Source organism: Roseinatronobacter domitianus, assembly GCF_023336755.1.
Lineage (GTDB): Bacteria > Pseudomonadota > Alphaproteobacteria > Rhodobacterales > Rhodobacteraceae > Roseinatronobacter > Roseinatronobacter domitianus.
In genome coordinates this window covers 130158-184830 of sequence record NZ_JALZWP010000001.1, presented here as the reverse complement: position 1 = coordinate 184830, position 54673 = coordinate 130158, and the positions used below count along the sequence as shown (strand labels likewise).

At 61.7% G+C, this 54673-nt stretch carries 59 protein-coding genes, 1 tRNA gene and 1 other RNA gene (2 of these 61 only partly in view); 32 read left to right on the top strand and 29 right to left on the bottom strand.

Features of this window, described 5'->3' with window-relative positions:
* The 4 genes in view from M3N55_RS00940 to M3N55_RS00925 are tightly spaced (at most 57 nt apart) and all read right to left on the bottom strand, a layout consistent with a single transcriptional unit that may run on beyond the window.
* Window positions 1-400, bottom strand: partial view of an SAM-dependent methyltransferase gene (locus tag M3N55_RS00940; protein ID WP_249055508.1) — the 5' end (the start) only. It extends 842 nt beyond the left edge of the window; the window shows 400 of its 1242 coding nt (coding positions 1-400); its start codon is at window positions 398-400; its stop codon lies off the left edge, out of view.
* Entirely contained in the window at window positions 393-1838 is a 1446-nt protein-coding gene (locus M3N55_RS00935; protein WP_249055506.1) for a cryptochrome/photolyase family protein, read from the bottom strand. Before M3N55_RS00935 ends, M3N55_RS00940 begins: the two co-directional genes overlap by 8 nt.
* Before the next feature lie 19 nt (window positions 1839-1857).
* Window positions 1858-3087, bottom strand: a complete 1230-nt coding sequence (locus M3N55_RS00930; protein ID WP_249055505.1) for an aminotransferase class V-fold PLP-dependent enzyme — start codon at window positions 3085-3087, stop codon at window positions 1858-1860.
* 57 nt (window positions 3088-3144) lie between these two features.
* Window positions 3145-3750, bottom strand: a complete 606-nt coding sequence (locus M3N55_RS00925) for a lytic transglycosylase domain-containing protein (protein WP_249055503.1) — start codon at window positions 3748-3750, stop codon at window positions 3145-3147.
* Window positions 3751-3887: 137 nt separating this feature from the next.
* Here M3N55_RS00925 and ssb point away from each other — a divergent pair, with 137 nt between their 5' ends.
* Together ssb and M3N55_RS00915 are read left to right on the top strand one after the other, a co-directional pair.
* On the top strand, window positions 3888-4403 hold the full coding sequence (gene ssb / locus M3N55_RS00920; RefSeq protein ID WP_249055501.1) for a single-stranded DNA-binding protein: 516 nt from the start codon (window positions 3888-3890) through the stop codon (window positions 4401-4403).
* A gap of 176 nt (window positions 4404-4579) precedes the next feature.
* Window positions 4580-5509: a class I fructose-bisphosphate aldolase gene (locus tag M3N55_RS00915; protein ID WP_249055500.1), complete on the top strand. Its 930-nt coding sequence runs from the start codon at window positions 4580-4582 to the stop codon at window positions 5507-5509.
* A 24-nt stretch (window positions 5510-5533) separates the two neighbouring features.
* Here M3N55_RS00915 and M3N55_RS00910 read toward each other — a convergent pair whose 3' ends face one another.
* The 3 genes from M3N55_RS00910 to M3N55_RS00900 all read right to left on the bottom strand — a co-directional run bounded on the left by M3N55_RS00910 (window position 5534) and on the right by M3N55_RS00900 (window position 7641).
* Window positions 5534-6436, bottom strand: coding sequence for a DMT family transporter (locus tag M3N55_RS00910; RefSeq protein ID WP_249055498.1), 903 nt, complete (start codon window positions 6434-6436; stop codon window positions 5534-5536).
* A complete protein-coding gene (locus tag M3N55_RS00905) occupies window positions 6423-7202 on the bottom strand; it encodes an SDR family oxidoreductase (protein ID WP_249055497.1) in 780 nt (259 codons plus the stop codon). The genes M3N55_RS00910 and M3N55_RS00905 overlap by 14 nt, the downstream gene beginning before the upstream one ends.
* A gap of 103 nt (window positions 7203-7305) precedes the next feature.
* Window positions 7306-7641 carry a hypothetical protein gene (locus tag M3N55_RS00900; RefSeq protein ID WP_249055495.1) on the bottom strand — a complete coding sequence of 112 codons (336 nt, stop codon included), beginning with the start codon at window positions 7639-7641 and terminating at the stop codon, window positions 7306-7308.
* A gap of 93 nt (window positions 7642-7734) precedes the next feature.
* Here M3N55_RS00900 and M3N55_RS00895 point away from each other — a divergent pair, with 93 nt between their 5' ends.
* From M3N55_RS00895 to M3N55_RS00865, 7 genes are all read left to right on the top strand, one after another.
* Window positions 7735-8148, top strand: coding sequence for a universal stress protein (locus M3N55_RS00895; protein WP_249055493.1), 414 nt, complete (start codon window positions 7735-7737; stop codon window positions 8146-8148).
* 59 nt (window positions 8149-8207) lie between these two features.
* A complete protein-coding gene (locus M3N55_RS00890) occupies window positions 8208-9866 on the top strand; it encodes a BCCT family transporter (RefSeq protein WP_249055490.1) in 1659 nt (552 codons plus the stop codon).
* A gap of 339 nt (window positions 9867-10205) precedes the next feature.
* Window positions 10206-11144: a Hint domain-containing protein gene (locus M3N55_RS00885; protein ID WP_249055488.1), complete on the top strand. Its 939-nt coding sequence runs from the start codon at window positions 10206-10208 to the stop codon at window positions 11142-11144.
* Window positions 11141-11995: a universal stress protein gene (locus tag M3N55_RS00880; protein WP_249055486.1), complete on the top strand. Its 855-nt coding sequence runs from the start codon at window positions 11141-11143 to the stop codon at window positions 11993-11995. The genes M3N55_RS00885 and M3N55_RS00880 overlap by 4 nt, the downstream gene beginning before the upstream one ends.
* Window positions 11996-12248: 253 nt before the next feature.
* Window positions 12249-13259 carry a pyruvate dehydrogenase (acetyl-transferring) E1 component subunit alpha gene (gene pdhA / locus M3N55_RS00875; protein ID WP_249055484.1) on the top strand — a complete coding sequence of 337 codons (1011 nt, stop codon included), beginning with the start codon at window positions 12249-12251 and terminating at the stop codon, window positions 13257-13259.
* 19 nt (window positions 13260-13278) lie between these two features.
* The gene (locus M3N55_RS00870; protein WP_249055482.1) at window positions 13279-14652 is read left to right on the top strand and encodes a pyruvate dehydrogenase complex E1 component subunit beta; all 1374 of its coding nucleotides are present in this window, start codon (window positions 13279-13281) and stop codon (window positions 14650-14652) included.
* Window positions 14653-14664: 12 nt separating this feature from the next.
* Window positions 14665-15984 (top strand): pyruvate dehydrogenase complex dihydrolipoamide acetyltransferase, encoded by a 1320-nt coding sequence (locus M3N55_RS00865; RefSeq protein ID WP_249055480.1) that lies wholly within the window; start codon window positions 14665-14667, stop codon window positions 15982-15984.
* A gap of 74 nt (window positions 15985-16058) precedes the next feature.
* On the opposite strand, the gene cysE is transcribed toward M3N55_RS00865, so the two are convergent.
* The 3 genes from cysE to M3N55_RS00850 form a co-directional block, all read right to left on the bottom strand.
* Complete coding sequence (cysE, locus tag M3N55_RS00860; RefSeq protein ID WP_249055477.1) at window positions 16059-16871, bottom strand: serine O-acetyltransferase; 813 nt, start codon at window positions 16869-16871, stop codon at window positions 16059-16061.
* 88 nt (window positions 16872-16959) lie between these two features.
* Window positions 16960-17712, bottom strand: a complete 753-nt coding sequence (locus tag M3N55_RS00855) for a GNAT family N-acetyltransferase (protein ID WP_249055476.1) — start codon at window positions 17710-17712, stop codon at window positions 16960-16962.
* Between the two features lie 116 nt (window positions 17713-17828).
* The gene (locus M3N55_RS00850) at window positions 17829-18275 is read right to left on the bottom strand and encodes an outer membrane protein assembly factor BamE (RefSeq protein WP_249055474.1); all 447 of its coding nucleotides are present in this window, start codon (window positions 18273-18275) and stop codon (window positions 17829-17831) included.
* A gap of 164 nt (window positions 18276-18439) precedes the next feature.
* Between M3N55_RS00850 and M3N55_RS00845 the strand changes: the two genes are divergently transcribed.
* From M3N55_RS00845 to M3N55_RS00815, 7 genes are all read left to right on the top strand, one after another.
* On the top strand, window positions 18440-19006 hold the full coding sequence (locus M3N55_RS00845) for a YceD family protein (RefSeq protein ID WP_249055473.1): 567 nt from the start codon (window positions 18440-18442) through the stop codon (window positions 19004-19006).
* Window positions 19007-19192: 186 nt separating this feature from the next.
* Window positions 19193-19399: a 50S ribosomal protein L32 gene (gene rpmF, locus M3N55_RS00840; protein WP_249055472.1), complete on the top strand. Its 207-nt coding sequence runs from the start codon at window positions 19193-19195 to the stop codon at window positions 19397-19399.
* A 31-nt stretch (window positions 19400-19430) separates the two neighbouring features.
* Window positions 19431-20543 carry a phosphate acyltransferase PlsX gene (plsX, locus tag M3N55_RS00835; protein ID WP_249055470.1) on the top strand — a complete coding sequence of 371 codons (1113 nt, stop codon included), beginning with the start codon at window positions 19431-19433 and terminating at the stop codon, window positions 20541-20543.
* Entirely contained in the window at window positions 20540-21517 is a 978-nt protein-coding gene (locus tag M3N55_RS00830; protein ID WP_249055469.1) for a beta-ketoacyl-ACP synthase III, read from the top strand. Before plsX ends, M3N55_RS00830 begins: the two co-directional genes overlap by 4 nt.
* Window positions 21518-21600: 83 nt before the next feature.
* Window positions 21601-21906, top strand: a complete 306-nt coding sequence (ihfA, locus tag M3N55_RS00825; protein ID WP_249055894.1) for an integration host factor subunit alpha — start codon at window positions 21601-21603, stop codon at window positions 21904-21906.
* A 16-nt stretch (window positions 21907-21922) separates the two neighbouring features.
* Window positions 21923-22708, top strand: coding sequence for a MerR family transcriptional regulator (locus M3N55_RS00820; protein ID WP_249055467.1), 786 nt, complete (start codon window positions 21923-21925; stop codon window positions 22706-22708).
* A 66-nt stretch (window positions 22709-22774) separates the two neighbouring features.
* Window positions 22775-22851, top strand: a tRNA-Pro gene (locus M3N55_RS00815).
* An 11-nt stretch (window positions 22852-22862) separates the two neighbouring features.
* Here M3N55_RS00815 and M3N55_RS00810 read toward each other — a convergent pair.
* Window positions 22863-23144, bottom strand: a complete 282-nt coding sequence (locus M3N55_RS00810) for a sll1863 family stress response protein (protein WP_249055466.1) — start codon at window positions 23142-23144, stop codon at window positions 22863-22865.
* Window positions 23145-23289: 145 nt separating this feature from the next.
* Here M3N55_RS00810 and M3N55_RS00805 point away from each other — a divergent pair, with 145 nt between their 5' ends.
* Both M3N55_RS00805 and M3N55_RS00800 read left to right on the top strand, forming a co-directional pair.
* Window positions 23290-24366 (top strand): 2'-deoxycytidine 5'-triphosphate deaminase, encoded by a 1077-nt coding sequence (locus M3N55_RS00805; RefSeq protein WP_249055464.1) that lies wholly within the window; start codon window positions 23290-23292, stop codon window positions 24364-24366.
* A 13-nt stretch (window positions 24367-24379) separates the two neighbouring features.
* Window positions 24380-25027, top strand: coding sequence for a MarC family protein (locus M3N55_RS00800; protein WP_249055462.1), 648 nt, complete (start codon window positions 24380-24382; stop codon window positions 25025-25027).
* 1 nt (window position 25028) lies between these two features.
* On the opposite strand, the gene M3N55_RS00795 is transcribed toward M3N55_RS00800, so the two are convergent.
* From M3N55_RS00795 to prfA, 3 genes are all read right to left on the bottom strand, one after another.
* On the bottom strand, window positions 25029-25781 hold the full coding sequence (locus M3N55_RS00795; protein WP_249055461.1) for a DUF4167 domain-containing protein: 753 nt from the start codon (window positions 25779-25781) through the stop codon (window positions 25029-25031).
* A gap of 207 nt (window positions 25782-25988) precedes the next feature.
* Window positions 25989-26834 carry a peptide chain release factor N(5)-glutamine methyltransferase gene (gene prmC / locus M3N55_RS00790; protein WP_249055459.1) on the bottom strand — a complete coding sequence of 282 codons (846 nt, stop codon included), beginning with the start codon at window positions 26832-26834 and terminating at the stop codon, window positions 25989-25991.
* Window positions 26831-27886, bottom strand: a complete 1056-nt coding sequence (gene prfA / locus M3N55_RS00785) for a peptide chain release factor 1 (RefSeq protein ID WP_249055458.1) — start codon at window positions 27884-27886, stop codon at window positions 26831-26833. Before prfA ends, prmC begins: the two co-directional genes overlap by 4 nt.
* A gap of 112 nt (window positions 27887-27998) precedes the next feature.
* Between prfA and M3N55_RS00780 the strand changes: the two genes are divergently transcribed.
* Both M3N55_RS00780 and M3N55_RS00775 read left to right on the top strand, forming a co-directional pair.
* Entirely contained in the window at window positions 27999-29324 is a 1326-nt protein-coding gene (locus tag M3N55_RS00780) for an HlyC/CorC family transporter (RefSeq protein ID WP_249055892.1), read from the top strand.
* Between the two features lie 2 nt (window positions 29325-29326).
* Window positions 29327-30163 carry a glycosyltransferase family protein gene (locus M3N55_RS00775; RefSeq protein WP_249055456.1) on the top strand — a complete coding sequence of 279 codons (837 nt, stop codon included), beginning with the start codon at window positions 29327-29329 and terminating at the stop codon, window positions 30161-30163.
* Here M3N55_RS00775 and M3N55_RS00770 read toward each other — a convergent pair.
* The gene (locus tag M3N55_RS00770) at window positions 30124-31053 is read right to left on the bottom strand and encodes an ABC transporter ATP-binding protein (RefSeq protein WP_249055454.1); all 930 of its coding nucleotides are present in this window, start codon (window positions 31051-31053) and stop codon (window positions 30124-30126) included. The two genes, M3N55_RS00775 and M3N55_RS00770, sit on opposite strands and share 40 nt — an antisense overlap.
* Before the next feature lie 121 nt (window positions 31054-31174).
* On the opposite strand from M3N55_RS00770, the gene M3N55_RS00765 reads away from it, so the two are divergent.
* Together M3N55_RS00765 and M3N55_RS00760 are read left to right on the top strand one after the other, a co-directional pair.
* A complete protein-coding gene (locus tag M3N55_RS00765; RefSeq protein ID WP_249055891.1) occupies window positions 31175-31357 on the top strand; it encodes a zinc-finger domain-containing protein in 183 nt (60 codons plus the stop codon).
* An 80-nt stretch (window positions 31358-31437) separates the two neighbouring features.
* The gene (locus M3N55_RS00760) at window positions 31438-31860 is read left to right on the top strand and encodes a hypothetical protein (protein ID WP_249055452.1); all 423 of its coding nucleotides are present in this window, start codon (window positions 31438-31440) and stop codon (window positions 31858-31860) included.
* Here M3N55_RS00760 and M3N55_RS00755 read toward each other — a convergent pair.
* Window positions 31844-32308: a hypothetical protein gene (locus M3N55_RS00755; protein WP_249055451.1), complete on the bottom strand. Its 465-nt coding sequence runs from the start codon at window positions 32306-32308 to the stop codon at window positions 31844-31846. The genes M3N55_RS00760 and M3N55_RS00755 overlap by 17 nt on opposite strands.
* Before the next feature lie 63 nt (window positions 32309-32371).
* Between M3N55_RS00755 and polA the strand changes: the two genes are divergently transcribed.
* Complete coding sequence (gene polA, locus M3N55_RS00750) at window positions 32372-35404, top strand: DNA polymerase I (RefSeq protein WP_249055449.1); 3033 nt, start codon at window positions 32372-32374, stop codon at window positions 35402-35404.
* Window positions 35405-35407: 3 nt separating this feature from the next.
* Entirely contained in the window at window positions 35408-36232 is an 825-nt protein-coding gene (locus tag M3N55_RS00745; RefSeq protein WP_249055447.1) for a DUF2971 domain-containing protein, read from the top strand.
* A 131-nt stretch (window positions 36233-36363) separates the two neighbouring features.
* Here the strand turns inward: M3N55_RS00745 and tsf are convergent, their stop codons facing one another.
* Window positions 36364-37236 (bottom strand): translation elongation factor Ts, encoded by an 873-nt coding sequence (gene tsf, locus M3N55_RS00740; RefSeq protein WP_249055446.1) that lies wholly within the window; start codon window positions 37234-37236, stop codon window positions 36364-36366.
* A gap of 86 nt (window positions 37237-37322) precedes the next feature.
* Complete coding sequence (gene rpsB / locus M3N55_RS00735) at window positions 37323-38120, bottom strand: 30S ribosomal protein S2 (protein WP_249055444.1); 798 nt, start codon at window positions 38118-38120, stop codon at window positions 37323-37325.
* Between the two features lie 208 nt (window positions 38121-38328).
* Here rpsB and M3N55_RS00730 point away from each other — a divergent pair, with 208 nt between their 5' ends.
* Entirely contained in the window at window positions 38329-39111 is a 783-nt protein-coding gene (locus M3N55_RS00730; RefSeq protein ID WP_249055442.1) for an FkbM family methyltransferase, read from the top strand.
* Window positions 39112-39142: 31 nt separating this feature from the next.
* On the opposite strand, the gene eda is transcribed toward M3N55_RS00730, so the two are convergent.
* Window positions 39143-39784 carry a bifunctional 4-hydroxy-2-oxoglutarate aldolase/2-dehydro-3-deoxy-phosphogluconate aldolase gene (eda, locus tag M3N55_RS00725; protein ID WP_249055440.1) on the bottom strand — a complete coding sequence of 214 codons (642 nt, stop codon included), beginning with the start codon at window positions 39782-39784 and terminating at the stop codon, window positions 39143-39145.
* Window positions 39785-39910: 126 nt separating this feature from the next.
* Between eda and M3N55_RS00720 the strand changes: the two genes are divergently transcribed.
* From M3N55_RS00720 to hisA, 3 genes are all read left to right on the top strand, one after another.
* A complete protein-coding gene (locus tag M3N55_RS00720; protein WP_249055439.1) occupies window positions 39911-41362 on the top strand; it encodes a leucyl aminopeptidase in 1452 nt (483 codons plus the stop codon).
* A 3-nt stretch (window positions 41363-41365) separates the two neighbouring features.
* Complete coding sequence (locus tag M3N55_RS00715) at window positions 41366-41833, top strand: DNA polymerase III subunit chi (protein ID WP_249055437.1); 468 nt, start codon at window positions 41366-41368, stop codon at window positions 41831-41833.
* Window positions 41834-41950: 117 nt separating this feature from the next.
* Entirely contained in the window at window positions 41951-42673 is a 723-nt protein-coding gene (gene hisA, locus M3N55_RS00710; RefSeq protein WP_249055435.1) for a 1-(5-phosphoribosyl)-5-[(5-phosphoribosylamino)methylideneamino]imidazole-4-carboxamide isomerase, read from the top strand.
* A gap of 60 nt (window positions 42674-42733) precedes the next feature.
* On the opposite strand, the gene M3N55_RS00705 is transcribed toward hisA, so the two are convergent.
* The 4 genes from M3N55_RS00705 to M3N55_RS00690 all read right to left on the bottom strand — a co-directional run bounded on the left by M3N55_RS00705 (window position 42734) and on the right by M3N55_RS00690 (window position 47745).
* Window positions 42734-43990, bottom strand: a complete 1257-nt coding sequence (locus M3N55_RS00705; RefSeq protein ID WP_249055433.1) for a glutamate-5-semialdehyde dehydrogenase — start codon at window positions 43988-43990, stop codon at window positions 42734-42736.
* Window positions 43987-45102: a glutamate 5-kinase gene (gene proB, locus M3N55_RS00700; protein ID WP_249055431.1), complete on the bottom strand. Its 1116-nt coding sequence runs from the start codon at window positions 45100-45102 to the stop codon at window positions 43987-43989. The genes M3N55_RS00705 and proB overlap by 4 nt, the downstream gene beginning before the upstream one ends.
* Window positions 45090-46115: a GTPase ObgE gene (gene obgE, locus M3N55_RS00695; protein ID WP_249055430.1), complete on the bottom strand. Its 1026-nt coding sequence runs from the start codon at window positions 46113-46115 to the stop codon at window positions 45090-45092. The genes proB and obgE overlap by 13 nt, the downstream gene beginning before the upstream one ends.
* 109 nt (window positions 46116-46224) lie before the next feature.
* Window positions 46225-47745 (bottom strand): helicase HerA-like domain-containing protein, encoded by a 1521-nt coding sequence (locus M3N55_RS00690; protein WP_249055428.1) that lies wholly within the window; start codon window positions 47743-47745, stop codon window positions 46225-46227.
* 526 nt (window positions 47746-48271) lie between these two features.
* Here M3N55_RS00690 and M3N55_RS00685 point away from each other — a divergent pair.
* Window positions 48272-48871, top strand: a complete 600-nt coding sequence (locus M3N55_RS00685) for an invasion associated locus B family protein (protein WP_249055426.1) — start codon at window positions 48272-48274, stop codon at window positions 48869-48871.
* 19 nt (window positions 48872-48890) lie between these two features.
* Here the strand turns inward: M3N55_RS00685 and M3N55_RS00680 are convergent, their stop codons facing one another.
* On the bottom strand, window positions 48891-49331 hold the full coding sequence (locus M3N55_RS00680) for an MmcB family DNA repair protein (protein WP_249055889.1): 441 nt from the start codon (window positions 49329-49331) through the stop codon (window positions 48891-48893).
* An 88-nt stretch (window positions 49332-49419) separates the two neighbouring features.
* Here M3N55_RS00680 and ssrS point away from each other — a divergent pair.
* Window positions 49420-49574, top strand: a non-coding RNA gene (gene ssrS / locus M3N55_RS16830) — 6S RNA.
* A 4-nt stretch (window positions 49575-49578) separates the two neighbouring features.
* Here the strand turns inward: ssrS and M3N55_RS00675 are convergent.
* Window positions 49579-49893: a hypothetical protein gene (locus M3N55_RS00675; protein ID WP_249055425.1), complete on the bottom strand. Its 315-nt coding sequence runs from the start codon at window positions 49891-49893 to the stop codon at window positions 49579-49581.
* A 161-nt stretch (window positions 49894-50054) separates the two neighbouring features.
* Between M3N55_RS00675 and M3N55_RS00670 the strand changes: the two genes are divergently transcribed.
* Window positions 50055-51296 (top strand): glycerophosphodiester phosphodiesterase family protein, encoded by a 1242-nt coding sequence (locus tag M3N55_RS00670; RefSeq protein ID WP_249055423.1) that lies wholly within the window; start codon window positions 50055-50057, stop codon window positions 51294-51296.
* A 23-nt stretch (window positions 51297-51319) separates the two neighbouring features.
* On the opposite strand, the gene M3N55_RS00665 is transcribed toward M3N55_RS00670, so the two are convergent.
* The 4 genes from M3N55_RS00665 to trhA all read right to left on the bottom strand — a co-directional run bounded on the left by M3N55_RS00665 (window position 51320) and on the right by trhA (window position 54323).
* Complete coding sequence (locus tag M3N55_RS00665) at window positions 51320-52324, bottom strand: molybdopterin-binding protein (protein WP_249055420.1); 1005 nt, start codon at window positions 52322-52324, stop codon at window positions 51320-51322.
* Window positions 52321-53310: an XdhC family protein gene (locus M3N55_RS00660; protein ID WP_249055419.1), complete on the bottom strand. Its 990-nt coding sequence runs from the start codon at window positions 53308-53310 to the stop codon at window positions 52321-52323. The genes M3N55_RS00665 and M3N55_RS00660 overlap by 4 nt, the downstream gene beginning before the upstream one ends.
* A 62-nt stretch (window positions 53311-53372) precedes the next feature.
* Window positions 53373-53573, bottom strand: a complete 201-nt coding sequence (locus M3N55_RS00655) for a hypothetical protein (protein WP_249055416.1) — start codon at window positions 53571-53573, stop codon at window positions 53373-53375.
* 69 nt (window positions 53574-53642) lie between these two features.
* The gene (gene trhA, locus M3N55_RS00650; RefSeq protein ID WP_249055414.1) at window positions 53643-54323 is read right to left on the bottom strand and encodes a PAQR family membrane homeostasis protein TrhA; all 681 of its coding nucleotides are present in this window, start codon (window positions 54321-54323) and stop codon (window positions 53643-53645) included.
* A gap of 137 nt (window positions 54324-54460) precedes the next feature.
* Here trhA and M3N55_RS00645 point away from each other — a divergent pair, with 137 nt between their 5' ends.
* Window positions 54461-54673 carry the beginning of a ribonuclease D gene (locus M3N55_RS00645; protein ID WP_249055411.1) on the top strand. It continues 399 nt past the right edge of the window, so the window shows 213 of its 612 coding nt (coding positions 1-213); the start codon lies at window positions 54461-54463; its stop codon lies beyond the right edge, outside the window.

The following is a 54673-nucleotide window of genomic DNA, read 5'->3' as shown; positions in this document are numbered from 1 at the left end:
GCAGCCAATGGCGGAAGCGTTCGACAAGGCGGATTGCCTTCATCGGCAACACTTCGTCATAGAGCGCCGGGTTGTCATCGGCAAACAGGTCCATCAAGGCTTGCAGATCGGGCGTGCTCCAGCCCCCTTCAAGATAAGCATCGGAAAACCCCAGATCGCCCTCGCGGATCATGCGGCCGAACAGATCCGGGTCATGGACATGGATTTCGGCCACATAGCCCGGATGCGCCCCTTGCAGCCGGAACACCCGCCCGTCGGGCAGGTGCACATCCAGCCGCCCCTTGTTCAGTTTCTGCCCGATCGCATAAGCGGCCGCAAAATAGCGGGGCAGGTCTTGTTGCCCGTCCAGCGATGTCAGTATCTCACCCATCGGGCGTGATGGAAATGCGATGTCAGCCATGCGCCATGTCTTCCTGTTTTTGATTTTCTCGGTGGTCTTTATAGGCGGCAAGCGCACGCTCGCGCCCATCTTTAAGGTCGATGATCGGGCTTGGGCGTGTGTCCTTTGGCGAAAGGTTCCAACTGCGCGGGCAGGCATCATAAAACGCCAGCGCCGTTTCGGGCGGCGTGCGGCTGGCTTCGGCCAGCCACATCTTGCGATAGGCCGCCTTCGGGTCGAACTTCTGTGCCTGCGTATCGGGGTTGAAAATGCGGAAATAGGGGGCTGCATCGGGGCCGGACCCGGCCACCCATTGCCAACCCATCGCATTAGATGCCGGGTCCCAGTCAACCAGACATTCGGCAAACCAGTCGCGCCCCAGCCGCCAGTCCACCAGCAGGTGCTTGGTCAGAAAGCTGGCAACCAACATGCGCGCACGGTTGTGCATGCGGCCCGTGACATACAATTCGCGCATGGCGGCATCGACCACTTCAATACCGGTGCGGCCCTGACGCCACGCCTGAACCGCGTCGCCCTCGCCCTGCCACGGGAAACCGTCCCATTCGGGGCGCCAGTTTTGCGACTCCAGCCGCGGCGTGTGATAGATCAGGTGATACGCGAATTCGCGCCAGACGAGTTCTTTCAGGAAATCCTCTGCCTGCGCATGGCCTTCGTGCAATGCCCGCCAACCTGAGTGCCAGATCGTGCGCGGGCTGATTTCACCATAGGCCAGGTTTTCCGACAGGCCCGAACATGCGTCTATATCCAGCCGGTCGCGCTCTGATTTATACCGCGCCACGCGATGTGCCAGAAAAGCGCCCAAGCGCCCGCGCGCCGCGTCTTCGCCGACATGAATGTGCCCGGACACGACCGCCGCACCCCGGTTCATGGCGCGGCCCATCTGCCAGTCATCCAGATCATCGCTATCTGGCCATACCTTGGGCGCAGGGATACGCGTGGGCGCAGGCAAGGGGGAAGCAACGTCACGATCCCGCACCGAACGCCACATCGGCGTATAGACCTTGTAGAACCCGCCATCCTTGGTGGCGACGTCCCAAGGCTCGAACAACAGAAGGCCGGGGTGGCTTTGCACTTCCAGCCCATCGGCCTTTAACGCCGATTTCACATCAGTGTCGCGGGAAATCTGGCCCGGCGCGTATCCGCGCGTCCAGACCACACGGCGCGCGCCGGTTTCCGCCACCAAGGCGCGCAGCACATCAAGCGCGGAGCCGCGCCGCAGAACCAGCTTCGACCCTGTCTCGCCCAGCGCCTTGGCCATATGCGCCAGCCCCAGCCGCAGCCGCCATTTCGGCGCAGCCCCAAGGGTTGCGACCTCATCATCATGGATGAACACGGGGATCACGGGCTGGCCGGACGCGCAGGCGTCATGCAAGGCCGGATGATCGCTTAACCGCAGATCACGGCGCAGCCATAATATGGTAGGGGTCGTTTCGGTCACATATCCGCCCGTCGCAAAGTCACAAGACGTCATCTAGGGCCGCAAGCAGGCGGTCAAGATCAGATGACGCAGTGTAATGTACGAAAGACAGCCGCAACACCCCGTGGGCGGGATCAACCCCCTGCCCTTGCAACGCCCGGTTGGCATAGAAACTGCCGCCCCCCGCCATAATACCATGCGCCGCCAGATCGCGGGCCAAGTCGGCACCGGGGCGCGCGTGCGCCACGGCAACGGTTGGCGCACGATCGGCGGCAGTGCTCGGCCCCAAAAGCCGCACATCATTGCGGGCGCGCAGATACTCCAGCAGCGGTTGCAAAAGCGCGGTTTCCTGCGCGCGCATCAGGTCATGCAACGCCGACATACGCGCCGCAGGGGGCGTTTCCGAGGAACCGAAATGATGCGCATAAAGCGCATCCAGATAATCCGCCATCCCCGCGCAGGCGGCAATCTGGGCATGGTCCGGGCCAGCGGGCGTAAACCGCTTATACGGCACGTCCCCGTTGAAATAATGCGCCTGATTGGGCAGCCATGCTGATAATTCAGGCGACAGCACCATCAAGCCTTGATGCGGGCCATAGGTTTTATAGGCCGAAAACAGGTAGATATCGGCCCCCAAAGCGCCCAGATCGGGCAAACCGTGAGGCGCGTAAGATACGCCATCAACGCAAGACCAGATGCCCGCCGCGCGCAATTCGGCGCAAATCTCGGCCACGGGATTCACCTCTCCCACAACATTCGAGCAATGGGGAAAACAAACAAGTTTCAACCGGTCATCGACCAACGCCCAAAGTGCCGAAGGGTCCAGATGCCCGGTATCCGGGTCGATTTGCCATTCACGCAGCTCGACCCCGCGCGCCTCCAGACGCCGCCACGGGCCGGTATTCGCCTCGTGGTCCTGGTTGGTGACGATGATCGCGTCGCCCGGCTTCAACTTCTCGCCAAAGGCCTGCGCCAGAACATAGGTATTCGCGCTGGTGGACGGGCCAAAGCTAAGCTGGTCCGGCTCTACGCCCATTAATGCTGCAAGTCGGCTGCGCGCCTCGTCCATCTCTGCCCCGGCCAGTTCAGAGGCACGATACGCCCCATAGGGCTGCACTTTGCGGCTGTGGTAATAGCGCGTCAGCCGGTCAATGACGGGCTGGCATGTATACGATCCGCCCGCATTTTCAAAGAACACTTGCCCTTGCAGCTCTGGTTCCGCAAAGGCCGGAAACTGCGCGCGCACGAAATCGGTATCGAGTTGTGTCATGTCCCCTCCGGTTTTCGGGGAGATTGCAACGGGTCAGCCGGAAAAGGCAAGCATCGGCTATCCGGCCCCAAGGATGATCGCGACGTAATTGCGCGTTTCCTCGAAGGGCGGAATACCGCCATGGCTCTCGACCGCGCCGGGACCGGCATTATAGGCCGCAAGGGCCAAACGCCACGACCCGAAACGCTCATACATCATCCGCAGATAGCGTGCGCCACCTTGCAGATTTTGGGCCGGGTCATTCGGGTCTACGCGCAGCAAGCGCGCGGTGTCGGGCATAAGCTGCGCCAGACCGATCGCGCCTTTATGCGACAGCGCGCCTGCATTCCAGCGACTTTCCTGATGCACAAGCCGCAGGAACAGGTCTTCAGGCACGTCATTGCTGCGAGCCGCCTCGCGGGCAAGCTGGACATAGGCGCCCGATTGCGGGCCAGTGTAGCGTGGGATAAGCAGCGTCGTCTCGGCCTCTGGCGCATTTGGCAAAAGCCGCACTGACGCGGAATACTGCTCGGACAAGCGCCCATCGATCACGCGGTTGGCCCGTTTGATCCGATCCAAGGGCGAGGACGCGACGCTGCCGCTGGATGACAGGCTGAGACCCTGCGCGACCGCACCCGACCCCATAGCCCAAAACGCAAAAAGACAGATTGTCAGAACCCGCATCATCCACCCCACGTGTTGACGATAGATATAGCAACAAAGCGCGGCCAAGAAAACCGCTTGCGCCTGTTCACCCTATCTTTACCATGCGCGGCAAATATAGCGCATGGCGCAATGCAGACAGATAGGGACGAAATCACATGGCAGGCTCGGTCAACAAGGTCATTCTGGTGGGCAACCTGGGGCGCGACCCGGAAGTGCGCAGCTTCCAGAACGGCGGCAAGGTGTGCAACCTGCGCATTGCCACATCAGAGCAATGGCGCGACAAGGCCACCGGCGAAAAACGCGAGCGGACCGAATGGCATACTGTGGCCATTTTCAACGAAGGTCTGGTGCGGATTGCAGAGCAATACCTGCGCAAAGGCTCTACCGTGTATATCGAAGGGCAGCTGGAAACCCGCAAATGGCAGGACCAGTCCGGCGCGGATCGCTACTCGACCGAAGTGGTGCTGCGCCCCTATCGCGGGGAAATGACGCTGCTGGGCGGGCGTGGCGATGGTGGCGGCGGGTCCGGTGGTTCCGGCGGCGGCGCTGGCGGTGGTGGCGGGTATAACCGCGATCCCGGCTATGGCGACACGCGCGGGGGCGGTTCGGGCGGTGGCTATGGCGGCGGCCCCTCTGGCCCGTCCGACATGGATGACGAAATTCCATTCTAAGCTCTAAGCCCGCCCCGCGCGGGCTTTTTGCTGTCTGAAGGCAGAAAAACCGTTCCCAAGCGGCGAGATGGCGCATGATTGCGCTAACTTTCCATGGTTGCGCGCAAACTTCATTGTTTTGCCACAAACGGCGGATTAACCCCGTTCAAGAAACAAACCGGACAGGAGCAGCCGAAATGCGCGCAACCCGCATCGTTCAGAAGATACTTGCCAATTACGAAGGCGAAACACCCGGCGTGAAGGCCAATCTGTGCCGGATGCTGATGAACGGCAAGCTGGGCGGCACTGGCAAGATGATTATTCTGCCGGTGGACCAAGGGTTCGAGCATGGCCCGGCACGCAGCTTCGCCCCGAACGCGGCGGGCTATGATCCGCATTACCATTACCAACTGGCGATTGACGCAGGTCTAAGCGCCTATGCCGCCCCGCTTGGCCCGCTCGAAGCCGGCGCGGACACGTTCGCAGGCCAGATCCCGACAATCCTGAAGGTCAATAGCGCCAATTCGCTGATGTCGGGCACGGCAGGCAAGAATCAGGCCATCACCGCATCGGTGGATGATGCGCTGCGTCTGGGCTGTTCGGCCATTGGGTTCACCATCTATCCGGGCAGCGATTGCGCGATCGACATGTTCGAGGAAATCGTGGAAATGCGCCGCGAAGCTGCCGCAAAGGGCGTGGCCTCTGTCATTTGGTCCTACCCGCGCGGTGAAGCCGTGACCAAGGACGGCGAAACCGCCATCGACGTGGCCGCCTATGCCGCGCATATCGCGGCGCTTCTGGGCGCGCATATCATCAAGATCAAGCTGGGCACCGACCATCTGATGCTGCCAGAGGCCAAGAAGGTCTATGAAGAGCAGCAGATCGACATTGCCACCCAAGCCGCCCGCGTGAAGCATTGCGTGCAGTCGTCCTTCAACGGTCGCCGCCTGATCGTGTTTTCAGGCGGGGCCGCCAAAGGCGCTGATGCGGTATTCGACGATGCCCGCGCCATCCGCGACGGTGGCGGCAACGGGTCCATCATCGGGCGCAACAGCTTCCAGCGCTCGCGCGAGGATGCGCTGGAAATGCTGGGCAAGCTGGTCGAGATCTACAAAGGCAAAGCCTGAGGGGCAGGGGGGGCAAAAGCCCCCCTACTCTGCCGCCACGCTGCGGCGCGCCAAGCGCGGCATAGGCCCGCGCGCGGCAAGGATAACCAACGCAAGGCCCACAAAGGCCAAAAGCGGCAAGCGTTCATACAGAAACACCATGCCCAGCAGCACCGAGAAGCCCGGCATCAGAAACATCACCAGAGATGCGCGATTGGCCCCCACCTGCCGCACCAGAACGTAATTCAGGATCGCAGGTGCCACGGTCGCCAGCACGATCAACGCCACCAGAATTCCGATGACAGCGCCGGACGGTTCGACACTGACACGCCCGTCCACCAGCAACGCGAGCGGCCATGTTGCCACCGCGCCCACCGCGAACATCGCGGCATTCAGCAATAAAGGCGATACTGGCTGTCGGCGGCGAAACCAGACATTGCCCGCCGCATAACTTAGCGGCGCAAGCAAGGTGAACAACGTGCCAACACCCGCCTGCCCAAGCGAGCTGCCAAGAAAAGACGGCCCCGCGATCAGCGCAACGCCCCCAAGGCCCAGCACGATGCGCAGGGTTTGCTCCAGCGTCACTGGCTCATCACGCAGGAAGATGGCCGCCAAGGCCAGCGTGAAGATGGGCATGGTCGCATAAAGCAGCCCCCCCATGCCGGACGGGATGTATTGCAGCCCCACCGCCAGCGTGACGAAGGGCACCGCGATCACCAGCACCCCGCCGACAAGCGCGGTCACGACCGCCTCGCCGCCATTCCAGCCGGGTTTCCCGATCAGGCCCGCCACGATCAACAGCAGGGGCAGGCCAAAGGCCGCGCGCAAGGCGCCCAGCGTCAAGGGCGGAAAATATTGCACCGCCAGCGCAATCAGGAACGGCGCCGCCCCGAAGGACGCCGCCGTCAGCACCAGAAGCGCAGTGCCCTGAAGCTCAGAGCGTTGCATTCACCGCTCCGCCATCGAGCAGCAGGTTCTGGCCGACGATGAATCCGGAATACTGCGAGCACAGAAACGCGCAAGCCGCGCCGAATTCCGCTGCCGTGCCATACCGCCCGGCGGGGATGGTGCCTTCGCGCTTGGTGCGCGCTTGCTGGGGCGTGATCCCTTCGGCCTTGGCCACACCACCATCCAGCGCGGTTGCGCGGTCCGTGTCGTGAATGCCCGGCAACAGGTTGTTGATGACAACCCCCTTGCCCGCCACCTGCCGCGATGTGCCTGCAACATAGCCGGTCAGCCCCGCGCGCGCCGCATTCGACAGGCCCAGAACCGGGATCGGTGATTTCACCGATTGCGACGTGATATTGACCACCCGCCCCCAGCCACGATCGATCATGCTTGGCACCAGCGCCTTAATCAGCGCAATCGGGGTCAGCATGTTGGCATCAAGCGCGTTAATGAAATCTTCACGCTCCCAGTCGGTCCACATGCCCGGCGGCGGGCCGCCCGCGTTATTCACAAGAATGTCCACCTCGCCTGCGGCCGCCAAAACCTCTGTGCGCCCGGCTTGCGTGGTGATGTCGGCGGCAACGGTCACGACCTCTACCCCGTAGGCTGCGCGGATCGCGGCGGCTGTTTCTTCCAGCGCCTCTGCCCCGCGCGCGTTCATGACCAGATGCACGCCCTCAGCAGCCAAGGCTTCGGCGCATCCACGCCCCAACCCCTTGGAGCTGGCACAGACCAGCGCGCGTTTTCCTGCGATTCCCAGATCCATCTCGATCCTCCCATTGCTTCACCTGTGCAGCGATAGCATCTGCGCCCCGGCTGGGAAAGGCAGGACGGTGCTCTACAGGCCCAAGGCGATCGGAAATGGCGCGTCAGATATCCAGAGGGAAGCTTTTTATCAACTTTTGGAGAGGCTTATCAATCCGGCGCGTCAGCCGGTCATCAAACACACGCGCTTTATCCGTGCCGGGACTATGCCGCCGATACTTATGAATTTGCGCAGGTGGCTGCCAACTGACAGGACGTGTTGCGAAATGCATATTTGAGGTTAAGCGCTTGGGTAGCGCGCGCTGGATCACGCCGGATAAGGTCTGGTCCGCAGGCTCAAACGCTAAGCCAAAACCGGAAAAAACGCCATAAGGGCGCCATCGCGGCATGGATTTCGCGGTGGCGCGCACCCGTATTCGGGTGCCGCGCATGTCGGTCACAGACAAATTCATGTCGCTGGGGTTGCATGTCCCCCCATGACCCGTGTTAGCGTGACCACTCAAGCTTAACATAAAAACAAGCATGGAGGGACCATGTATCGGAAAGTCATCTTTCCGGTCGATCTGTCACATATCGACCATTTGACCAAGGCGCTGGCGACTGCCGCGGATTTGGCAAAGCACTATGACGCTGAAATTTGCTATGTTGGGGTCACGGGGACCGCGCCGGCGCCGGGGGCGCATAGCCCGGCTGAATATGCCGATAAACTGGCCGCTTTCGCAGCCGAACAGGGATCAAAGCATGGCGTGAACGCCACCTCGAAGGCGTGCACCAGCCCTGATCCGAGCATTGATACCGACAAGACACTGATGACCGCCATTACCGAACTGGGAGGCGATCTGGTCGTGATGCAGACACATGCGCCAAGCGCGCTGGATTACATCTGGGCCGGGCATGGCGACACAATCGCCGCGCATGCCGATGTGTCGGTCTTTCTGGTGCGCTAAGGCAACCGCCGCATCCGGTTAAATGCCGTCTGACGGACGGCCAAGAATGGAGAACATGAATGTCACAAGAAGACGACATTGAAGCGATCCCGGAACCCGAAGGGGCGTCCGAGGTGATCGACACCGATTACGAGATCGGTCAAGACAACATTACCCCCAAGATCGGTCCGTTCGGGCTGGATATTCACAACCCCGTCTTTGCCATTTCGGGCATTGTCGTCGTGGCGTTCGTCATCCTGACGCTGATGTTTCAGAATTCCGTAGGGCCTGCATTCGGAGCGATGCGGGGCTTTCTGACCTCGACTTTCGACTGGTTCTTTCTGAGCGCGGCAAATGTGTTTGTTATTGTCTGCCTTGGCATTCTCGTCTCGCCCTTGGGCAAGGTGCGGATTGGCGGGGTCGATGCAACACCCGATTACAGCTATCTGGGCTGGTTCGCGATGTTGTTCGCCGCTGGCATGGGCATTGGCCTGATGTTCTTCGGCGTGCTGGAACCGGTCTATTATTTCGGCACCCCGTGGGGCGACAACCCGCTGGGCGGCGATCTTGGCATTGTCGAAGGCGTATTGGCTGACCCGGAAACGGTTGAAACCGCGCGCCGTCTGGCCATGGCATCGACCATTTACCATTGGGGGCTTCATCCTTGGGCGATCTATGCCATTGTGGCGCTGTCGCTGGCGTTGTTCGCCTATAACAAGGGTCTGCCGCTGACCGTGCGCTCTATCTTCTACCCAATTTTCGGAGAGCGTATCTGGGGCTGGCCGGGTCACATCATCGACATTCTGGCCGTCTTCGCGACGATCTTCGGTCTGTCGACCTCGCTGGGGCTTGGCGCGCAACAGGCATCCGCCGGTCTTGGATTTGTGCTGGACATGCCGGAACTGGGCACAAGCATCACCACCTCGCTGGTGCTGATTGCGATCATCACCGGCATGGCGCTTATCTCGGTGCTGCGGGGTCTGGACGGTGGCGTCAAGATCCTGTCAGAGATCAACATGGGCCTTGCGCTGCTGTTGATGGTCTTTGTGCTGCTTGTTGGCCCGACACTGATTCTGCTGGGCAATGTCTTGGGCAATATCGGCGCCTATTTCAGCGAAGTGGTTGCCTTGTCGAACCCGGTGGGCCGCGAAGATGATGGCTTCCGCCAAGGTTGGACAGCTTTCTACTGGGCATGGTGGATCAGCTGGTCGCCGTTCGTGGGGATGTTTATCGCCCGCGTCAGCCGGGGCCGCACGGTCCGCGAATTCATCACCTGCGTGCTCATCATCCCGACACTGGCTTCTGCCATCTGGATGACCACTTTCGGCGGCACCGCGATCCAGCAGTTGATCGAAAACGCATCCGAAGCGGCTGTGTTCGGCTACGTGATCGACGCTTATGTGCCAGAACTGTCCCTGTTCGGCATGTTGTCGGAATTGCCGCTGGCGGGCATCACCTCTGTGTTGGCGATTATCCTTGTGATCGTGTTCTTCGTCACCTCGTCCGATTCCGGCTCGCTGGTGATCGACACGATCACGGCTGGCGGCAAGATCAACGCCCCGGTCAGCCAGCGCGTGTTCTGGGTGATCTTCGAAGGACTGGTCGCGGCATCGTTGCTGCTGGGCGGTGGCTTGGCGGCGCTGCAAGCGGCGTCGGTTTCGACCGGGTTGCCCTTTGCGATCGTGCTGCTGCTGGCCTGCTACGCACTGATACGCGGGCTCATGTCGGAACCGCGCTAACGCGCTTTCGTCCGGAAACAGAAACGGGGCCAGTTGCTGGCCCCGTTTTGCGTTCTGGCTCTGACGTTATCCGAACGCCCTGCCCCACGCTGACAGACCGCAGCCAAGGGAGGTGGAAAACGCGGTCCGATAACAACGGCAATTGCGACCATGTCCCGATACTGATCGATTTCCGATATGCGTATCTGGTTGCCTGTTCGGCACCTGTCGCGAATTCGGCTGGACCTGTGCGCTATAAGGTGTCGCGCAGCCATCTATCCCGTTTGACCGCGCGGGATGTTGCAGTAAACTACCCTTTAAGGTTGGTGTTGACCAAGCCAAGGGTGCAGGTAGCAAGGAATGACGCAATATGATTGCGAGATATTCGACGCCGCAGCGTTGCAGGCCCTGTGGGGCATCAATGAAGGTGAGCCGCTCGGGCCGCCCGATAATCTGGCTTTGGGCGACATGTATCAGCTTGTCCCCAACGCGCAGGCCCGGACGATTGCTTTTGACATAACCGATGATGACATCCGCACATCTGCCGGGCCGGTCACGGTGCTGGCGGAATTGCGATTGATGGCGCAGGACAATGACCTTGTTGACGCCCTGTTGCTGGATGTGGCCGGAAATTTGAGCGTGCTGCCGCTGTCGCCGCTGCGCCGCGATGCTCAATATACGCTCATCGGCATCGACCCCGGCCAGACCCGATTGCGGCTGTCACAGCTTGTCTATGGCTGTTTTTGTCCGGGCACCCGCATTATGTCCGGCGATGGCCAATTGACCCCAATAGAGGCATTGAGCGCAGGCGATTTCGTGCTGACCCGCGACAATGGTGCACAACCGTTGCTTTGGGTTGGCAAATCGACCATGCGCGCGGTGGGCGTATTTGCGCCGGTCTGCCTGCCCGCCGGTTTCATGGGCAATCTTGGGCCGCTTGTGGTCGGTCCGCTGCAACGGGTTTTCCTCTATCAACGCGGCGGTCTGACCGCGCATGGCCGTTCCGAGGCGTTGCTTCAGGCCCGTCACCTTGTTGACGGAATGAAGGTTCATCAGCGCGAGGGCGGCTTCGTGACATATCATGCGCTCGTGTTCGAGGATCACCAGATCATCTATGCCGAAGGTGTCCCGGTCGAAAGCCTGCTGGTGTCGCGCGCCACCGTGGCACGCTTGCCGGAACCCTTTGCGCGCGAACTGTCCGCCCGGTTTCCGTACCTGAACCAGCGCGCTCATTTTGCACAGGATCTCGACGAGACCGCTTTGACCAAGCGGGTTGCCACCCAACGGGCAAGCCAATGAGCGCGCCGCGCATGATCCTTGCGGCAACAGACGGCACGGATCGGTCACGCGCGGTGCTGGGGCGTGCGGCACTCATCGCCCGTCACTGGGGCGCTCGACTGGCGCTTGTGCATATCCGCAAACCGGGCAGGCGGTTTCGCCTGGGCCTTGCCCGCACAGCCACCCGCGACCTGATGGCCGACCTGACAGAGCATGGCGGGCATCCCGAAGATTTATACGTGCTCGACGGCGCTCCGGCAGAGGGTATCGCCGCGCTGTCCGCGCAGCTTCAGGTCGATTTGATGGTGCTCGGTCTGCACCGCGAACGCCGCGTTCTGGATACGCTGCGCATGACCACGATGGAGCGGATCACGCTTGCCGTGGACTGCCCTGTTCTGGTGGCACAAGCCGTTCCAGCGCAGCCTTATGCGCGGGTGCTTGCCGCACTCAGTTTTGACCCGGTCTGCACAGGCGGCTTGGCGCTTGCAACCCGGATCGCACCGCAAGCGCAGTTTCATGCCATCCATGCCCTGCCCGTGCCCTCGCCCGACACCCAGGCACAGCGCGACAGCACGCGCCACAGCGCCGAGGCTTTGCGTGACCGTTTCATGTCCGGCCCCGACTTGCCCCCAAATATGCCGCAGCCCGAAATCGTGCGCGGTGGCGTGCACGAAGTATTAAGCTACCGCATGGCAGAATGGCGGCCCGACCTGCTGGTGATTGCACGCCATTCCGGGCGGGACCGGTCCCGGCTTGGCAATTACGCCCGCGACCTGATGCGCGCGCCGCCCACGGATATCCTGGTCACGACGCCCAATCCTGATGGGCAAGACCATCCCAGCCAAGCATCGACTCTGGCTGGCCGTTCCTGACACGGCAGAACTCTGGCACGGCCGGCAAACGTGCATGTTCCGCCCGAAGCACCGACGAGCAGCCTTCAGGTCAACAGCAAGCGGTGCAATGCGGCGTCAGCGCCGCCAGCAACTTACCCGCGCGCCCCCGTCTACCGCTTGCCTTGCACACAGCGCATGGCGGCATTGCCATAAAACTCTCGCAACGCGAAAAATTATGCGCTAAAGGTTGTTTAACGTTGAACTATTGTCATTACGGGAGGAGTGTCCGGGCATGGCGACACGCAAAACGACACCTAAATCCAATGTCTCGGCAGAAGAATTGCTGAACTATTACCGCGACATGCTGCTGATCCGCCGGTTTGAAGAAAAGGCAGGCCAGCTTTACGGCATGGGGCTGATTGGCGGCTTTTGTCACCTGTATATCGGTCAGGAAGCGGTCGTCGTCGGACTGGAGGCCACCGCGAAAGAGGGCGACAAGCGCGTCACATCGTACCGCGACCATGGCCATATGCTGGCCTGCGGCATGGACCCCAAGGGCGTGATGGCCGAACTCACCGGGCGTGAGGGTGGCTATTCCAAGGGCAAGGGCGGCTCCATGCATATGTTCAGCCGTGAAAAGCATTTCTACGGCGGTCATGGCATTGTCGGCGCACAGGTGCCCTTGGGCGCGGGTCTGGCCTTTTCGGACATGTATCGCGGCAATGACAACGTAACCTTCGCTTATTTCGGCGATGGTGCGGCCAATCAGGGCCAGGTTGCCGAAACCTATAACATGGCCGAACTTTGGGATTTGCCAGTGGTCTTCGTGATCGAGAATAACCAATACGCCATGGGCACCTCGACCAAGCGCGCATCGAAAAGCCCGAACCTGTGGCAGCGTGGTGCTGCCTATGGCATCGCGGGCGAGGAAGTTGACGGCATGGATGTGCTGGCTGTGAAAGCCGCCGGCGAAAAGGCCGTCGCCCACTGCCGCGCGGGCAAAGGTCCGTATATCCTTGAAGTGATGACATACCGCTATCGCGGCCATTCCATGTCGGACCCCGCGAAATACCGCACCCGCGACGAGGTGCAGAAAATGCGCGAGGAACGCGACGCCATTGAGCATGTGCGCGAGTTGCTGCTGCAAGGCAAACACGCCACCGAAGATGACCTGAAAGCCATCGACAAAGACATCAAGGCCACCGTGAATGACGCGGCCGAATTCGCCAAGGAAAGCCCGGAACCCGCGCTGGACGAGCTTTGGACCGATATTTACGCGGCCGAAGTGCCGCAAAACGCCTGATCTGGGGGGATAGCACACCATGGCAACCGAGATTCTGATGCCCGCCCTCTCTCCGACAATGGAAGAAGGCACGCTGGCCAAATGGCTGGTCAAAGAAGGCGATACCGTTTCCGCCGGTGACATTCTGGCAGAGATCGAAACCGACAAAGCCACGATGGAATTCGAGGCCGTCGATGAGGGCGTGATCGGCAAGATCATGGTCGCAGAGGGCACCGAAGGCGTGAAAGTGAACACGCCCATCGCGCTGTTGGTCGAAGATGGCGAAAGCGTCGATGACGCAGAGGCCCCGGTTCAAGACCGGGGCGCGGCCGTCGCTGCAACACCTGCCCCGGCCCACGAGCCGGGGCCTCTGGCCGCCGCCCCTGCCGCACCTAAGACCGATGCAACTCCCGACTGGCCCGAAGGCACAGAGATGCGCAAGCAGACCGTGCGCGAAGCGTTGCGCGATGCCATGGCCGAAGAAATGCGCGCCACGCCCGAAGTGTTTGTCATGGGCGAGGAGGTCGCCGAATACCAAGGCGCCTACAAGATCACCCAAGGCCTGCTGGACGAATTTGGCGCGAAACGCGTGATCGACACGCCTATTACCGAACACGGCTTTGCCGGGATCGGGGTTGGCGCGGCCTTTGGCGGTTTGCGCCCGATTGTCGAATTCATGACCTTCAACTTCGCCATGCAGGCGATTGACCACATCATCAACTCCGCGGCCAAGACATTGTATATGTCGGGCGGGCAGATGGGCTGTCCCATCGTGTTCCGTGGCCCCAACGGTGCCGCCGCCCGCGTCGGCGCGCAACATAGCCAATGCTATGCCGCATGGTATAGCGCCATTCCCGGTCTGAAAGTCGTGATGCCCTATTCGGCCGCTGATGCGAAAGGCCTTCTGAAACAGGCCATCCGCGATCCGAACCCGGTGATCTTCCTGGAAAACGAAATCCTCTACGGCAAAAGCTTCGACGTGCCGGTGATTGAGGATTTCACCATCCCCTTCGGCAAGGCCAAGGTTGAGCGCGCGGGCGAGGATGTGACCATCGTCAGCTTCGGCATTGGCATGACCTACGCACTGGAAGCCGCAGACCGGCTGGCAAAGGACGGTATCAAAGCCGAAGTCATCAACCTGCGCACGATTCGTCCCATGGATACCGACACGATCCTGGCTTCGGTCCGCAAGACCAACCGGCTTGTAACCGTGGAAGAAGGCTATCCGCAAAGTTCGGTCGGCAATTACATCACCTCGGTGGTGATGGAACAGGCCTTTGACCATCTGGATGCGCCGGTCCTCAACCTGTGCGGCAAGGATGTGCCCATGCCCTATGCGGCCAATCTTGAAAAACTGGCGCTGGTCACGACCGATGACGTGGTCGAGGCCGTCCACAAAGTCACTTACCGCTAAGGAGGGGTGCAGATGCCGACAGAGATACTCATGCCCGCGCTGTCCCCGACCATGGAGGAAGGGACGCTTGCAAAATGGCTTGTCAAAGAGGGCGACACCGTGTCGTCGGGCGACATTCTGGCCGAGATCGAGACCGATAAGGCCACGATGGAATTCGAGGCCGTTGATGAAGGCGTGATCGGCAAGATCATGGTAGAGGCGGGCACCGAGGGCGTGAAAGTGAACACGCCCATCGCGGTGCTGCTGGAAGATGGCGAAAGCGCCAGCGACATGACCGCCAGCGCACCGGCTGCGGCGCAGGCGCAGGAAGCCGCGCCAGCGGCTGACGCGGGCGCGAAGGCGGCCCCCGAAGGGGGCTCCGCCGCGGCCGCCCCCCCTGCGCCGGTCAGCGATGGCGGGCGCGTATTCGCCTCGCCGCTGGCCCGGCGCATTGCCGCCGAAAAGGGGCTGGACCTTGCGCAGATCGCGGGGTCAGGCCCGCATGGTCGTATCGTCAAAGCCGATGTGCTAGACGCCAAGCCGGGTGCCGCCCCTGGCCCGCAGGACGCTGCACCAGCGACGACAGCCACAACTCCGGCCAAAGCCGCCGCCATGCCCACCGGCCCCAGCGCCGACATGGTCGCGCGCATGTATGAAGGCCGCGACTACGAGGAAGTTGCGCTCGATGGTATGCGCAAGACGGTCGCCAGCCGTCTGACCGAAGCAAAACAGACCATCCCGCATTTCTACCTGCGCCGCGAGGTGCAGCTTGATGCGCTGATGAAATTCCGCGCCGATCTGAACAAGCAGTTGGAACCACGCGGGGTGAAACTGTCGGTCAATGACTTCATCATCAAGGCCAGCGCCATGGCGCTGCAAGCCGTGCCGGGTTGCAACGCGGTCTGGGCGGGTGATCGCATCTTGCGGCTGAAACCGTCAGACGTGGCCGTGGCTGTCGCCATCGCAGGCGGGTTGTTCACGCCGGTGCTGAAGGATTCGCATCTGAAATCGCTTTCTGCACTTTCGGCAGAAATGAAAGACCTCGCAGGGCGCGCGCGCAACAAGAAGCTTGCGCCGCATGAATATGTCGGCGGGTCGATGGCAATTTCCAACCTTGGCATGTTCGGGATCGAGAATTTCGATGCCGTCATCAACCCGCCGCACGGGTCCATTCTGGCGGTCGGCGCGGGCGTGAAAAAGCCGGTCGTCGGTGCCGATGGCGAATTGAAAGTCGCCACGGTCATGTCGATGACGCTGTCGGTCGACCACCGCGTGATCGACGGCGCGCTTGGGGCTGAATTCCTGCGCGAGGTCGTGGCCTATCTGGAAAACCCGGTCACAATGCTGGCCTGATCCAGGTGGTATAAAACACGAAAAGGGCGCCGTTTCGGGCGCCCTTTTTTATGTGATCGCAGGCCAAGCGAGTGTCAAATCTCGCCCCGGAACAACTGGTCCATGGTCAGGGATGGCTGCGCGCAGCCCGCCTCTCCCACGATGCGCGCAGGCACACCCGCAACCGTCTTGCGCGGCGGCACGTCTTCCAGCACCACCGACCCGGCGGCAATGCGGGCGCAATCGCCCACGCGGATATTGCCCAGCACCTTCGCGCCCGCCCCGATCAGCACGCCATTGCCGATCTTGGGGTGACGGTCGCCATCTTCCTTGCCGGTGCCGCCCAGCGTGACCGAATGCAGCATCGAGACATTGTCGCCCACCACGGCGGTTTCGCCGATAACGATGGAATGCGCGTGGTCGATCATGATCCCCTTGCCGATCCGGGCACCGGGGTGGATATCGACACCAAAGCATTCCGACACCCGCATTTGAATAAGGCTGGCGAAGTCCGTGCGCCCTTTTTGGCACAACCAATGCGAGATGCGATACGCCTGAACGGCTTGGAAGCCTTTGAAATACAACAAGGGTTTCAAGAACCGATTGCAGGCCGGATCACGCTCGAAGGTGGCGACGATATCGGCGCGTGCGGCTTCGCCCAAGAACGGGTCGTCGGCATGGGCAGCATCCATGATCTCGCGCAGGATCTGCTCGGACAGTTCCGCCGTGCTCAGCTTCTGGCTCAGCCGAAAGGCCAGCGCCTGTTCCAACGTCTTGTGGTGCAACACAGAGGCGTGGAACATGCCGCCCAGCAGCGGTTCTGCGGCCAGCGCCGTCTCTGCTTCCCGACGAATACGCTCCCAAACCGGGTCAAGCGCGCGCAGGCTAGGTTTCGGCGATTGGACCATGATCCGCCCTCCCTTCAAAAATTCTGCACCAGCATATAACCGCGAGCGCCCAAAAAACAATCGCTGCGGGTGACATTCGCGCAGGCGGTCAGCGGGGCTGCGTCATTCCCATCAGCAGCCGCTTGCGCGCGGGTGGAATGCGCGCAATCTCGACTGCGGTGAACACATGCAGCGTGTTCAGGTTCGGGTCACGCACGGCGTGGTCAGACACCCAGCCCCCAAGCCCCAGATACAGCCGCAGCAAGGCCGGAATGGATTGCATGGCCATCTTCTGATCTGCCAGACTCCCGGCTTCTGGCAGGTCGAAGGCAAGCGCGTCGCGTTTTTTCGGACACAGGGCCGAAGGGCCAATATGGCGCATCTTCAACCAGCCCAAAGCTGCGGCGTGGCGCGCGGGATCGTCCCCCTTGAAAGAGGCACAGCCCAGCAGAAGATCGGCCTTCTCGGCCTCTGCGTGAAGCGCGATACCGGCCAGCAGCGCGCGCAAGATGTCCGGGTCTTGCCGCCGGTCGCTGGCAATGCAAACACGCCCCAGTTCCAGCCCGCGCAGCCCGGCAGACGCCAGCGGCGACAGATCATAGAATTGTGCGCTATAGCCTGCATCCAGCTCTGGTCCATCCAGCAAGCGCACCCGCGCGCAAGCCAGTGCGGCAGGGGTGTCGCCCTCGACCACCAGCATATGCTGACAGAGCGGATCGAACCGGTCCATATCGGCGCCATGATTGTCTCGGAACCGCACCCGCCGCAATTGCGCGACCTGCGCCATATCGGTGGCATCCCGTGCAAAACGCAGGGTAAGCCGGCCAAAACCACGATCGGGAAAACGCGGTGCGTCAGCCATCGCAACCGGCCTTTGTGGCAGACCACATAGCGTTGCAACACTCTCTCTGTCGGGTCGGCTGGCTGATGCGGTGCGGTGCGTTCATTGACACGATCCGCCCTTGCCCTTTGCCCGCGTCAGTTCGCCAGCATTTGCGCCGGGTTGAACTGCCCAAGACTGCCAAGCAACTGCCGCAAGACCGACTGCCCACGCGGCCCGGTTTCTGTCACACGGCGAGACAAGGCAACGACCTGCCCGTCTTCCAGCCCGAACCGTTCAATATTGCTGACGCGGTCACGGCTGTCGAAGCTGATGGCGACAACCTCACGGCGTTGTTCGATGGGGGCGCGCCAGCCTTCTTCGATCCAGTCGCTTTGCACATAATACCATGCGCCGCCTTCCATAACGCCAGACACACCGGGGCGCCCAACCTTATCGACCACGGTTTCGCGGGTATCCTGTCCAACCTCGATCTCGGCCAATTGCAGGTCGTCGGGGGCGTAACCGTGGTAGCGCTGCACCGGCGTGCAGGCGCTCAGGGCCAGCGCCACAACAGCGAAAAGCGCAAAAACACCCTGTTTCATTGGCCAACCCGCCCCTCTTCACATGCAGCGCCCCCGAAAACCGGGCGCATCTGTCGCCAAAGGGATACATAAGGACGCCCGGCACTTCAAGAATGGAAACCATGCGCCTATATCTTTGCGGCACCGCAGTGCGGTATCGGAACCTAAATGAAGGGGCAAAGACCATGACCGCCGACCTACCCAAGATGCCCCGCCTGGCCCCACCTGTCGCGGTGGGCAGCCTGAACGGGCGCAAGTCACGAGAGATCCTTATCGAACCCGACGCCGCCGCCTGCGCAGAGGTCGCGCAATATCTGGGCCTGAGCGGAATACGAAAGTTTCGCTTTCACGGGTGGCTTGCCCCTTTGGGCGACCGCGACTGGGAAGTGTCCGGCAAGCTGGGCGCAAGCGTGGTGCAGCCCTGCGCCGTGACGCTCGCCCCTGTGACCAGCCGAATCGATGAGCGGATCGTGCGCCAGTTCATCGCGGATTGGTCCGAACCAGACGCCGAAGAGGTCGAGATGACACTCGATGAGCGGCTTGAACCGCTTGGCAACCAGATTGACCTGTCGGCCATCGTAATAGAGGCTTTGGCGCTGGCGCTACCAGAGTTTCCCCGTGCCGCTGGCGTGGCGCTGAACCCCGAGGGCGTGATCCGCGCCGCCCCGGACGGCGAGACACCGCTTGATGACGATGCCGTCAAGCCCTTTGCCGGGCTGGCCGCGCTGCGTGACAAACTAGATCGGGGCTGAACACCGCGCGTTCCACGCCTTGTGCATCAAAAAAACGCCTGTATTTTGCGCCCTTCGTGCGAACAGGGCTTGGAAGCGCGGCATATTCCGTGTATCTGGCCCCAAATTCGCAATCACCGACACCCGCGCTGCACCGGTCCTACCATATCTGGGCCGCCACTGCGCCACTGACATCCGAGGTTTGACATGGCCGTTCAACAGAATCGCGTGACCCGCTCCCGTCGTAACATGCGCCGTTCGCATGATGCGCTGGTCGCTTCCAACCCAAACGAGTGCAGCAATTGCGGCGAGCTGAAGCGCCCGCATCACGTTTGCCCGTCCTGCGGTCACTATGCCGACCGCGAAGTGGTCGCCCAAGCGACCGAGATTGATCTGGAAGACGACGCGGCCTGATTGTGCTCCGTGTCCCGCGTCAGGGTCGTTGATGTCAGACGCGCATAATTCCAGCGCCACAGGCGGCACCGACACAATCACAGTGTCGGTGGACGCCATGGGCGGCGACCAAGGCCCTCAGGCCGTGGTAGACGGATGTGAGCTTTCGCTTGCAAAAAACCCAGAGCTGAAAATCCTGTTGCATGGCGACGAAGCGGTTTTGGCGCCATTGCTTGACCGAAAGCCAGCTTTGGGCGGACGGCTCACGCTGCGCCACAGTCCCGACACAGTGAAGATGGATGACAAGCCCGCGCAGGTTATGCGCCACGGGCGTCAGACCTCGATGTGGAATGCCTTGGGCGCACAGCGCGAAGGTGCTGCTCAGGCGACTGTCTCTTGCGGCAATACTGGTGCGCTGATGGCGGTGTCGATGTTGCAGCTTCGCAAGTTGCCGGGCGTGCACCGCCCTGCGATTGCCTGCCTGTGGCCGTCGCGCGGCAAAACCGGCTTCAACACCATGCTGGATGTCGGGGCCGATGTGCGCGCCGATGAAGAATCACTTCTGCAATACGCGATGATGGGGGCAGCCTATTACCGCAACGCTTTCGATGTGGCCCGCCCACGCGTTGGCCTGCTGAACGTGGGCACGGAAGAACATAAAGGCCGGGCAGAGATTAAAGAAGCCGCCTTGCTGATCGCACAGGCCGCCGAGATCGGACAATTCGAATTCGTCGGCTTCGTGGAAGGTGGCGATATTCCATCGGAACGCGTGGACGTGATCGTGACGGATGGGTTTACCGGCAATGTCGCGCTTAAAACCGGCGAGGGGACGGCCCGGCTCATCTCTGAATTGCTACGCCGAGAGTTGACCGCGACCCCTTGGGCCAAAATCGCGGGCCTGCTGGCCTTGGGCCCTATGCGTCGCGCCAAGAAGCGCACCGACCCCAGCCGCGTCAATGGGGGCGTGTTCTTGGGGCTGAACGGAACGGTGGTCAAATCCCACGGCTCGGCTGATGCGACGGGTGTTTCTTCCGCGATCAAGCTGGCCTTTACGCTGGCACGCTCGGGCTTTCAGGACCGCATGTCCGACCGTCTCAGCGCTGTGATGGATTCGGTGGCAGGACGGCAAGAGGCGGCAGCCGCAAACGCAGGGGATACAGAATGAGCACGATCCGGGCGGTCATTCGCGGTTGCGGTCATTACCTGCCAGAGCGGGTGGTGCCGAATTCGGAATTCGCCAACACACTCGACACCTCGAATGAATGGATTGTATCGCGCTCCGGGATTGAGCGGCGCCATTTCGCGGCAGAGGGCGAGTATACGTCAGACCTTGCCATCCATGCCGCACGCCGGGCGCTCGATGCCTCTGGTGTTGCACCCGACCAGATCGATGCCGTCATTGTCGCCACCTCGACGCCGGATTACACCTTCCCCGCCGTGGCCACGCAGGTTCAAGCCGCGCTTGGTATCCAGCAGGGATTCGCCTTCGACATTCAGGCGGTCTGCGCGGGCTTTGTGTTTGCGCTGGCCAATGCGAACGGGCTTATCCTTGGCGGGCAAGCCAAGCGCGTGCTGGTCATTGGCGCCGAAACCTTTTCGCGGATCATGGACTGGAGCGACCGGGGCACCTGTGTTCTGTTCGGTGACGGCGCAGGCGCGGTGATTCTGGAAGCCGTTGAAAGCGAAGGCACATCAGATGATCGCGGCATTCTTGGCGTGGATCTGAACTCTGACGGGCGATACCGCGATTTGCTATATGTCGATGGCGGCGTGTCGCGCTCTGGCACTGCCGGCGTGCTGCGGATGCAGGGGCGCGAAGTGTTCCGCCACGCCGTAGAGAAACTGGCCCAGACGGCCAGCACCGCGCTGGAACGCTCTGGGCTGGCGTCGGACGATGTTGACTGGGTTGTGCCGCATCAGGCCAACCTGCGCATTATCCGTGGCACCGCGCAAAAGCTGGGCGTGCCGATGGAAAAGGTCGTTGTCACTGTGCAAGACCACGGCAACACCTCTGCCGCCTCTATCCCGCTGGCGCTGTCGGTCGCCGATGCGCGCGGGCAATTTAAGGCTGGCGATGCAATCGTTATCGAAGCGATTGGCGGCGGTCTAAGCTGGGGCGCAATTGTCTTGCGTTGGTAGCACTTTAAGCCGACTGTCCAACCCCCTGATATTGACTCGGAAATTGCTTTCGCGCAGGATAGCGTCAAAGGCCGGGGGGCATGATGTCAGATAGAACACTCACACGCATGGACCTAACCGAAGCGGTGTTCCGCGAGGTAGGCTTATCGCGCAACGAATCCGCCGGGCTGGTGGATACCGTTTTGCAGCACATCTCTGATGCGCTGGTGACGGGCGAGCAGGTCAAGATCTCGTCTTTTGGCACCTTCTCGACGCGCGACAAGAATGCGCGCATGGGGCGCAACCCGAAAACCGGCGAAGAAGTGCCGATCTCGCCGCGCAGGGTGCTGAGTTTCCGGCCTTCGCATCTGATGAAAGACCGTGTCGCGCAAGGCAATTCCGCGCAGTAAACAGTAAGGCAAGTTCATGCGTAAGGCACCAGAGGCGTTCCGCACCATAAGCGAAGCGGCGGAAGCCTTGGACACCCCGGCTCATGTGCTGCGGTTCTGGGAAAGCAAGTTCAGCCATGTCAAACCCGTAAAGCGCGCAGGTGGGCGGCGCTATTACCGCCCCGCAGATATAGACCTGCTGTCAGGCATAAAGCTGCTGCTGCACGATCAGGGCATGACGATTCGGGGCGTGCAAAAGCTGTTGCAAGAAAAGGGTGCGCGACATGTGACAGGCCTTGCACCGGTCGTGAACGATGTGCTGGACGGGGATGTCTTGGATGCCGTCGCCGCCAAAGAGGAGAGTGCCCCCTCTGCCCCTGCTATGGCACCTGTTGCCGACTCTGACATGCCTGCCGCTGACAGCTCTGCGAATGCTCCGAAGGAAACGCCCCTACCCAGCACAGACCCCGAAGAGGTGCCCACGCCCGCCTTGCCGCCAGAGGAACATCAGCCAAGACTGCAAGACGACACGCCGCAGTCGGGCGAAGCTGAACCTGAACACGAACCAGAAGTGGCCCCAGAAACGGCAGCGCCAGATAACACAGCACCAGCCATGACAGCCGTGCCTGAACCTGCAAAACCCACCGAGCCCCCTGCTCTTGCCGCGTTGCTAGATGCTGCAAGCGCCCCGCAGGAACCGCCGCGTTTTGCACGGATCGCCCACGCGCTGCGCATCAATCCCCCGCGTGACGCGAGCCGTTTTGCCCCGGCGCTCGCGCGGCTTGAACAGCTTGTCCAGACGATCACTGACCGCGCCGAATAACACGTGCAGGGCGGATTGCCCCTTGCCCTCGGCGCTGAATCGGTTAGAAGGCCGGGCATAGCTTGTCGGGCTATAGCGCAGTCTGGTAGCGCGTCCGTCTGGGGGACGGAAGGTCGCAGGTTCAAGTCCTGCTAGCCCGACCATTTCACCCGTTTCAGTAGCGTTTCGTGGCCTTGTCAAAAGCGTTCGAAATGTCAAGCCACGCCGCTTCGAACCCGGCTTGCATATCAGACCATGCTTTTTCGCTCGCCTCGCGCGCCTCCTTTAGTTTGGCTTCGAACTGGTCGCGCTGTTCTCTCATCTCGTCTAGCTGATCCCTGTATTTTTGTTTCATGTCCGCCTCGGCACCGCGCATCTGGGCCTCTTGCTTTGCGATCTCTGCGTTCCACTCGTCGATCTTGGCCTTGGTTTGCTGGATAAATATGTCGCGATCCATATAAGTTTCCTTTCATCGGGTTGCGATGGTGAGTCAGCTAAGACGCCACCGATGGTCCTGCAACCCTGTCGCGCTCGCTCTTTCCAAGACCCATTCCCTTCGCTAAGACGGAAAACAGAAGCGGCGTTAGGGAAAGTTGACCATTATGCAAGGCGTTTTGCCATCCCAAACCCTACGCGAGATGATCGCGCGCGCTGAAATCATTGCCGAAACTCGGATTACCGATGAACAGGTGCAGCCTGCCAGTCTGGACTTGCGGCTGGGGCATCGTGCATGGCGGGTGCGCGCGTCATTTCTGGCGGGCAAAGGTCGGCGGGTGGCTGACCGATTGGCCGATTTCGAAATGCACGAGATGGCGCTTGATGATGGCACGGTGCTGGAAAAAGGCTGCGTCTACGTCGTGGAATTGATGGAGAGCCTCGCCCTGCCCGAAGGATTGCAGGCTGTGGCCAATGCCAAAAGCTCTACCGGGCGGTTGGACCTTCTGACACGCGTGATCGCAGATAACGGCACCGAATTCGACCGCGTCCCAGAGGGGTATCACGGCCCGCTCTATGCCGAAATCTGCCCGCGCTCGTTTTCCGTGCTGGTGCGCCCCGGCCAGCGGCTGAACCAGATCCGGTTTCGGCGCGGCCATGCGGTTCTGGATGACACAGCGCTGCGCGCGCTGCACGACAGCGACACGCTGGTGCCGGGAGAGCCGGTGATCTCTGACGGTCTGGGCTTCTCGGTGGACCTGAAGCCCGCACAAGGCACCTTGGTCGGCTACCGCGCCAAGCCCCATACCGGCGTGATCGACCTAGACCGTGTCGGGGCGTATGCCCCGCGCGAATTCTGGGAAGAACTGCATAGCGACAATGGCCAGATTATCCTTGATCCGGGGGCGTTCTACATTCTGGTCAGCCGCGAGGCTGTGCATATCCCGCCCGATTATGCCGCCGAAATGGCCCCCTATCTGGCCATGGTGGGCGAATTTCGCGTGCATTATGCAGGGTTCTTCGACCCTGGCTTTGGCCATGCCGCAGCCGGTGGCACCGGCGCGCGCGGCGTGCTGGAAGTGCGCTGCCATGAAGCGCCCTTCGCGCTGGAACACGGGCAGATCGTCGGGCGGCTGGTCTATGAACGCATGGCAGAGCGACCCGAACGACTGTATGGCGCTGACCTTGCGTCGAACTACCAGGGCCAGGGTTTGAAACTGGCCAAGCATTTCAAAGCTCAGTGATGCGGGAAGTCTGATGCTGGAAATCCCGTTTCTTATCTCGGCCTTTGTCACGCTGTTCGTGGTCATCGACCCGATCGGCACGGCGCCGCTGTTCTTGGCCTTGACCCAAGGCATGTCCGCGTCTCAGCGTCGCGCGGTTGGCCTGCGCGCCTGTTTCATCGCGGCGCTACTGCTGCTGGCCTTCGCTTTGGCGGGCGAGGATTTCCTGCGCTTCATTGGCATTTCCATGCCTGCCTTCCAGATCGCAGGGGGGCTTTTGCTGTTTCTGACCGCGCTCGACATGCTATTCGACCGCCGCTCGGAACGCCGCCAGAACCACGCAGATGAGGGGTCCGGCAATCTGGCCGACGACCCGTCCGTCTTTCCGCTGGCGATGCCGCTCATTGCAGGGCCGGGCGCAATGGCGACCATGGTGCTGCTCATCAACGACACCGGCGGATCATGGGAAGGGGTGGCGCTGATCTCTGGCGTCATGCTGGCCGTGATCGCGCTGGTGCTGCTGGCCTTTCTGGCCGCCGCACCGCTGGAACGCATCTTGCGCCGCACCGGAACCATGGTGCTGACACGCCTGTTCGGCCTGCTGCTGTCCGCGCTTTCGGTTCAATTCGTGCTCAACGGCGCATCGGCGCTTGGCATATTGCCAAACGCCTTGCCAATGTAACTTATTCCGCAGCAGAGGATTTCATCTCGGGCGCTGGCGGAGTATCGCCGCTATCGGCTTTGGGCGCGCGCGGCTTGCGCGGAGCGCGGCGCGGTTTCGCAGCCGCCTCTTCCCCCTCGGCCTTGGGCTTGGGCGCGCGAGGTTCTTCTGCATTGGCGGCGTGCGGCTCTGCGGCCTTGGGCGCGCGCGGTTTACGGGTGTTGCGCGGCTTGCGCGCGCCCTCATCTGCCACGGCGTTATCCGGGCGCGCGGGCGGGTTGCTGCCCTCGGGCGTCTCTACGACCAGCGCGCTATCCTCGGACGAATTGGATGGAGCAACGTCGAAGGACGAACTTGGCGACTGCGATTCTTGCGCCTGCTCTGCGTGCCGCTGCGGTTGCGGTTGCGGTTGCCCGCCGTTCTGGCCATTCTGGCCGCCATTCTGATTGTTATTATGACGGTTCCGATCATCGCTGCGGGCGCGCTGTTCGTCCTGCTGCTGGCGACGTGCCTCTTGCTCGGCGGCCTGTTCTTTCTGGGCCTGCGCCAGCATGCGGGTGTAATGCTCTGCATGTTGCTGAAAGTTTTCCGCCGCCACACGGTCATTGCCCAACTGCGCATCACGCGCAAGGAACTGGTATTTTTCGATAATCTGCTGCGGCGTGCCGCGCACCTTGCCTTCGGGTCCAGAACTGTCGAACACGCGGTTGACGATGTTTCCAAGCGTTTTGGGGCGGTTCGACTTCGAACGCGAACGTTTGTTAGGTGATCTCATGTTGTAAAATGTCCAGCCAGATAGGGACTAATCTTGCGTTTTGCACTGCGCCGCCGTTTTGGCACAAGAGCAAGACACTGATCGGGGTGTCAGGTGCAGCGAAGCCTTGCTGTTCCAACCTGCCCCGCGTTCGTGCCATGCAAAACCGCATATGGCAAGCCCCGTGACAGACAAAAACCGTGCAAGACGCGGATTATGGCCGATTTATCATACCGCAGCCCGCCCCATCACAACGCGCGGATGCCCCGACAGGTCATATCGCAAGGCAATATCGGCCAATCCTGCGGCCCTAAACAGCTCTTGCACGGCATTTCCCTGTTTATGGCCGATCTCGACCATCAACCAGCCATTGGGCGCCAGATACGCTGCCGCTTGGGCACATATAAGACGGTAGGCCGCCAGCCCCGTGCCATCATCATGGTCGGGCACCAACGCCATGCGCGGTTCATACACCCGCACATCCGGGGCCAGACCCTCCAGTTCGGGCGTGCCGATATAGGGCGGGTTCGACACGATAAGATCGAATCGTCCCTGCACCGCGCTGAACCAGTCAGAGCATTGGACTGTCGCGCGCGCAGCGCAGCCCAGCGCCTTTGCATTGCGCGCAGCCACATCCAGCGCGGCTTGCGACAGGTCCACGGCAACGCCCTGCGCGTCCGGTCGTTCGGCCAACAAGGTCAATGCAATGGCGCCAGACCCGGTGCCAAGGTCCAGAAACCGGGTGAAAGGCTGCTCCAGCGCGGCCTCTATCAGGGTTTCGGTGTCGGGGCGCGGGTCCAGCACATCGGGGGTGACGATGAACTCGCGCCCGTAAAACGCGCGCCGCCCGACAATCTGCGCGACGGGCTGATGCGCGGCCCGCGCGGCAATCGCTTTGTGAAACCGAGCTTGCACCTTTGCAGGCATGTCGTCTTGCAACGCCAATGTCAGACGATCGCGCGGAATGCCCAGTGCATGGGCCAATAAAATGCGCGCGTCGGTGGCGGCCCCGTCCAATTGTGCCGCGCGCAAGGCCGCGACACCTTCGGCCAGCAAGGCCGCACCGCGGATCATGCGTCCATCGCCGCCAGTTTCGCGGCCTGATCCGCCGCGATCAGCGCATCGATTACCTCGTCCAGATCACCGGCCATAACCGCGTCCAGCTTATACAGCGTCAGGTTTATGCGATGATCGGTCATCCGCCCTTGCGGAAAATTATAGGTGCGGATGCGTTCCGAGCGGTCGCCGCTGCCAACCTGGCTGCGCCGCGCATCGGCGCGTTCGGCATCGGCGCGCTGGCGTTCCATGTCATACAGCTTTGCGCGTAAGACCTGCATGGCAATGGCGCGGTTCTGGTGCTGCGATTTCTCGGACGACGTAACAACCAACCCGGTCGGCAAATGCGTGATCCGCACAGCCGAATCGGTGGTGTTCACATGCTGCCCGCCTGCCCCGGATGCGCGCATCGTGTCGATGCGGATATCGGTCGTGGGAATGTCGATCTCGACCTCTTCGGCTTCGGGCAGCACCGCGACGGTGGCCGCCGATGTATGAATTCGTCCGCCAGATTCCGTAACCGGCACACGTTGCACCCGGTGAACGCCCGATTCGAATTTCAGCCGAGCGAACACGCCCTCGCCCGCTACCCGAATGACCACTTCGCGCAAGCCGCCAAGTTCCGTTTCCGAATGGCTGATGGTCTGGACCTGCCAACCGCGCGTTTCTGCATAACGCTGATACATGCGCAACAGGTCAGCGGCGAACAACCCCGCTTCGTCCCCGCCAGTGCCGGGGCGAATCTCGACAAGTGCGGGTTTCGCATCGGCGCTGTCGCGGGGCAGCAACGCCAACCGCAAAGCTTGTTCAAGTGCTGGCAGTTCCGACTGCAAGCGCTCCAGCTCTTCCTCGGCAAGTTCGCGCATGTCGGGCTGATCGCGCAGCGACAACGCCTCTTCCCGATCACGCAAAGATTGGCGGTAAGCGTTGATCTGCGCCACGACCGGCTTCAATTCGGCATAGTCGCGCGACAGTTGCACCATATCGGCGCCCGAAGCCCCGGCCATGAGCCGCGCTTCGAGATACTCGAATTTTTGCAAAATCTGGTCAAGAGCATCGCTGGCAAACATGGCTATGGCTCATGACCGGAAGGGCGCGCGCGGTCAAGACCACGGCGACTCTTTACGCGCAACCCCGAAGCCCTTACATATTGGACCAATTGCAGCAACCTTCGTGAGTTACATGGAAAATCTGGCCGCCAATCTGGACACGGCCTTTTGGTTGACCTCAGGCGGAATTCTTTGCCTTCTGGTCGTCTCTGGGCTGTTTTCAGGCTCGGAAACCGCGCTGACGGCCTCTAGCCGCGGCAAGCTGAAATCGCAGGCCGACAAGGGCGAACGCGGTGCCGACAGCGCGCTGATCCTGACAGAGGATAGCGAGCGCATGATCGGCGCGATCCTTCTGGGCAACAACATGGTCAATATTCTGGCCGCCTCCTTGGCCACGGCCCTGTTCACCCGGCTGTTCGGCGATAGCGGCGTGGCGCTGGCCACACTGGTTATGACCCTGCTGGTGCTGATCTTTGCCGAAGTGCTGCCCAAGACCTACGCCATTTCGAACCCGGAACGCGCGGCGCTGAAAGTTGCGCCGGGATTGCGCATTATCGTGGCTGTGTTTTCGCCCGTTGTGGCGGTTGTGCGGTTTATCGTGCGCCGGGTGCTGGCGCTGTTTGGTGTCGATATCGATCCCAACAGCCATATCATGTCGGTCCATGAGGAAATCGCGGGCACTTTGGCACTTGGCCATTCTTCCGGGTCGGTCGAGAAAGAGGACCGGGACCGTCTTTTGGGCGCGCTGGACCTGTCAGAGCGCACGGTCGAAGAGATCATGCGCCACCGCAGCCAGATCGATGTGGTCGATGCCGACCAACCCGTCCGAGAGATCATTGCGCATTGCATCAACGCGCCACATTCGCGCTTGCCGGTCTACCGCGAAGACCCTGAAAATATTATCGGCATCCTTTATGTGCGCGATCTGGTCCGCGAAATGCATGCGCTCGTCGCCACAGCGGGCGGCGATTACGACGCCATCGCCAAGCTGGACCTGACCAAGCTGTTGCGCGCGCCTTATTTTGTGCCGGAAACCACGCCGCTTGATGAACAGATGCGTGAATTCCTGCGGCAGAAGCGGCATTTCGCGCTGGTGGTGGATGAATATGGCGCGCTGCACGGGCTGATTACGCTGGAAGACATTCTGGAAGAGATCGTCGGTGAGATCGAGGATGAATACGATGTGCCCACGCCCCCGGAGTTGGTGCAGTTGGAAAGTGGCGAGGTGGTCGTCGAAGGGTCCATGACCATCCGTGACCTGAACCGTGCCGCCGACTGGTCGCTGCCCGACGAAGAAGCGGTCACGGTGGCGGGCCTTGTCATTCATGAAGCGCAGACAATTCCGGAAGAAGGCCAAAGCTTTCTGTTCCACGGCTGCCGGTTCACCGTTCTGGAGCGGGTCGACAACCGCGTGACAAAGCTGAGCATCCGCAAGCAAAAGCTTGAAAAGGCGGATTAGGCATGACTGCTCCGACCATCGCGTTTGTCTGTGCCTCCAACAATCCCCAGATTCTGAACGACAACCTGATGCGCTCGCCTGCCATTGCCTCTGGCGCATACCCGCTGGAGGTTGTGGAGAACGCGCCCTCTGCCGCGCAGGCCTATAATACCGGGCTGGACCGCAGCGCGGCGGATGTGGTGGTGTTCCTGCACCATGATGTTTATCTGCCGCTTGGTTGGGACGCACTGCTGCGCCAGCGCATCGCAGAGGTCGAGGCCACAGACCCGAACTGGGCGTTATTGGGTGCCTTTGGCATCGCTATGGACACACGCGGATATGGTCCGGTCTGGTCCAGTTCCATAAATTTCATTGCCGGGCTGATGCCGCTTTCTCCGGTGCCGGTGCAATCCTTCGACGAATTGCTGATCGTCATGCGTCGTGGCGCGGGCTTGCGCTTTGACGAAGCGCTGACCGGCTGGCACATGTATGGCACCGATATCGTGTGTCAGGCCCGCGCCAAGGGGCTGGGCGCCTTTAGCGTGGCGCTGCCGCTGATCCATAATGACGGATACAAAGAAACGCTGGATGGCAATTTCGAAGCCGCGTTTCGCCACATGGCGCTCAAATGGCGCAACCTGCTGCCAATCAAGACGCCGGTGGTAAAGATCACGACCGATGCGCGCGATCTGTATAAATGGCGCTGGAACCTTTGGCGTTCGCGCAAGGCGCGGCGTGCGCTGGCCGCACCCGATGCGCGCGACCCGCGCGACTATGCGCGGGCTTGCGGCTGGATGGATCTGCGGCCCTCGCTGGACAGTTATGCCGCCGACCGGGTCAACGACAGGAACACATCCTGAAGGTCGGGTTCCTCTGACGTGACATCGACCACCACGCCGCCCGCTTCGGCCACCGCCGCCAATATCTGCCCGGCACTGATCTGGCTGCGCCGGTAGGTCAGCGACAGCCGCCCATCGGGTTTGCGGTCTTGTGTTACGCCTTCGGGCAGGGTCAGGGCCGTGTCACGCTCCAGCGTCAGCACCAGCGTTTTGGCATCCAACTGGCCCAGAAGCGTGGCAGTTCTGTCGCGCACCACCACCTCGCCATGGTTGATGATGGCGATTTCGTCGCACATTTCTTCGGCTTCTTCCAGATAATGCGTGGTCAAAATGATAGTCATGCCCTGCTTGTTCAGCGCGCGCACATTGTCCCACAGCATCTGGCGCAATTCGATATCCACCCCCGCCGTGGGTTCGTCCAGCACCAGCACCGCCGGGCTATGCACCAGCGCTTTGCCCAGCAGCAACCGCCGCCGCATTCCACCCGACAGCGTGCGCGCATAGGCATTGGCCTTATCCGACAGGCCGATCAGTTCCAAAATGTCATCGGTGCGGCGCTCGGATTTGGGCACGCCATACAGGCCCGCCTGCACCTCCAAGGCCCCACGCGGGGTAAAGAACGGGTCAATGTTCAATTCCTGCGGCATAACGCCAATGGCCGCGCGCGACTGGCGCGGGTTTTTATCCTGGTCAAAGCCCCAGATGCTGACCTGTCCTGCGGTTTTGTTCACCAACCCCGCCAGAATGTTGATAAGCGTGGATTTGCCCGCGCCATTCGGCCCCAGCAGCCCGAAAATGCTGCCTGCCGGGATGCTTAGGTCCACGCCCTTCAAAGCATGTTTCTCAGGCTCACCCTTTTGCCCGGCATAGGTCTTGCGCAAGCCGGTAATTTCGATTGCCTGTCTGGTCATGGTCGCCCCTTGCATATGCGCTTGCCACCTTGCCGCGCGCGCCCGATTTGTTATGGTCGTGACATACCTAGGCCAGCGCGCCGCCAGCGACAAGGACAGCCCCATGACCGCACCCAACCCATTGGCCCATGATGCCCCGGAAACCGAAATCGTGAATGCCATGCGCGTGGCCTGCGATGGGGGCGAAGGCGCGTTGGGACACCCGCGCGTGTGGCTGTCGGTATCGCATGACACGGGCGTGGTCGAATGCCCCTATTGCGACAAGCGCTTCATCCATGCCGATTTCGCAGATGACGCGGCCTGACCCCTGCGGCCAGCTCATCACGTGGGCAACCCGCCCCGTCAACAGCGTGCCGGCAAACCCACCGAAACCGGACCTGCCCTGTGACCGCGCTTGACCGTGTCCTGCCCGGCCTGCTGCTGGTCATTTCCGGGCTGCTTATGGGCTGGGGCATTCTGGGGCTGCTGGAATACGTGGTCCCCGTCATAAGCATCGGCCTGCAAAACAGCCAGTTTCCCGCAGGTTTGCAGTTTGCGCATTTCTTCGCGATCCTGCTGACAGGGGCAGTGTTCCTGTTCGGCTATCTAGCCAAATGGCCCCCGACCCGGCACGCAACGATCACCATGTATGCCGTTCTGGCAACACTCTGTTTTGTCGAAGTCACCGATTTTGGCGCATTTGGCGGTGGCACAACCGGCGTTCTGATTATGCTGGTCGAATTCAGCACATATATCGCTTTGTCGGTCTATATGCTGCGATCCAATGCCATGCAGCGCCGTTTCGGCACCGCTAACTCATCAGCATAGGCGTCGCGCCGCACATCAACGCGCCATCTACCCGGCGGCCTGTCTGGTCGAGGAACTGTTCGATATTATGGCCCGACCATGCCTCGACATAGCCAAAACCGCTGATTAAGCCGCGCCCATGCGTGGTACCGGTTTCGCCGTCCTGGTAATAGTAAACCAGCCGCCCTTCCAACCCGTCATCGCAGGCAAACCGCGCCAGCCCCACGCCAAGGCCGGTCACACGCCAAGTGCCGATGCAACTGGTGCCGTCATTGGTCACACCCGACAGCGTGCCCTCGTCCCAGCCAATCGCGCGGCCTACGAAATACGTCCCCTCGCCCGGCATACAGGCCACGATGGGGCTGCAACTGTCGGGGCTGCCGGGGATCAGCGGGCAGTCGGGCAGCTCCATCGCCGGGGCTGCCACAGCCCACGCACACAGAGTCGCGATTGAACAGAGAAGTCGCATGTGAAATACCTTTGACCAAATATAATCAGGGCCAACATGCCCAACCGACAGGAGCCGCGCAAGATGACATTCGGCAAGGACAGCCACCTGCATTTGATCGACGGCTCTGCCTATATTTTCCGCGCCTATCACGCGCTACCGCCGCTGTCGCGCAAGTCCGACGGGGCGCCGGTTGGGGCTGTTGCGGGCTTTTGCAACATGCTGTGGCGCTATGTCGAAGGCAACAAGGGGCCGGATGCGCCCACCCATGTGGCGGTGATTTTCGACAAGGGCAGCCACACGTTCCGCAATGATCTGTATTCGGACTACAAGGGCCACCGCCCCGACATGCCCGAAGACCTGCGGCCCCAGATACCGTTGACGCGCGAAGCCACGCGCGCCTTCAACATCGCCTGCGAAGAGTTGGAAGGCTATGAGGCCGATGACATCATCGCCACGCTCGCGCGACAAGCGGTTGAGGCAGGCGGGCGCGTCACAATCATCAGCGGCGACAAGGACTTGGCGCAGCTTGTGAATGCAAATGTGTCGATGATCCGCCCCGGAATGCAGGGCAAACCTGACCAGCTTGTGGACCGAGGTGGCGTGGTCGAATGGTTCGGCGTTGGGCCGGAATTGATGATCGACCTGCAAGCCATCGCAGGCGACAGCGTGGACAACATTCCCGGTGTGCGTGGCGTTGGCGCAGCAACTGCGTCCTTGCTGTTACAAGCCATTGGCCCGGTGGACAGGCTCTTTGACGAAGGCACGCGCGAAGCGGCGCTGACGGAACTGGCAGACCAGATCGACGCCTATGTGACAGAGGTCGAAGGCAAGCTGGAGCGCAAGGTCAAGTTGGGCTCCAAGGCCGATGCAGCCGCGATTGTCGCGGCACTGTCTGGGGCGGATGTCGGAACGGACCTGTCACCCGCAGAACTGGCCGATCTGGCCACAAGCGGCAACGAGGCCGCAAAGCAGCTTGTCACCATGCGCGAGCGGCTGAAGGTGCTGCGCACCATCGCCCCCAAAGTGGCCGAAGCCGAAGAGGCCGTGCGCCTGTCCAAATCCCTTGTCCGGCTGGATGACCGGACACCGATCACCTTCGGCTTGGACGATCTGGCGGTGCGCAAGCCCGATGCAGAGACCCTGCTGGGGTTCCTGAACCAGATGGAGTTCCGCACCCTCACCCGCCGCATTGCCGACACGCTTGGGGCGGACGCACCCGCCCTGCCCGACGCGGCCACGGCATTGCAGCCGGATGCGCCCAAAGCCCCGGCCTTTGCAGATGCGAAATACGAGCCTGTGCGCGACATGGCCGCGCTTCAAACATGGATCGACGCCGCCTATGCGCGTGGCTTTGTAGCGGTCGACACCGAAACCACCGCCCTGGACGAGATGCGCGCCGATCTGGTCGGCGTGTCCTTGTGTGTGGAAGCCGGTCATGCCGCCTATATCCCGCTGGCCCACCGCGCAGGCGGCGACGGGTTGTTCGATGACCCGGCACTGACCGAAGGCCAAATCCCGATGGCCGATGCACTCGCCGCCCTCAAACCCCTGCTGGAAGACCCGGGCATCCTGAAAATTGGGCAGAACATGAAATACGATGCCAAGATTTTTGCAGGCTACGGCATAAATGTCGCGCCCATCGACTACACCATGCTGATGAGCTACGCGCTCAATGGCGGTTTGCACGGGCACGGCATGGATGCGCTCTCGGACCGCTATCTGAACCACGCCCCCATCGCCATCAAAACACTGCTGGGAACCGGCAAATCCGCCATCACCTTCGACCGCGTGCCGATTGACGATGCGGTCAAATACGCGGCTGAAGACGCCGACATCACCCTGCGCCTGTGGCAGATGTTCAAACCGCGCCTGCACGCCTCAAAGGTGACGCGCGTCTATGAAACACTGGAGCGCCCGCTTGTCCCCGTTCTGGCGCAGATGGAGCGCACTGGCATCAAGGTGGACCGCGATATCCTGTCGCGCATGTCGAACGCTTTCGCGCAGAAAATGGCGGGGCTGGAGGCGGAAATCCATGAGCTTGCGGGCGAGACTTTCAATGTCGGCAGCCCCAAGCAGCTTGGCGAAATCCTGTTCGACAAGATGTCGCTGGAGGGCGGCAAGAAGGGCAAGACCGGCGCCTATGCCACCGGCGCAGATATTCTGGAGGATCTGGCGGCAGAGGGCCACGACCTGCCCGCCCGCGTTCTGGATTGGCGCTCGCTCTCCAAGTTGAAATCGACCTACACGGACGCGCTGCAAGACCACATCCACCCCGATACGGGGCGCGTGCACACGTCCTATGTGATTACGGGCGCGGTCACGGGGCGGCTCTCCTCGACCGATCCGAACCTGCAGAACATCCCCATACGGTCGGAAGAAGGCCGCCGCATCCGCACGGCTTTTGTTGCCGCCGAAGGGCACAAGCTGGTCGCGCTGGACTACAGCCAGATCGAACTGCGCATCCTTGCCCATATCGCGGGCATCGACGCGCTGAAAGCAGCCTTCCGCGAGGGGCAGGACATTCACGCCATGACCGCGTCGGAAATGTTCGACGTGCCGATGGACCAGATGACGCCCGAAATTCGCCGTCAGGCCAAGGCGATCAATTTCGGGGTGATCTACGGCATTTCGGGCTTTGGCCTTGCCCGCAACCTGCGCATTCCGCGCGCCGACGCGCAGGGCTTCATCGACCGGTATTTCGAGCGTTTCCCCGGCATCCGCGCCTATATGGATGACACGGTCGCGTTTGCAAAAACCCATGGCCGGGTGGAGACCCTGTTCGGGCGGCGCATCCACACGCCAGAGATTACCGCCAAAGGCCCGGCGGCAGGTTTCGCGCGGCGCGCGGCAATCAACGCGCCCATCCAGGGCACCGCCGCCGACATCATCCGCCGCGCCATGGTGCGGGTGCCGGATGCGATAGCGGGCCTGCCCGCGCGGATGCTGCTACAGGTGCATGACGAACTGGTGTTCGAGGTGGAAGAGGGCGCGGTGGACGAGGTGATCGACGTGGTGCGCGCGGTGATGGAAGGGGCCGCAGCACCCGTGGTGACGCTCGACGTGCCGCTGGTGGTGGATGCAGGGGTTGGCGAGAGTTGGGCGGAGGCGCATTGAGGAATGGTAGGCCAAGTTCATCATTATTGTTCGGCATCGGTTTTCTTGTCATTTATCAAGAATAAAGAAATCTGGCTCACAGCGCTTTCTCAGTCAAACGATCATCTAGAGGGAACTTGGATGCTTCGAAAATGGCTAGAGTTGTTCGACCGCTCCAAGGACCAAGATAAAACGCTCAAAAAGAAAGGCGCACGATTTGCTGTTGAGACGATCTTAGACATGTATGTTGCTTTAGGAACCTGCTTCTCAGAAGAGCGCGACTTATTAAGCCAGTGGAGAGGTTACGCGGCAGATGGAACTGGATTTTCAATATCATTTGACAAAGAAGCTTTGACAGCGCTTGCATCGAACTCGACAGAAACGCTGCCGCTGACAATGTCCAAGGTATACTATGGTCACAAAGACAATAAGCAGTCCAACGAAGTCATTAGGATACTCAACGACGCTTTTGGGGAAGACGCTGAAAAATATAAAGAATATCCGGATGGGATCGGTGATCGTCAGTTGGCCTATACACGAGAAAAGTTCAAGCAACAAAAAAATGCTACAAGATTACTTTTTACGATCAAGAATGAAGCATTTGCTGAAGAGCGTGAATGGAGGCTATTTACCTTTGAATCCGTTTCAAAAATCAAAGGTGTTGAATTCAGAGAGAGCCGTGGTGTTTTGTCGCCATTCGTTAAATTTAAAATTCCTGTAGAGGCTATTCGCGGAATCACATTAGGCCCGACAAACAAAACACCTCTTAAAACAATTAAAAACGCTCTGCAAATCCATGGAATAACTTGCCCGGTATCTCCGAGCAATGCAAGTTACAGGGGTTTCTAAACTCAAAATCGAACCAAAAAACGGCGCTCCGATCCCTCGGAGCGCCGCCAATCTTCCAATGAAACCAGAGAAGAGTCTTCTCTTCGCAATTTCGAACCGAAAAAGTCTGTCAACTTTTTCTGAAATTGCTCTTAGCCCTGCATCTTCGCCACTTCCTCGGCGAAGTTTTCTTCTTTCTTCTCGATCCCTTCGCCGACCTCCATACGGACAAAGCCGGTGATCGTCGCGCCCGCCTCAGCAGCGGCTTGCGCCACGGTCAGGTCGGGGTTGATGACGAAGGCCTGGCCCATCAGCGTGACCTCGGCCATGAATTTCTTCATGCGGCCGACGATCATGTTCTCGATGATGTTCTCTGGCTTGCCCGATTCGCGCGCGATGTCGATCTGGACCTGCTTTTCCTTTTCGACAATCGCCGGGTCCAGCGAGGCTTCATCCAGCGATGCCGGGTTGGTTGCGGCGATATGCATGGCGACCTGCTTGCCGAACCCGGCGTCACCGCCGGACATGGCGACCAGCACGCCGATCTTGCCCATGCCATCGGTCGCGGCATTATGGACGTAAGAGACAACCGTCTCACCCTCGATCATGGCCATGCGGCGCAGGGTCATGTTCTCGCCGATTTTCGCAATCGCGTCGGTCAGCACGGTCGAAACGGGCTTGCCGCCCATATCGGCGGCGGCCAGCGCGTCTACATCCGAGGCGGTCAACGCGGTGGTGGCAATGCCTGCGACCATCGACTGGAATTCGGCGTTCTTGGCGACGAAATCGGTTTCCGAGTTCACTTCAACCGCAACACCCTTGCCGCCTTCGACGGCAACGGCAACCAGACCTTCGGCAGCCGTGCGGCCCGATTTCTTGGCGGCCTTGGCCAGACCCTTGGTGCGCAACCAATCGGTTGCCGCTTCCATGTCGCCGCCCGTCTCGGTCAGTGCTTTCTTCGCGTCCATCATGCCTGCGCCGGTGGATTCGCGCAGTTCCTTCACCATTGCTGCGGTGATTGCCATGTTTCTCACTCCTGAATATCAAGGATGTGACAGGGGGCATACAGCGCCCCTGTCACAGTATCATGTCAGATCCTGACAGTAGACGATCAGCCTTGGGCTTCTGTCTCGGTCGTGGCTTCGGCGGGGGCGTCTTCGGCCAGAGCCTCTTCGACCGGCGCTTCTTCCAACGCACCAAGGTCGATACCCGCCGCGCCCATCTGCGCGGTCATGCCGTCGAGTGCCGCGCGGCTGACCAGATCGCAATACAGCGCAATCGCGCGTGCTGCGTCGTCATTGCCGGGGATGATGTAATCAACGCCATCGGGCGAGCAGTTGGTGTCAACCACGGCCACAACCGGAATGCCCAGCTTCTTGGCTTCCTGAATGGCGAGGTCTTCCTTGTTCACGTCGATCACGAAGAGCAGGTTCGGCAGGCCGCCCATTTCGCGGATGCCACCAAGCGATGCTTGCAGCTTGGCCTGTTCGCGTTCCATGCCAAGACGTTCTTTCTTGGTCAGACCTTCGGCGCCACCTTCCAACTTTTCGTCCAGAGCTTTCAGGCGCTGGATCGACTGCGACACGGTTTTCCAGTTGGTCAGCGTGCCGCCCAGCCAGCGGTGGTTCATGTAGAACTGCGCGGAGCGGTCAGCGGCGTCAGCCACGGCCTTGGAGGCCTGGCGCTTGGTGCCGACGAACAGCACGCGGCCACCCTTGGAGACGGTTTCGCGAATGACATTCAGCGCTGCGTCCAGCAGCGGCACAGTCTGCGTCAGATCCATGATGTGGATGCCGTTACGCTCGCCGTAGATATACGGACCCATGCGCGGGTTCCAGCGCTGCGTCTGGTGGCCAAAGTGAACGCCAGCTTCCAAAAGCTGCCGCATCGAGAAATCGGGAAGCGCCATAACGTGTTCCTTTCCGGTTTGCGCCTGAGTGGGGGGTTTCAAGGCCAAAGCCTCAACCGGTGGACCGTTGCGGATTTTTCTGCCCGCGCGGCCCGACCCCCACCTGTGAAGTGCGTGTCGCTTAGACGGTTTCCGGCATGGACGCAAGAGGGGTTGACCGCACGCACGCCCCTGCTCAATCTGGCGCGCGACCAGTGAAGGAAACATCATGACACCCGGACAGGCGCTTGCACAACTGAGCGCGCGCGCATCGCTTTACGACCTGCGCGACCGCGCAGACCGGGCACGTTCTGCCGCCGATCTGCGCAAGATGTTCTTTGCGTTGTTGCCGGTCGTCGCGCCCGATGTGTTCATCGAGGCCGGCGCGCATGACGGGTCGGGCGCGCGGCGTGCCCGGCACTTGCTGCCCGATGCCCGCGTGCTCGCCTATGAGGGCAACCCCCATAACCATGCGCGCTTTGCCAAACGCCACAATTTCGCGGCACTGAGGGTAGAATACCTTTTGTCGGCCCTGTCCGACAGCGACGGACCGGTCACATTCAAGGTGCTGACTGCGGACCGGCATTCCGCGCAGGGTGTGCATTCTGGCCGGTCCTCTTTAATGCTGCGCGAAGACCCGAAGGCCGAATACGAAACAGTCACGGTTCCCGGCCTGCGGCTGGACAGCGTGGCCACCGGGGCAGAGCGCGCCGCCCTTTGGGTCGATGTTGAAGGCGCGTCCGAAAAGGTTCTGGCCGGCGCAGAGGCGCTGCTGAAGCGCGCGGACCTCATGATGATAGAGGTCGAAAGCGCAGCTTTCTGGAAAGGGCAATGGTTAGCCCATGATGTGCTGGCGCATTTGCTGGCGCGCAGGCTGGTGCCTGTCGCCCGCGATTTCGAGCGCAGGCATCAATTCAATATTCTGTTCATGTCAGAAGCGGCACTTGCCCTTCCCGACGTGCTGCCGGTGCTGGAGTTGCAGCATAGCTTGACGCGGTATCGCAATCGCTGACCGCGCGGGACACGCGCGGCCAAAACCCGATCTACCGCGACAGCCCTGCCGCGGCACGCGCAATATCCGTGATCTGCGCCCAGTCGCCCGCTTGCATCAAGGCTTTCGGCGCAACCCATGACCCGCCCACACAGGCCACGTTCGCCAGCGCCAGATAGCCCGGCGCAAGCTCTGGCGTGATCCCGCCGGTCGGGCAGAAGGTCACTTGCGGCAAGGGCCCGCCGATGGATTTCAGCGCCCCGGCCCCGCCGATGGATTCTGCGGGAAAGAACTTTTGCACATGGTAGCCTTGCTCCAGCAGCGCCATCACCTCTGAACAGGTCTGCGCGCCGGGCAGAAGCGGCACCGCTTCGACACGGGCCGCATCTATCAACGCAGGTGTTGCACCGGGGGACACCGCAAATGTCGCGCCCGCGTCCTTTGCGGCTTTCATATGCGCCGGGGTCAGCACCGTGCCCGCGCCCACCACAGCACCCGGCACCTCTGCCATGGCGGCAATCGCCTGCAACGCGCACTCGGTGCGCAGGGTCACTTCCAGCACCGGCAAGCCCCCGGCGACAAGCGCCTCTGCCAAGGGGCGCGCATGGGCCAGATCATCGACCACGATAACCGGGATCACCGGGGCCAAGCGGCACAGTTCCAGCGCGCGGTCGCTTTGTTGGGCGGGGGTCATGGGCGGTGCTCCTTACATGAACCGTTAGCGGTAACAGCCATAACGCGCACCAGACATTTTCGCAAGAGCGGTGGTCATCGCCGGAGCGCTGGACTAGCTTTGCCCCAAACAAATGCCGGAGCACCCATGACCAACCTGACCGCCCTTGCGCTAGAGCTTGACCACCTTGACACCCATCCGGGCCGCGTGGTGGTCTTTGCCGACCCAGACGCCCCGCTGCCGCGTGCTGCCAAACGCTGCGACAAGCTGACCCGTGGCGCGGTCGCGCGCGCTGTCGGCAGTTCGGAATTTGGCGCGCTCAAACCGGGCAAAGGGATGACGCTGGCCTATCCCGCGGGCCTGGCTGCGCGGGCGTTGCAGATCATTCGGCTGCCGCGCAAGGCCACATCTGACCAGCTACGCCGCGCGGGCAACAGCATTGGCGCGGCACAGGGCGAGGACGCGGCACTGATCGCACTCGACACCCTGCCCTTGCGCGAGATTGCGCTGCATGCGGCCCTGCGCAGCTACCGCTACGAGGCGATGAAAGCCGCCCCGAAAAGCCCATTGGGCGGCCTGCTCTGTGCAGTCAAAGACCCGGAGGCGGCCAAACCCGTGCTGGACGACGCCACAGCACTCGCGCAATCGGTGCATCTGACCCGCGATCTGGTTCACGCGCCCGCCAATGTGCTGAACACCGAAAGTTTCGCGGCGCAGATCGCCGGGCTTGCTGATATCGGACTGAGCGTTGAAATCCTTGACCGCGACGAGATGGAGAAACTTGGCATGCGCGCGCTGCTGGCGGTGGGCCAAGCCTCTGACAACCCGCCGAAACTGGCGATCATGCATTGGAAGGGCGCGGAAGGGCCGCCGCTTTGCGTGTTGGGCAAGGGCGTGATGTTCGACACTGGCGGCATTTCGCTGAAGCCCGGCGCAGGTATGGAAGAGATGACGATGGATATGGGCGGCGCGGCTGTCACCGTCGGGCTTATGCAGGCGCTTGCGCTGCGCCGCGCCCCCGCGCATGTGATCGGGCTGGTGGGCTTGGTTGAAAACATGCCAGATGCGCGCGCGCAGCGACCCGGCGACATCGTGCGCTCCATGAAGGGCGACATGATCGAGGTCATCAACACCGATGCCGAAGGGCGCTTGGTGCTGTGCGACATGCTGCATTACGCCGCCGAACGATTTGAGCCGCGCGCCATGATCGACCTTGCGACCCTGACAGGCGCGATCATCATCGCCCTTGGGCATGATCGCGCGGGGGTGTTCTGCAATGACGACACGCTGGCCGACGGTATTCTTGGGGCTGCGCGCGACGCGGGCGAAGGCGCATGGCGGATGCCCTTGGGCGCGGAATACCAACGCCAGATCGATTCGCGACTGGGCGATGTGAAGAACACGGGCGGACGGCCCGCCGGGTCCTGCACCGCCGCCTCGTTCCTGGAACGCTTCGTGCCCGAAGGGGTGCCATGGGCGCATCTGGACATTGCTGGCGTGGCGCTGACGAAAGGTGACAGCGCCCATGCGCCAAAAGGAGCCTCTGGCTGGGGCGTGTTGACGCTGGACGCGCTGATCCGCACACGGTTCGAGGACTGACACATGGGCAAGGCCATGTTCTACCACCTGACGCGCGATCCCGTAGAGGTGACGGCTTCGACGCTGCTGACCCGCGCATTTGGCGCGGGCTGGCGCGTGGTCGTGCGCGGGGGGGACATGGCCGGTCTGGAACGGCTGGATGCCGCCTTGTGGCTGGGCGCAAAGGACAGCTTCTTGCCGCATGGGCTGGCCGGTGGCCCGCACGACGCCGACCAGCCCATTTTATTGACCACCGCGCACGACGCGCCGAATAATCCCGTCTGCGCGATGGCCGTGGATCGCGCGGAGGTGGACCCCGCAGATGTTGCAGGCTTGGAACGGCTGTGGATTTTGTTCGATGGGCAGGATGAGGCGGCGGTCGTCCATGCCCGCACGCAATGGAAGGCAATGGCAGCGGCCGGCGTGCAGGCGGAATACTGGTCGCAGGACGGCGGCGCTTGGGCAAAGAAAGCGCAATCCGGCGAGGGCTAGCGCCTGTGGCCTGCGTTGCGTCGTGAGTATTTGCGGCAAGATGAAGTGGATTGGCGGTTTTCCCCTGCCCGCCCGCGCGCTAAACGCAGCGGGGTAGACAGACAGGAGGCCCGCGCCATGATTCTTTATCCCGCGATTGACCTGAAGGACGGGCAATGCGTGCGCCTGTATAAAGGCGATATGGAAAAGGCCACGGTCTTTGGTGACGACCCGGCAGCGCAAGCGCGCGCGTTCGTGGATCAAGGCGCGGAATGGCTGCATTTGGTGGACCTGAACGGCGCATTTGCAGGCACTCCGGTGAATGGCGGCGCGGTAGACGCAATTCTGGCGGCGGTGGATGTGCCCGCGCAACTGGGCGGCGGCATTCGCGACATGGCAACGATCGAGGGCTGGCTGACAAAGGGCTTGGCGCGGGTCATCCTTGGCACGGTGGCAGTGGAAAACCCCGATCTGGTGCGCGAGGCCGCGCGCGCGTTTCCGGGCCAAGTGGCGGTTGGGATTGATGCGCGCAATGGCAGGGTCGCCACCAAGGGCTGGGCCGAGGAAACCAATGTCGAGGTGACGGAGCTTGCCCGCCAGTTCGAGGACGCGGGCGTGGCGGCGATCATTTATACCGACATTAACCGCGACGGCGCGATGCAAGGCCCGAATGTAGAGGCCACGGCGGCGCTGGCGCGGGCCGTGTCGATCCCGGTTATCGCATCGGGCGGCGTGTCACGGTTGGACGACCTGATCGCGCTGCGCGATTGCGGCGCGGCGCTTGACGGCGCTATTTCGGGCCGCGCTTTGTATGATGGCAAGCTGGATCTGGCCGAGGCGATGGCGGTGCTGCGGGGCTAAGCTTTTCCTGTCGCATGTTCGAGAAGCTCAAAACCGGTTCCCACGTTTGAGCAACATGCTTTAAGCCCGCACCGTCCCGTTGCCCGTGACCAGATATTTGAAACTGGTCAACTGCTCTGCCCCCACCGGCCCGCGTGCATGCATCTTGCCGGTGGCAATGCCGATCTCACCGCCCAAGCCAAACTCGCCCCCATCCGCGAATTGAGTCGAGGCGTTGCGCATCAGGATCGCGCTATCCAGACGCGCGAAGAATTCGGCGGCGGCGCTGTCATCCTCGGTGATAATCGCTTCGGTATGGCTGGACCCAAAGCGCTGGATATGCGCAATCGCGCCCGCCACATCGTCGACCACGGCGACGGCAAGGATCATGTCGAGGAATTCGCGCCCGAAATCATCGGGACTTGCGGGGGTCGTGCCCGGCAAATGCTGCAAGCCCTCGCCCACGCGCAATTCCACGCCTGCGGCGGCAAGGTCGGCAATAATCTCGGCCCCCAGCGTGTTGACGATATCACGATGCAACAGCAGGCATTCCGCCGCGCCACAAATCCCGGTGCGCCGGGTTTTCGCGTTCACCACAACGGCGCGGGCTTTCGCAGGGTCTGCGGCCACATCAACATAGACATGGCAGATACCCTCCAGATGCGCGAAGACAGGCACGCGGGCTTCGCGCTGCACCAGCCCCACCAACCCTTTGCCACCGCGCGGGACGATCACGTCGATATGTTCGACCATGCGCAGCATGTCAGCCACGGCGGCGCGGTCGGTGGTCTGGACAAGCTGGATCGCGTCTTCGGGCAGACCCGCCGCCCGCAGGCCCGCCACAAGTGCCGCATGAATAGCGCGCGAAGAGTGCACGCTTTCCGAACCGCCGCGCAGGATAACGGCATTCCCGGCTTTCAGACACAAAGCCCCCGCATCGGCGGTCACATTGGGGCGCGACTCAAAGATCACGCCGATCACCCCCAAAGGCGTGCGCACCCGCTGAATATGCAGGCCAGAGGGCCGGTCCCATTCGGCCATGACCGCGCCCACAGGGTCATCCTGCGCGGCAATCGCGCGCAGCGCGGCGCAGATCCCGTCAATCCGCGCGTCGTCCAACAACAAGCGATCCAGCATGGCGGAGGACAGGCCTTTTTCGCGCCCGGCGACCATGTCCTGCGCATTGGCGGCCAGCACATCGGCGCGCGTCGCATCCAGCGCATCGGCGGCGGCCATCAGCGCCTGCGTCTTGGCCTTTGGCGTCGCACTGGCCAACAGGTTTGCGGCGGCGCGGGCACGCGTGCCCATATCTAGCATATCTTGGCTGATCTCGGTCATAGGGCCATCTCGTCTCTGTGTATCAGGGCCACGCGGCCCGGATGGTTCAGGATTGTTTCTATCTCGCTTGATTGGTGGCCTGCAATGGCGCGCGCCTCTGCGGCGTCATAACCCGCCAGCCCCACGCCAAGCGGTCCATCCGGGCCGTTGATGCTTACGGCATCGCCACGGTGAAACTGCCCTTCCACGCGCACCACACCTGCGGGCAGAAGCGACTTGCCGGAGGCCAGCGCGCGCGCCGCCCCGCTATCGACATGCACGGCCCCCTTGGGCTTCATCCCGGCAATCCAGCCCTTGCGGGCCGAGCGAGGGTCGCCCTGCGCGACAAACAGGGTCGCGCGCGCACCGTTTGTAAGCGCGGCCAATGGGTTAAGTGCCTGCCCGGCCCCGATAAGCATTGCGCAACCACCCGCTGTGGCAGTGCGCGCGGCCATGATCTTGGTCTTCATGCCACCCTTGCTGAAAGGTGACAAAGGGTCGCCCGCCATCCCCTCGACCTCTGGGGTGATAGAGTCGATCACCGGCAGATGCCGTGCCTGAGGGTCCGATTGCGGGTTGCCGGTATAAAGCCCGTCGACATCCGACAGCAGCACCAACAGATCCGCGCCAATGGTCACGGCGACCTGCGCGGCCAGCCGGTCATTGTCGCCATAGCGGATTTCATCGGTCGCGATTGTGTCGTTTTCGTTAACAATAGGCAGCACGCCCAAACCCAGAAGCGTGCCCAAAGTGGCGCGGCTGTTCAGGTAGCGGCGGCGATCATGGGTGTCGTCCAGCGTCAGCAACACCTGGCCCGCAGTTATGCCATGCGGGGCCAACACTTCCTCATAGGCGCGCGCCAGGCGGATCTGACCCACAGCTGCGGCGGCTTGGCTTTGCTCCAAAGCCAAAGCGCCTTGCGGCAGGCCCAGCACAGCGCGGCCCAAGGCGATCGACCCGGAGGAGACGATAACCACCTCTGCCCCAGTGCCACGCAAGCCCGCCACATCAGCGGCAAGTGCTGCCAGCCAGTCGGACCGCAAACGGCCATCCTCTACCAGCAGCGCAGAGCCGATCTTGACCACCACGCGGCGCGCGCCGTGCAACACGGAAGCAGGCGTCAGGGTTGCCATACGTCCTCATCCTCGGGTTGCTCGCGGCCCTTGTCTATCTGGGCCGTCAAAGCGCGCAGCACGTTCTGCACCCCTTCGCCAGAGACCGCCGACAACATCATTACCTTGCGGTGGCTGATGGCTTCCAGCGCGGCCAGTTTCTCGGCGCGTTCTTCGTCATCCAGCGCGTCGATCTTGTTCATCGCCACAATGCGCGGTTTCAACGCCACATCGGGGGAATAGGCGTGCAACTCATTGTCGATGATGCGCCAATCCTCGGCCACGTCCTCTGCCGTGCCATCGACAAGCTGCAACAACACCGCGCACCGTTCGACATGGCCCAGAAACTGGTCGCCAAGCCCGCGCCCCTCGGAGGCGCCCTCAATCAGGCCCGGAATATCGGCCATGACGAATTCGCGCGCATCCACACCGACAACACCCAAGTTCGGGTGCAGCGTGGTAAACGGGTAATCCGCGATCTTGGGGCGCGCGTTCGATGTCGCGGCCAGAAAGGTTGATTTCCCGGCATTCGGCAAGCCCGCAAGCCCGGCATCTGCGATCAGCTTCAAGCGCAGCCAGATTTCACGCTCGACACCCGGCTGGCCGGAATTGGCGCGGCGCGGGGCTTGGTTGGTGGCGGATTTGAACTGTAAATTACCCCAACCGCCATTGCCGCCTTTGGCCAGAAGCACGCGCTGGCCCACTTCGGTCAGGTCGGCGATCACCGTTTCCTGATCCTCGTCCAGAATTTCGGTGCCTTCGGGCACGCGCAAGACCACGCTGTCACCGTCGCGCCCGGTGCGGCCCTTGCCCATGCCGCCCTGACCCGATTTGGCGAAGAAATGCTGCTGGTAGCGAAAGTCGATCAACGTGTTCAGACCGTCCACGCATTCTACCCAGACATCGCCACCGCGCCCGCCATCGCCGCCATCGGGACCGCCATATTCAATGAATTTCTCACGCCGGAACGACACGCAGCCGGACCCGCCGCCGCCAGATCGGATCGTGACCCGTGCAAGATCGAGGAATTTCATGACATGTGCTCCGTCGGCTGTAAGCCGCAGCCTTTAACGCAGGATCAACGCAAGCGAAAGGGGCTGCGCGCGCGGGGCGTGCCGTACGTGCCGCGCGCGCGGCTCCGCCTTACCGGCCTTTGAACAACCCGCCCAAGACACCCCGCATGATGGCTTTGCCCGTGCGCGTGCCAAGCTGGCGCGCCAGCGACTTGGCGAAAGCATCCACCGGCGTGTCGCGCTGCGAGACGCGCTTGGCGCGGGGCTTGGGCATGTTCGGCTCATAGCGTCGGGCAGAGGTGAACTCGCGGTCGTCGTCGGCGCGCGCGGGCCCTTCGGCCGCGACCGCCGCCAGCTCTGCGCGCCGCGCCAGCATTTCATGCGCACTGTCACGGTTGATCGCGCGGTCGTATTTCCCGGCCACGGGCGAAGACGCCATCAGCCGCGCACGGGTTGCCGCATCGACTGGCCCCATCTGGCTGCTGGGCGGTCGGATCAGTGTGCGTTCTGCCACGCCGGGCACGCCTTTGCCTTCCAGAAACGACGTCACCGCCTCGCCCACGCCGACATCGCGGATTGCATCGGCAATATCGAAGCGCGGGTTCGGGCGGTAAGTTTGCGACGCCCGTTTCAACGCCTGCTGGTCGCGCGCTGTAAATGCCCGCAGCGCGTGCTGCACGCGGTTGCCCAACTGGCCCAGCACGTCATCGGGAACATCATCGGGGTTTTGTGTCACGAAATACACCCCTACCCCTTTGGAGCGGATCAACCTTGCGACCTGTTCGACCTTGTCGATCAGCGCCTTGGGTGCGCCGTCGAACAGCAGATGCGCCTCATCAAAGAAGAAAACCAGCTTGGGTTTGTCGGGGTTGCCCACCTCTGGCAGTTCCTCGAACAACTCTGACAGCAGCCACAGCAAGAAGGTCGCATAAAGCCGCGGGCTGCGCATGAGCCGTTCGGCATGCAAAATGCTGATAACCCCGCGCCCATCTTGTGTGGTGCGCATGAGGTCCGATAATTCCAGCGCCGGTTCGGAAAAGAAATTCGCGGCCCCCTGATTTTCCAGCACCAGAAGTTTGCGCTGGATCGCGCCAATGCTGGCGGTGGTCACATTGCCATACCGCGCCGACACCTCGGCCCGATGTTCGCCCAGATGCACCAGCAGCGCGCGCAGATCGTCCAGATCCAGAATCGGCAGTCCTTCATCATCGGCAATGCGGAAACCCACGTTGAGGACGCCTTCCTGCGCTTCGGTCAATTCCAGCATGCGCGACAGCAAAAGCGGGCCAAGTTCAGAGATTGTCGCGCGCACGGGATGGCCATGTTCGCCAAAGAAATCCCACAGGATCGTCGGGTTGCCGGCAAAGTGATAACCCTCCAACCCGATCTGGTCGGCGCGTTTGAACAAGAAATCCTTCGGCTCACCCGCAACTGCAATGCCACTGACGTCGCCTTTAATGTCGGTCAAAAAGACCGGAACGCCTACGCGCGCAAATTCTTCGGCGAGGATTTGCATGGTGATGGTCTTGCCGGTGCCGGTCGCGCCCGTGATCAGGCCATGACGGTTGCCGAATTTGAAAGCCAGGTCTTGCGGGGCGCGTTGGTCCGGCCCTCCGCCACCCACCAAAACCCCCTGAATTTGCTCATTCATTCTGCCAACCCCTGTCGCCGATACTCAAAACCATCGAAAGTATGGACAGCGCGGTCGATCTTGGAAAGGGCTTCTTTACCTTTTCATGCCAGAGTGACGACACGCGCCCTGCCCTGTCCGGCGTGACAGCATCACGGGGCGCGTGTTTTCCTCCCTGTCAGACTGGCCGCGCCCTGGGGGGGTGCGGCCTTTTTTCCAGCCCGCCGTGACCTTCGTAAAATCCGGTCAAAACCCGATGCGGGCCTTGAAAAAAAGCGCAATCTTAGGTGTTGACGGGTCAATTTTTTCGCCATAGGCTGCGCGTCAATTGTCGGCCGGTCCGACAGGGAGAGAATAAAAAAACAAGACGAATAAGGGCCTTTTGGGCCCTTATTTGCATTTTGTGCCTTGGGGGCTGCACGCGGCATGTCAGAACGATGGCAAGCAACCGCCGCATCACGATCGAGCATCCGGAACGCACGGTTTTTTTGCCTGACATGAGCCCTGCCCCATGCTATCCCGCCTGCAAATTCGCTGGAATTCGAGGATGACCATGAACAACAAGTCTGCTGGTGCCCTGGGGTCCGCCGCCATGGCGATCACATTGATGCTGGGCCTGCCCGTCATGGCGCAGGATACCGCACAAACGCCGGGGCTAGAGCTGTCAACGGGAGAGGTAATCGGCGCGGCCGGTGGCGAGGAAAGCTACACCGGTGCGACCCATGGCGATTGGGAGCTGGTCTGCATGCGCGCCGAAGAGGGCGAAGACCCCTGCCAGATGTATCAGCTTCTGCGGGATGCCGATGGCAATGCCACCGCTGAAATTACCATGTTCCCGCTTCCACCGGGGCAGGAAGCCGTGGCCGGTGCCACCATCCTGACACCGCTGGAGACACTTTTGACCGCGCAGCTTGTCATGCAGGTCGATCAGGGTGCGGCAAAGCGGTATCCATTCACCTTCTGCACGGCCATTGGCTGTATCGCGCGCGTCGGCTTCACGGCCGCAGAGGTAGACGCGTTCCGCGGCGGGGCCAGGGCCACATGGCAGCTTGTGCCCGTAGCGGCACCTGACCAGACCGTGGATCTGAACATGTCGCTGATCGGCTTTACCGCCGCATTCAACGAACTTTCCGAAGCCCTGCAATAAACCGCAACATGCAGTGGCGCTACGGGTGCCCCTGCGGATCGGTCAACCGGTGCAGGCGTCGTCCCGCCGCCTGCGCCACCCCCAGCGTCACTGATTTGCGACGCGCCGCAGGCAGCCGTGTTTCCGGTCCGGTTTGCAGCAATTCGCCGCCATAGGCATCGGCAAGGAACAGGCCATGCCCGTTTGGCAACACCTCGCGCGGGAAATCCGGCCCGACCGCCCAGAAGAAACGGTCGCACCACGGCAAGTAGCCCTGCCATTTCTGATCTGCCCGAAAATCCGCAAGGCTGGATTTGCACTCTACAATCCAAACTTCGCCCTTTGGCCCCAAACCCAGCACATCTACGCGCAACCCGCGTGTGACCGGGTATTCGCAGATCGGGACAAAGCCCAGTCCATCAAGCGCGCGGCATACGCCACGCGCCAACAAAACCCCCGGTGCTGCGCCAAATTCCGCCATATCCGGCACGATGAACAAAACAAGAACTTTGGTCAAGGCCGGAATGGCGCTTGAATGCCGGGCAAACGCACATTACCTGTTGTGGTGGCAGGTTCTGCTCTTCTCGTGAGTGGCCCTTTTCCAGTGGCCTATACGCATGTCCGAGGGGGCTGGCTCTGACACGGTCCTGGCCGTGTTATCTGGCGCCCACCTGAACTTCAGGTTCTCGGAAACTCACGCCGCCACGGTCGCTGCGGGCCTGCCACGTTTACCGCCGCCCCTCTTGGGAAGAAATACGGATCGGCACCGGGTCAAAACTGCGGATGGGCGTGCCGCGATCATCATCATCGTCATCATCATCTTCGTAGCCCATGCGCATGATGCGTATGGCGAATTGCACACCGGCAAAGACAAGCCCGTTGAAGAAGAAGATCAGGAACAGGCCCAAAAGCCCGTCGCTGGAATTGAACACCAGATGGCCCAGATTGCCCACATTCATATAGAGCAGAATAGCGGTAAACACCGCTGACAGGCCGAACCCGATGGCGATTTGCTGGAGATAGACTTTCACTAGCTTAGGCATTGTCGCGCCTCCTTCGCTATTCCTTCAGATACGCCTTTCACCCATAAAAGCAAGGACCGCCACCCTTCCGCAGCGGTTTGCGGCAAGATGTCGCCCGCTCGTCACGTCGCTGTTACCGAACGCATCTATCCGAATGACATCCACAATACGGGAGTTTGGATATGACCCTGAAAACCACCCTTATCGTTGCTGGTCTGGCGGCCAGCACCGCAACCGGCGCGCTTGCGCAGGACATGGTCGGCGGCCTGACCTATGGCCCGCGCCCCTTCTACCTGATCGACCGCATGGAAGATGGCCCGCTAAAGGACAAGCTGGCCTCGTGCATGGCGCAAACCCCAGCCGCATCCAAATTTTCCATCGGCCACCGTGGCGCGCCCCTGCAATTCCCCGAGCACACGCGCGAATCGAATATTGCTGCCGCGCGGATGGGCGCGGGCATTCTGGAATGCGATGTAACTTTCACCGCCGATCTGGAACTGGTCTGTCGTCATGCGCAGAACGACCTGCACACAACCACCGATATTCTGGCAAGCGATCTGGCAGAGAGGTGCACAAGCACTTTCAGCCCCGCGAATGGTGACACCAACGCAAGCGCCGAATGCCGCACCAGCGATATCACGCTGGCCGAGTTCCGCACGCTGACGGGCAAGATGGATGCTGCCAACAATCGCGCCACCACGGTTGAGGGTTACATGGATGGCACCGCCAAGTGGCGCACCGATCTGTATTCGGTTCAGGATGGCCAGTTGATGACCCATGCCGAATCGATCGCGCTGTTCGACGCGCTGGGTGCGGATTTCACGCCAGAGCTGAAATCGGCGTCGGTCGAAATGCCGTTCAACGGGTTTTCACAAGCTGATTACGCGCAGAAGCTGGTCGATGAATATGTCGCCGCCGGGATCGACCCTGCCCGCGTCTGGTTGCAAAGCTTCAACCTGGATGACGTTAAGTATTGGGTCGAAAACACGCCCGAATTCGGCGCTCAGGCCGTCTATCTGGATGACCGCTATGAGGCATCGGACGATGACGAGGGGCTGATAGACCCCAACGACCCCGCCACATTCAAACCCACGATGCAGGAACTGGCCGATATGGGCGTGCAGTATATTGCCCCGCCCATGTGGATGCTTCTGACGCTGGACGACAGCGGCAACATGGTCGCCAGCGCATACGCCAAGGCCGCGCAAGAAGCTGATCTGGGGATCATCACCTGGACGCTGGAACGCTCCGGCCCGCTGACCGCTGGCGGCGGTTGGTATTTCCAGAGCGTGACAGCGGCGACCGACACCGATGGCGATTATTTCACAATCCTGCACGCGCTGCGCGAGGAAGCGGGCGTTGTGGGTGTGTTCAGCGACTGGCCTGCCACGACGACCTATTACGCGAATTGCATGGGCCTTTAAGGCCAATCATCGGGGCGTGCGGGTTACTGCGCGCCCCCCTCCCCCTGCCTGCGCGGGCGCGGCCGCGAGGGGATTTCAGCCAGCAAGCCACCGACGCCCATGGCCATGATATCGGCTGCCGTGACGGTCAGCCCGCAAATGATCCGCTCCATCACCCAATCGGCCCCGTTCAGTGCGGGGCTTTTGGCGCATCCGGGCAGGCCAATGACAGGGCGGCCATTCAGATCGCCCAGAAACAGCAGGTTGCCGGGGTCCACGGGCATACCGAAATGCGCCACCTGCCCCCCGGCCCGGCGCAAGGCTTCGGGCGCGGTGTCATGCATGTCGGATGTGGCAGAGCCGGTCAGGATCAGAACCAGCGGCGCATCGGTTGCGCGCAGGGCATCGGCCAGAGCATCGGTCTTGTGATCGACCAGGCGCGCGCGGTCCATCGCAACGCCCAGCCGCGCCAAACGGTCTTGCGTTACGCGCGCGCCCTTTTCACCGGGATCAGCCCCGCCAGCGCGGGTCAGGATCAGCGCCGCGCGGGCGATAACTGGGCGGCGCAGGCGCAACGCATCGGTCGCCGCCTGTGCCGCCTGTTGAACGGCCTTCCCCGCCACCGCATAGGGAATAATCTTGACCGTGGCGACCATTGTGCCGCGCTCGACACGCATCAGCGGCGGCAATGTGGCCAGCGTGATCGCCGGGTCCACGGCATTTACCGCATGAACTGCCGGCGCATCCAGCGCGACAAGCCCCGGCCCATCGGCCACAATGTTCACGCGCCCGGTGCCAACCGCGCGCAAACTTAGCCCAGCGTCTGCGGGCACAAGGGCGCGTGCCACGGCAAGCGCTGCGTCATCTTCCGGCATGTCGGCAGGGTCTGGCTGGGCCACGACCACCTCGGCCACTCCGGCGGCGCGCAGGCGCGCAATCTCCGAAGGTCCAAGCGTGCAGCCCTTGCGCAAACGCCCATCGGGCAGCGCCCGAGAATGCGCCAGCACCGCGCCGTGTGCCAAAGCCAAGGGAACCGGTCCGAACCTCACTTCGCGCCCCGCAGCGCTAGGGTGATCTGCGCCAAAGTGGACACGGCAATCTCTGACGGTGTGCGCGCGCCGATATTCAGGCCCACCGGCGCGTGAATACGGGCCACATCGCGGTCATCCAGCCTGGCATCGCGCAATCGCTCCAACCGCTTGGCATGCGTGCGGGTCGAGCCAAGGCAGCCCAAGTAGAACACCTCAGAGCGCAAGGCCGCGATAATCGCCGGGTCATCCAGCTTGCTGTCATGCGTCAGTGTCACGACCGCGGTGCGGGCATCAAGGCCGATCGCGTCCAAAGCCTCATCCGGCCAGTCGCGCGAGATCGTGACACCCGGAAAGCGCGCGTCGGATGCAAACGCATCGCGCGGGTCTACCACCACCGGGTCATAGCCTGCCAGCCGCGCCATCGGCACCAGCGCCTGCGCGATATGCACTGCGCCCACGATCACCAGACGCAAAGGCGGGTTGTGGATGGTTATCATCTGCCCGGCCTCGTCCGGGCCGGATCGGTCGGCGCGGAAGCGGTCGGTCAGCCCCGGCGCGTCCGGCCCAACAAGATGGCGGGTAAAACTGTCAAGATCGGTCAGTAACGCAACCGGGCGTCGCGCCGCGCGTGCTGTCACCAGATCGGCCAGCATGTCAGGGTGCAGTGCCGGGGCATCCGGCCCGATGGGTTCGACCAGAATGCGAATCGTGCCGCCGCAGGCCAACCCGACCTCGAAGGCGGTTTCATCGGCCACGCCATAGGTCAGCAGGCGGGGCTTTCCGTCTTGCAAAGCCTCCATCGCCTCAAAGACCACCGCGCCCTCAACACAGCCACCGGAGACGGAACCCATCATCGTGCCATCGTCGCGGATAGCCAGTTGCGCGCCGGGCTGGCGCGGCGCAGAGCCCCATGTCTGCACCACGGTCGCCAGCGCAACCCGCGCGCCGGATTGCACCCAATCCAGAGCAATTTCAGGGATGGTGTCGTGATCTGTTACTGTCATAGCCCCTCCGCTTTGGTGCAGATTGGCTGATTACGGCCCGCAGCGCCAGTTGGACAATGGCCTTAAAAGCGCGCCATTTTGCTGCGCTGCAAGATGCGTTCGGCTTTGCGCGCGGCAGAGCAGGCGACACGCCGGGATTCGCATTCGTCGGAACTGTCCTTGCAGATCTTCTCCAGCGCCTTGCAGGCCAAGGCTGCAACCACCGCATTATGGGCGAGCACAGGGTCTCCGTAAAGTGTCTCCAGGGTTGTATCGTCGAACATGGTTCGCCCTCTCTTCGAGAACCTGCCGCTGACCCTAACACGAGAATCACGCTTTGTGACTGATCTGAATCAAATTTCTGCCAACTCCCCCCAGCGCGCGACCAAAAGCGCAAGGACGGCGGCGTAGATCATCAGGCTGGCCAGCAAAACACAGACATGCCAGATGGCGTAGTGATAGCGCAGCCGTGTCGCCAGATAGAATATCACGCCCAAAGTATAGACCGCGCCCGCCGCAAGAATCAGCGCCAGACTGGACAGCGGCAAATTGCCCCAAAGCTGCGGCAGGATCGCGACGCCCGCCCAGCCCATGCCCAGATAAAGCGCAATTCCAAGCCCGCGAAACCGCACCGGGGAATAGAGTTTCAGCGCAACCCCCGCACAGGCCGTCAGCCATAGCAGAGCAACAAAACCACCCCCCTGACCGGGGATCAACGTCAGCGGTGTGTAGCTGCCTGCAATTTTCAGAAAAATCGCGCTGTGGTCCAACCGCTGATAAAGCCAAGACAGCCGTGCCTCGCGCAGCAGGTTGAACAATGCCGAGGCCCCGATCATCGCCGCCAAGGCCAGACCATAAATTGCGGTTGTCCAAAGAAGCTGCATCTCGCCGCCCTGCAACGCGACCATGACCGCGATGACCAGCAACAGGGGCACGCCAAAGCCTACCAGCACCAAGCCCGCGACATGAATACCAGCATCCAGCCGGGTTTCAGCAGGCGAATAGCTGTCGCGGTGGTCAAGTATCCAAGCCATGCGCGGTCCTTTCCTGTAATAGTCTAACCCTCAAACATGGCCTGACCATGACAAGCCGCTTGCGCACCCGGCTTGATTTTGCCCACAATTCGCCATAGCCCCGTAAAGCGAGCGCACGCAAAGGATACGCAGGGTCAATGACGATACATCTTTACAAGGACGATCTGCCCGACGGGCTGGACATGGGCGCGGTCGTGGCCATTGATTGCGAGGCGATGGGGCTGCATCCGCATCGCGACCGACTATGCGTGGTGCAATTGTCAGGCGGGGATGGCAACGCGCATCTGGTGCAGGTGTCATTGCCGATAAAACCGGCGCCGAACCTGTGCCGCTTGCTGGCCGATCCCGAT

What these genes read in the sequence shown, in the direction of transcription:
- M3N55_RS00770 (WP_249055454.1), bottom strand. Translation starts at nt 31,053, where the DNA reads ATGACCAGACAGGCAATCGAAATTACCGGCTTGCGCAAGACCTATGCC.
- M3N55_RS00880 (WP_249055486.1), top strand. Translation starts at nt 11,141, where the DNA reads ATGAGCGCGCCGCGCATGATCCTTGCGGCAACAGACGGCACGGATCGG.
- rpmF (WP_249055472.1), top strand. Translation starts at nt 19,193, where the DNA reads ATGGCCGTTCAACAGAATCGCGTGACCCGCTCCCGTCGTAACATGCGC.
- hisA (WP_249055435.1), top strand. Translation starts at nt 41,951, where the DNA reads ATGATTCTTTATCCCGCGATTGACCTGAAGGACGGGCAATGCGTGCGC.
- M3N55_RS00805 (WP_249055464.1), top strand. Translation starts at nt 23,290, where the DNA reads ATGCAAGGCGTTTTGCCATCCCAAACCCTACGCGAGATGATCGCGCGC.
- M3N55_RS00715 (WP_249055437.1), top strand. Translation starts at nt 41,366, where the DNA reads ATGGGCAAGGCCATGTTCTACCACCTGACGCGCGATCCCGTAGAGGTG.
- prfA (WP_249055458.1), bottom strand. Translation starts at nt 27,886, where the DNA reads ATGTTTGCCAGCGATGCTCTTGACCAGATTTTGCAAAAATTCGAGTAT.
- M3N55_RS00680 (WP_249055889.1), bottom strand. Translation starts at nt 49,331, where the DNA reads ATGGCGGAATTTGGCGCAGCACCGGGGGTTTTGTTGGCGCGTGGCGTA.
- proB (WP_249055431.1), bottom strand. Translation starts at nt 45,102, where the DNA reads ATGGCAACCCTGACGCCTGCTTCCGTGTTGCACGGCGCGCGCCGCGTG.
- obgE (WP_249055430.1), bottom strand. Translation starts at nt 46,115, where the DNA reads ATGAAATTCCTCGATCTTGCACGGGTCACGATCCGATCTGGCGGCGGC.
- M3N55_RS00810 (WP_249055466.1), bottom strand. Translation starts at nt 23,144, where the DNA reads ATGGATCGCGACATATTTATCCAGCAAACCAAGGCCAAGATCGACGAG.
- M3N55_RS00830 (WP_249055469.1), top strand. Translation starts at nt 20,540, where the DNA reads ATGAGCACGATCCGGGCGGTCATTCGCGGTTGCGGTCATTACCTGCCA.
- M3N55_RS00895 (WP_249055493.1), top strand. Translation starts at nt 7,735, where the DNA reads ATGTATCGGAAAGTCATCTTTCCGGTCGATCTGTCACATATCGACCAT.
- M3N55_RS00930 (WP_249055505.1), bottom strand. Translation starts at nt 3,087, where the DNA reads ATGACACAACTCGATACCGATTTCGTGCGCGCGCAGTTTCCGGCCTTT.
- plsX (WP_249055470.1), top strand. Translation starts at nt 19,431, where the DNA reads ATGTCAGACGCGCATAATTCCAGCGCCACAGGCGGCACCGACACAATC.
- M3N55_RS00690 (WP_249055428.1), bottom strand. Translation starts at nt 47,745, where the DNA reads ATGAATGAGCAAATTCAGGGGGTTTTGGTGGGTGGCGGAGGGCCGGAC.
- M3N55_RS00800 (WP_249055462.1), top strand. Translation starts at nt 24,380, where the DNA reads ATGCTGGAAATCCCGTTTCTTATCTCGGCCTTTGTCACGCTGTTCGTG.
- M3N55_RS00720 (WP_249055439.1), top strand. Translation starts at nt 39,911, where the DNA reads ATGACCAACCTGACCGCCCTTGCGCTAGAGCTTGACCACCTTGACACC.
- M3N55_RS00850 (WP_249055474.1), bottom strand. Translation starts at nt 18,275, where the DNA reads ATGAAACAGGGTGTTTTTGCGCTTTTCGCTGTTGTGGCGCTGGCCCTG.
- M3N55_RS00925 (WP_249055503.1), bottom strand. Translation starts at nt 3,750, where the DNA reads ATGCGGGTTCTGACAATCTGTCTTTTTGCGTTTTGGGCTATGGGGTCG.
- M3N55_RS00890 (WP_249055490.1), top strand. Translation starts at nt 8,208, where the DNA reads ATGTCACAAGAAGACGACATTGAAGCGATCCCGGAACCCGAAGGGGCG.
- ihfA (WP_249055894.1), top strand. Translation starts at nt 21,601, where the DNA reads ATGTCAGATAGAACACTCACACGCATGGACCTAACCGAAGCGGTGTTC.
- M3N55_RS00655 (WP_249055416.1), bottom strand. Translation starts at nt 53,573, where the DNA reads ATGTTCGACGATACAACCCTGGAGACACTTTACGGAGACCCTGTGCTC.
- M3N55_RS00820 (WP_249055467.1), top strand. Translation starts at nt 21,923, where the DNA reads ATGCGTAAGGCACCAGAGGCGTTCCGCACCATAAGCGAAGCGGCGGAA.
- prmC (WP_249055459.1), bottom strand. Translation starts at nt 26,834, where the DNA reads ATGATCCGCGGTGCGGCCTTGCTGGCCGAAGGTGTCGCGGCCTTGCGC.
- M3N55_RS00885 (WP_249055488.1), top strand. Translation starts at nt 10,206, where the DNA reads ATGACGCAATATGATTGCGAGATATTCGACGCCGCAGCGTTGCAGGCC.
- eda (WP_249055440.1), bottom strand. Translation starts at nt 39,784, where the DNA reads ATGACCCCCGCCCAACAAAGCGACCGCGCGCTGGAACTGTGCCGCTTG.
- polA (WP_249055449.1), top strand. Translation starts at nt 32,372, where the DNA reads ATGACATTCGGCAAGGACAGCCACCTGCATTTGATCGACGGCTCTGCC.
- trhA (WP_249055414.1), bottom strand. Translation starts at nt 54,323, where the DNA reads ATGGCTTGGATACTTGACCACCGCGACAGCTATTCGCCTGCTGAAACC.
- M3N55_RS00795 (WP_249055461.1), bottom strand. Translation starts at nt 25,781, where the DNA reads ATGAGATCACCTAACAAACGTTCGCGTTCGAAGTCGAACCGCCCCAAA.
- M3N55_RS00660 (WP_249055419.1), bottom strand. Translation starts at nt 53,310, where the DNA reads ATGACAGTAACAGATCACGACACCATCCCTGAAATTGCTCTGGATTGG.
- pdhA (WP_249055484.1), top strand. Translation starts at nt 12,249, where the DNA reads ATGGCGACACGCAAAACGACACCTAAATCCAATGTCTCGGCAGAAGAA.
- M3N55_RS00775 (WP_249055456.1), top strand. Translation starts at nt 29,327, where the DNA reads ATGACTGCTCCGACCATCGCGTTTGTCTGTGCCTCCAACAATCCCCAG.
- M3N55_RS00915 (WP_249055500.1), top strand. Translation starts at nt 4,580, where the DNA reads ATGCGCGCAACCCGCATCGTTCAGAAGATACTTGCCAATTACGAAGGC.
- rpsB (WP_249055444.1), bottom strand. Translation starts at nt 38,120, where the DNA reads ATGGCGCTTCCCGATTTCTCGATGCGGCAGCTTTTGGAAGCTGGCGTT.
- M3N55_RS00845 (WP_249055473.1), top strand. Translation starts at nt 18,440, where the DNA reads ATGACCGCCGACCTACCCAAGATGCCCCGCCTGGCCCCACCTGTCGCG.
- ssb (WP_249055501.1), top strand. Translation starts at nt 3,888, where the DNA reads ATGGCAGGCTCGGTCAACAAGGTCATTCTGGTGGGCAACCTGGGGCGC.
- M3N55_RS00870 (WP_249055482.1), top strand. Translation starts at nt 13,279, where the DNA reads ATGGCAACCGAGATTCTGATGCCCGCCCTCTCTCCGACAATGGAAGAA.
- M3N55_RS00905 (WP_249055497.1), bottom strand. Translation starts at nt 7,202, where the DNA reads ATGGATCTGGGAATCGCAGGAAAACGCGCGCTGGTCTGTGCCAGCTCC.
- M3N55_RS00755 (WP_249055451.1), bottom strand. Translation starts at nt 32,308, where the DNA reads ATGCGACTTCTCTGTTCAATCGCGACTCTGTGTGCGTGGGCTGTGGCA.
- M3N55_RS00910 (WP_249055498.1), bottom strand. Translation starts at nt 6,436, where the DNA reads ATGCAACGCTCTGAGCTTCAGGGCACTGCGCTTCTGGTGCTGACGGCG.
- M3N55_RS00855 (WP_249055476.1), bottom strand. Translation starts at nt 17,712, where the DNA reads ATGGCTGACGCACCGCGTTTTCCCGATCGTGGTTTTGGCCGGCTTACC.
- M3N55_RS00780 (WP_249055892.1), top strand. Translation starts at nt 27,999, where the DNA reads ATGGAAAATCTGGCCGCCAATCTGGACACGGCCTTTTGGTTGACCTCA.
- tsf (WP_249055446.1), bottom strand. Translation starts at nt 37,236, where the DNA reads ATGGCAATCACCGCAGCAATGGTGAAGGAACTGCGCGAATCCACCGGC.
- M3N55_RS00745 (WP_249055447.1), top strand. Translation starts at nt 35,408, where the DNA reads ATGGTAGGCCAAGTTCATCATTATTGTTCGGCATCGGTTTTCTTGTCA.
- M3N55_RS00730 (WP_249055442.1), top strand. Translation starts at nt 38,329, where the DNA reads ATGACACCCGGACAGGCGCTTGCACAACTGAGCGCGCGCGCATCGCTT.
- M3N55_RS00685 (WP_249055426.1), top strand. Translation starts at nt 48,272, where the DNA reads ATGACCATGAACAACAAGTCTGCTGGTGCCCTGGGGTCCGCCGCCATG.
- cysE (WP_249055477.1), bottom strand. Translation starts at nt 16,871, where the DNA reads ATGGTCCAATCGCCGAAACCTAGCCTGCGCGCGCTTGACCCGGTTTGG.
- M3N55_RS00675 (WP_249055425.1), bottom strand. Translation starts at nt 49,893, where the DNA reads ATGCCTAAGCTAGTGAAAGTCTATCTCCAGCAAATCGCCATCGGGTTC.
- M3N55_RS00670 (WP_249055423.1), top strand. Translation starts at nt 50,055, where the DNA reads ATGACCCTGAAAACCACCCTTATCGTTGCTGGTCTGGCGGCCAGCACC.
- M3N55_RS00705 (WP_249055433.1), bottom strand. Translation starts at nt 43,990, where the DNA reads ATGACCGAGATCAGCCAAGATATGCTAGATATGGGCACGCGTGCCCGC.
- M3N55_RS00865 (WP_249055480.1), top strand. Translation starts at nt 14,665, where the DNA reads ATGCCGACAGAGATACTCATGCCCGCGCTGTCCCCGACCATGGAGGAA.